Here is a 57671-nt window from a genome sequence, read left to right as displayed (position 1 = left end):
CCGAACCCTTGGCGACCTGCATCACGTCGTACAGGTACGGGCTGCGCACCGTGCCGGAGAACTCCACCGTGGTGGCGCGCTGCTTGATGCTCTTGAGCACCGCGGTGCCCTCCGCCGTGCCGGCACGCATGGTGGGCAGGGCGATCCGGTCACCGGTCGGGCTCCACCGCGTCCAGGGGTAGAAGCCGTCCTCCACGACCAGCATCAGCGCCTTGGCCCCGGCGTCCGCCGCGGCCTTCGCGAGCGCCCGGTCGTCGGAGAAGTCCCAGCGGACGACGGCCAGTTTGCCGCGCACGTGTGCGGCGCTCAGGTCGGCGGCCGTACCCTTGCCGGCGTCCACGGCGGTCAGCCGTGCTCCCTTGTCGCTGAAGGCCGGGGAGGCGTTCACGTAGTACGGGGTGAAGCCCAGCGAGCTGCCGGAGACCTTCGCCCGCAGCTGCGGGGCCACCATCTGCCAGCGCGAGGTGTACTCGAAGTCGCCGTCCGTGACGCGCGCGGTGGGGCTGACGTAGAGCCGCTTGGCGATGTCGAAGAACATCACGCCCTGGATCAGGCCGTTGCCGTCGATCTTCCGGTACGTCTGGTAGCTGAGGATGCCGCGCTGTTCGGCGGGGCGTGGCGTGCGGATCTTCACCTCGGTGACCTTGGAGGCGTCGAGCGTCACCGTCGTGTCCTTGGTTACCTTCACCTCCGGGTTGACCACCTCTCGCAGCTCCTGGCCGTCGGCGGCCCTGTCCAAGGTGCCGAAGCTGAGCTGGTAGGTGCCCTCCTCGACCTCGGCAACGGCCGGCTGCACGCTCGTGTAGTCCACGAATCCGTCGGCGCCCCAGATCACCGGCGCGGCGCCCTCGATGACCTTGCCGTCGCGGTCGCGGGCGACCACGGTGAGCTTGTGCTTGGGTGCGTGCATGCTCAGGGAGACGGTGGTGTGGGCGACCACGGTGCCGTCGGCGGACTTCGCGGTGAGGTAGCCGTAGTAGTTGCCGCGGGTGGCCTTCGCCGCGTCGACGCGCAGCGGCACCTCGGCCGTGGCGCCGGGCGCCAGCTTCAGGGTGCCGGAGCCGGCGGCGACGACGCCGGCGGGCAGGACCCGGCCGGTGCCGGTGGCCAGGGCCGCGGCCAGGGAGAGCGTGACCTCGCGGTCACCGGTGTTGGAGTAGCGGACGGTGGCGGCGTTGCGAACGCCGCCCGCCGCTCCGGTCTCCACGGCCGGGAGCAGCACGCTGCCGGTGGCCGTGACGGGGCCCATGGCGGTGGCCAGGTCGATGCGGCCGCCCCCCTGCTCGGTCACCTTGGTGCCGGACACCGTGTGCGAGGTGCTGACCAGGGCGTCCTTGAGCTGCTGCGCGCCCCAGTTCGGGTGCTGCTGCGCCAGCAGCGCGGCGGCGCCGGCGACATGCGGGGTCGCCATCGAAGTACCGGACGCGGCAGTGTAGTTGGCGTCGACCGGGGTGCCCATGGTGGTGCCGGACGCGCGGGCGGCCACGATGCCGACGCCGGGAGCGGTCACATCGGGCTTGACCGCCCCGTCACCGAAGCGGGGGCCTCGGCTGGAGAAGGAGGCGAGGGAGTCGTCGCGGTCGACGGCCCCGACGGTCAGCGCCGCGTCGGCCGCCCCCGGCGAACCGACGGTGGACGGACCCGGGCCTGCGTTGCCCGCGGCGATGACGAAGAGCGTGTCGGTGGACGCGGTCAGGGTGTTGACGGCCTGGCTCATCGGGTCGGTGCCATCGGTCTGCATGTCCGCGCCGAGGCTCATGTTGACGACCTTGGCGTGCTGGGCGGCCGCCCATTCCATGCCGTCGATGACCTGCGACTCGGAGCCTGAGCCGTCGTCGCCCAGCACCTTGCCGACCAGCAGGTCGGCCTTCGACGCGACACCGCGGCGGGTCCCGGAGGACGCGGCACCCGTGCCGCCGACGATCGAGGCGACGTGCGTGCCGTGGCCGAAGTGGTCGTCGGTGTTCGTGCTGTCGGAGAAGTTCTTGGCCTCGGTGATGCGTCCGGCCAGGTCGGGGTGGTTCGCGTCGATACCGGTGTCCAGGATCGCCACCTTCACGCCCTGGCCCTCGTAACCGGCTTTCCAGGCTGTCGGCGCGTTGATCTGCGCGGTGCTTCGGTCCAGAACGGCCTTGACCTTGCCGTCCAGCCAGATGCGGGGAGTGGCGGCGATCCGGGGCGCGCCCGTCGTATCGCCGGGCAGCAGTGTCTTCCAGAAACTGCCCAGGTCGTCGTCGGCGACCCGCAGCGACCGGGCGCCGATGCTGGGCAGGTTGCGGGCCGGAGCCGAGGAAAGGTTGAGCGCGGCCAGTCGGTCGGACACCGTGGCCGCCGCCCGCTCGGACTGCGCGGTCGTCTTCGCCACGTCCGAGGTGGCGCCGGAGGAGACGATGAGCGGGAGCGCGGAGGCGTGGTCCTGGTCATAGCCCTGGGCGATCAGGGCCGTCACGTCGAAGAGCCGACGGTCCAGCGTGCCGGCCATCACCAGGTCCATCGCGTCCGACGGAAGCACCGTCAGCGACCCTTTTTGCTCCAACGTCCGGAACACGACACGCTCGCGTCCCGGTCCGGGCTGCACCGAGGCGGTGTGCCGTCCGCCGGGCAACGGCGTCACGGTGACCCGGTCACCGGTCACCAGCCGGACGGTCGCGGAGTGAGCCCCCGACACGTCGGTGGGACGAGTGTCGGTCCCCATGGCCGCCGTTCGCGTCTCGGCGGTCGCCGGCACGCCTCCGGCGACCAGCATCAACCCTGTCGATATAGCCGCCGTCAGGCGGGTCCATGTCATCAGCTGAAGACCTTTCGTCCAGATGGTGTCACAACCTGCGCGAAAGAATCCGCTGACGAAGCCGGACGTGTCACTGGCCTCACGTGACACAACTGCGACATGTCACAACGGCGACACGCGCCGCCTGCGCGCCTGTTCCGTGTGAAAGCCCGAGTCCGGCCGCTGAACTGCGGTGCTTCACGCAGACGCTGTGGCCCGTCCTGCATGCTGTGACCTGTGGATTCCGCCGGCTGCCAGCCGCTTTTCCCGACCGACCCAGCAGTCCGCGCGTAGTCGTACATCCGCTGCCGCAGCACGACCCGCGGGAATCCGACATCCACCCGGAGGAAGAGCTTTTCAAGTTCTGCTGCCCACACCTCTGAACCAAGATCCTCGGGCGCACCAGGTGACCGAGCGTCAAGCATGCCAATCGTGGGCGGCGCTCGAAGCGGGGATGGGGGAAGTCGGGCTGCGACTGCACCCCGACAACACCAACCTCGTCTGCTACACGGACAGCGGGCGGCGAGGCCTGACAGGTCTGCGCAGGTCAGCCGTTGTGGCCAACCGCGATGCACGGAGTGGCCAAGTGGCGGGTTCTGGCCGCGCTTGCGTGATGACTACACCAGAACCGCCGGCTCGCTGGATATGGAGAGCGAGCCGGTCGGCGGCTGCCCGGCTGTCGATGTACTCGTCTCTGATCGTGCGGAGGTCGTGAGTTCGAGTTCTGACCAGGTAGACGGTCGGCTTGGTGACGCCCCGAGGCCGCCTCGCGGGTTCGAGCCCGGTGCCGCGACTGACGAACCTGGCGAAGAGTCGTGTCCTACCGGCTCGAGGCGCGGCCAACCGCCCCCGCTACGTCCTACTCCTCCGGCTCCCAGGCGCGGAGCAGGTCGAGCAGCCCTGCGTCTCCGTCAACGTGCAAGGAGTCGGCCGGGATACGGTCGTACAAGTAGAGGACCAACTCACTGGCCGTGCCATGGATGGAGGCGCCGGCTGCGTCCGAGTCCTCGCCGGTTGCGGCAGTGGGCGCGGGGATGCGGGTGGAGCGTGCGCCGTCGCCGTCGACCGTGAGGCGCCAGGAGCGGCCCTCGGCGGTGTGGAAGTCGAAGGCCGTGGGCTTGTGCGGCCAGGCGCTGGGCGTCGCGACGCAGGTGAACAGGAACTCCTCGACACCGTCGAGGGCGACCTCGGCCGGCAGCGGCTGCGGGGCGCCCGCGGCGAGCTGGGCGTCGTAGGTGTGCACCGCGCTCTCATGGACCCGGTGCCGGGCGACTCCGCCAGAGGTCCGCGGCGTCTGCAGGGCACTCCACCACGCCCAGCAGCCGGCGTCCGCTCCTGCCTCGCGCAGGGCGCTCAGCAGAAGCTGCGTCGACGCGGCCAGCCAGGCCAGCAGGGCCTCACGCTCCCGCGGCACGTCCAGAGCGGCGCGCGCAGCGGTGGCCTCGGCCGGGGGAGCGTCGGCAGGCCCCGCGCCGACGATGGCGGCCCAGTAACGGTCTCCCCCACCCAGGTGCTTCACCAGATCGAACAGCGTCCACCCGGGGCAGGGCGGCACCTGTGCGTCGAGACTGGGCGCGGCGGCGACTGCGGTGCGGAAGGCGGTCGACCGTTCATCGATCAGTCGCAGCAGGTCAGGGAACTCAAGATTCTTTTCCACGCCGGATGTCTATCACCGTGCTCCGATGATCGGACAGCGTTTTTCACAGTCGCCGCCGGTTGGCCATTGCGGACGTCGTCCTCGCCTCCCACCGCTCGGGTGACATGCTGCGCACTGCTGCGAGGACGCTGGTGGTGGCGGTACGCCCGGCGTCGTGCCTGTGGGTGCTCTGGCCTCTCCGCGCGGCCGGGCACCTCGGCGGGTCGAGTACCGCCGGTTGTGGTGGAAGGGGAGGCTCAAGCCCGGGCGCCGGGTTCGGAGCGGCCGGGAGACGTTCCCGCCGAACCGAGGTCAGCACCGGAAGGGCGCGCGGCCTGGGTGAACACAGCCGCGAATCACGATGTTTCTGTTCACGTTATTGGCGCGTACATGCAGTACCATGCGCCTCTGGCGATCGACTCAGAAGAGAGCGTTGTGAAGAAAGCGCGCATATGTCTCGTGGTGGCATGCACTCTCATGGCCGCCGCATGCGGGGGAAGCAGCACGTCCGTCAACACGTCCCGACTGACGGACCGGGAAAAGGAATGGGTCGAATTTTCCTACGCGCACGAGAAGAGCGAAGACACCAAGCGAACGTGGGAACAACTGCCCGCTGAAGGTGTCAAGTCCTACCTCGATCAGCAGCGTACCCGCCTGTGCGGCGACACGGCGGCACTGATGCAGAGCCTGAAGGACGCGGGCTACACGGCAGACGAAATGCAGGAGTACAAGAACAAGACGGCCGAACTCATCTGCTAGGGCTGTCCCGTGGAGCGGATTGCCCGTCAAGGCGCACCAGGGCGGACCACACGCCGGCCGAGCGAAGGTCCCTGCCGGCGACAGCAGAGACCTTCGCTCCGTAAGCCGGATACCTGCTCTACGCCACCGCGCCTCCGAGGATCCTCAGCGAGTACTTTTCATACGCCCGGTGCAGAACCATCGTCACCGGTCCCGAGGTGAATACCCCGCTGACGACGTACTCCTTCTTGTTTCCCGTCTCGGCGACCTTCTTCTCATACAGAGAATCGGTCTCCTTCTTCGCCTGCTCGAGCCACGAAGATGCCTTGTCGTGGTCGATTCCCGCCACGTCGAGTCCCGTGCAGGAAACGAGGAAGTCGAAACCATCCGAGCGGTCCGTGCTGGTTCCGCACAGGAGAGACGACATGTTCTGGCGATCGGCGTATCCGGCCGAGACCGTCAGCCCGTTCCCGACGCGCCCGTGGACATACGTTCTCTTTTTCCCGTCGGGCATCTCCTGCTCAACGGGCTTGTCCAGTTTCAGCTTCCAGTCTTTCGACAGCCCCGTGAGGAAGTCCTTCCCCGTGTATCCGGTGGCCATGGTGTCCGCCGCGCCGAGGCTGGGCCGCTTGTCGCCGGTCACCGCATGCTTCGGCAGATCGGCGGCACGCGGCGCGGTCCGTGGCCTGGACGGCTCAGGATGAGGCGCTGCCGTCTTCGGGCGGTCGGACGCTGCTGGTCCGGGGCTGTTCTGGCTGCAGGAGGCGGCTCCCGCCGTGCCGATGACGACAGTCATCAGCACGGCGGGAACGCGGAAGGCGGCGCGGATCACAAGCCACCGTCGACGAGGTGGCACGCGCCGGGATCGGCGTAGTTGAACGGAACGAAGGCGATCGCGTCGAACACCACGTTGTCGTCTCCGGTGCCACCCCTTTGGATGTTGTCCATTTCGATCCGGCCACCCTTCCAGAAGCTGAAGGTGCCCATCTCGAACCAGGTGTCCCCGCCGGCGCTGCGGGTTCCCTGGTTCACATTGCAGTAGTCGGGTTCGGCGCCACTCGTGTTGTCACCCGGGATGAAGTCGTACCGGACGACCGCCTCCGCGCCGTGGCTGGGCAGGTGGACATAGACCTTGTAACGCTGGCCGGGCTGGTCGCCGGACGGGAGCTTGTCCTGGTTGACCTGCCACCGGCCGGTGACCTGGTGGAAGGTCTCGCTGTATCCGTAGCTGTGCGTGAAGTAGACGTGGTGGTCGTACCCGGCGCCGAGCTGGTGAAGGTCGATGGGGGCGATGTAGGGGGTCGCGCGGAAGGTACCGTCGTCCCTCAGCGTGGTGATGTTGTCACCGGTCTGGAGGGTGAACTTGCCGTCGTCGGCCGCCTCGAAGTCCCCGCAGTCGTAGGTGTCCTCGTGCTCTCCGAGGTCATCGACGATGATCGCGTTGGTGTAGACGCTCGGGTGGTCGATGCACGGGCCGTGTTCGTACTTGCTCTTGAGTTCGGGTTCTCCCGAGCCGAGCGAGTAGCTGAGCTGCTCGGTGCTGGAGTTGCCGGTGCTCTGGGGGCCCATCCAGTCGACGGTGCCGTCCCAGTAGCACGCCTCGTCCCAGCTCGGGCACGGGTCGGCCGCGTTCGGGTCGCACGCGTTGAGTGACGGGTCGCAGAACAGGGTGCGAGGGGCGACCTTGATGACGCCCAACGGCATGTCCGCCTCGGAGTACGACTCTTCTCCGTCCCAGGTCATCTGCGGCGTTTCCGCCCAGCCGAAGATCTTTTCCGGATAGTTCCACTCGCCGGGGCGGGAGGCGTCGTCATAGCTGTAGCGCAGGAAGGGCTGGCGGTCCGCCGGATAACTCGGGTTGACCGGGTTGTTGAAGAAGCCCAGGCCGACGGCACCGGACGTGTAGACGCCGGAGTTGTAGCCCCACAGCGCCGTGTACCAGTTCTCGATGTAGGCCGGGCTGCCGTTGTTGACACCCATGCCCAGCGCCTTGAGCTGGTTCCACTTCTCGGCAAGGATACCCAGACCGGCGGCGATGTTCGCCGCATAGTCAGTGGTGACGGCGCCGGCGCGCAGGGTGTCGAGCGGCGGGTTGTGCTTCTCGGACATGCCGGTCGTCACCTGGGCGATGCCGTAGCCGCAGTCGGCCTTGGCCGCGTCGGGGTAGTCGTGAATGCCGTTCTTGTTGCCGTACCAGTCGGACTTGGTGACGTTCCCCGAGTCGCCGTTCACGGAGTGCCAGGATGCCTGCTTGAAGTTGGACTCCTGGGCGAGGATGCCCAGCATGACCTGTGCGGGGATATCACCTCCGCCGGTCAGTGGCGGCTTGGGGAACAGACCCTGCGGGGTGTAGGCGGCAAGGCCGGTGTCGTGCCAGTTCTGCGGGCGGGAGACCGTCAGGGTGCCGTGGACAGCCTGGTCGACCGCCCACTCGACCATGTTCGCGCTGGCCTGGAGCGCCTGGCGCTTGGGATCGTTGCGCTTGACGATGCAGGGGCTCTCCATCGCACCGACCTTGCCCCAGACGGCCGCACCGGATCCGGACAGGCACTGCGATTCCGGCCCGCCCTCACCGCAGGTGCGAGGGTCCTCGTCATCTTCTCCGGTCACGGTGAACGCGGCCGGGTCCATCGGCAGCGAGGAATCCTGCTTCGGCCGCTTGCGGTCGGCGTCCACGAGCGTGGTGGCCTTCGCACCGGTCTTGAGCGCGGTCGCCTTGATCGTCAGTGTTCCGGCACCCTCGTTCGAGGGTGAGCCGACGTGGTTGTTGACGATGCCCTTCATCTGCTCGGAGAACACCGAATTGGTCACCAGGTGGCCGTGGCGGGAGATCCCGGCCACGCGGCCGTCCACTGCATGCTTGGAAAGCCCCGGTGCCTTGCTGGTGTCGATCCCCTTCACGTCGCCGACGACCGCGGCGCCGTCGGCCGTGGCGAGGAGTTTGACCTTCCCCTTCGGGGCGCGGCCCAGCTCGGTGAAGTCCTTGCCGTTGAAACGGGAGATGACGCTCTTCTCGCCGTCGACCGTGCCGACGTCCACGGTGCCGTTCTTCGAGGCGGTCAGTGCGAACATCGGGCCGGGCAGCGCGGCGACCTTGCGGGCGGACAGCTTCTTGCCGTCGCCCTTCAGGTCGACGAGGTTGCCGCCGAGCACGCCGACGGTGCCCGTCCCGGTGGGCGTGACGTGCGTCAGATATCCGTTGACCGTGCGGCGGGAGGACACCGACCCCGCAGCCGCGTCGACGGATATCACCGTCGTCGAGCCGATGGACCTGTCGGTGGCCGAACTGGAGGTTAAGGCCACCTCGTCGCCCGTTCCGCATCCCGGTGTGAAGTACGCCAGTTGCACCCGGTCGGGAACCTCGGTGACCTTGCCGTCCGAGAGGCGGATCACTGCGGCGAACGCGCCGTTCGCGTACGCGCCGGGCTCGTTGGACCATGCCGACGGGGCGTAGACCGCCGCCGCGTAGTTCCCTGATCCCGTGGTGCAGACGTAGCCCGTCCACGGGCCGGCGTCGGACAGCTCCTTGCGGTCGAGGCGGGCGATCTCGTAGAAGGAGAACCCGTCGCTCTCCTTCGCCGCGAGGATGTGCAGTCCCTCGGAGTCGCCGGTGGCCTGCACGATCGTGTCCGGTGAAGAGGCGTAGCCCGATCCCAGGTCCTCGCCGGGGGTGGAGAACAGGCGGGGCGTCGTGGCGGCCGAGGCGGCAGGGGCCACCGTGGTTTCCGTGGAAGCCACCGGGACCAGGGCGGCGGATGCCGCCACCACACTCATGGCTATGAGCGGGTTCATGGTGAAGTAGCTTCTGAGACGTCTCTTGCGCATGGTCTTCCTCACAGCCAGTCCGTGCACAGGCCGTGCACGAGCGGGAGGCTCGCGTCGACCGGCGTGTCCGTGGTCTTGTTGGGGTCGTCGATGATGTATTTCAGCGGCGCGGGATCGTACTGGGCATGGACGTCGTTCCAGCACGCCTTCGCGGTCGTGGTCTTCCAGTTCTGCATCTTGGTGTAGGCACCTGCCACGCCGTCGGCGAGAAGGCCGGCCGTGTCGTACTGCTCGATGCCGCCGTCGGGATCACGCGTCGTCCACAGCGTCAGGTAGACGTAGTCGGGCGACGTGTCGAGATCGCGTGAGACCTTCGCCCATACCGCCTGGCAGTACGGCGACCACATCAGCCGCACCGCGACCGATTCATCCGGCTCGGTCACCTGCTGAAGGATCTCGGCGTCGTCGTCACACCCCGTCTGAATGGGGTCCTTGCCCGAACAGGCGGCTCGCCAGCAATCGGCCGCGGATGCCGGCGACGCCTCAATTCCCTGAAAAAAGCCGGCCAACAGCGTCAGTGCAGCCGCCGCCGGCCCCCATCTACGTATGCCGTGCACACACATCACCTCAAATATTTCTTATCCGTGCCGCATCAAGCGCAGCACGTATGGCGGTGTTCATCCTTGTTGTCCTTTTGTCGCTTCGGGCGTCAGAAGGACACGCGCAGCTTACGCCAACAGCTAGGCAGACCAACGGAGTTGTATACCTCACCCACCTGCACCGATTCCTAAAATGGACGTATCGGGGCCGTGCATCTCATAGTTGGTGCGCAGGTCATAAAATAGGGAGTGTCCGGCGGCGGTTCCGAAGCGAACGCAAGGTGCATAGCCATCCGCTTGGGAATCTCGGAGCGCGGAGGAACAATTGCTCCACGTCCGGCCATTCCAGTTCACCCAGGGGGAGCAAAAGCAGCTGTTCGACGAGCTGGGTGGAGAAGACGATTGGGCAGAGTGGGCGCGGGCCGTTGCGGCCGAGTCCGTCGAAGACTTCGCGGGGGCCTCTCGGACGTCGCCGGGGAAACGTGCGCGCAGCAACTGGACTTCATCGGCGGGCTCTTGGCCGAGCCGGATGGGTGGTCACGCGCATCCAGGCCCGGACGGTATACGGCCCGCAGAGCCGGGGCATGAACGGGAACCGTCTTCGGTATCCCTTCACGTTCATATATTTGACGCCTTTTCAACTCTCTTCGGTCAGCTGCACGTCCAGTTCGTCGAAGAGCAGCTCGCTGTGGTCGATCTGGCCGGTCCGGTATGCCGAGCGCGCCACCAGGTGCGCGGCGACCGGTCCGGTCATCAGCTGGAAGAACCCGATCAGCGCGAGCGTGGCCAGGTCCATGCCGCTGCGCAGCCGCAGGGCGACTCCGCCGAGCACCAGCAGCAGGCCGAGGCTCTGCGGTTTCGTCGCCGCGTGACTGCGCGACAGGACGTCCGGCAGCCGGAGCATGCCGACCACCCCGAGCAGGCAGATGGCCGCACCGAGGAAAACGAGGACCGCACCGGCCGTGTCGGCGATCTGCAGCCAGATCTTCACTTCGTTCCCTGCTCCTTCTGCCGCTTGGTGTTCGGCCGGTCGCGTGCGGCGATGAACCGGGCGATGCCCACCGAGCCGGTGAACCCGAGAAACGCCAGCACCAGCATGATCGGGAAGTAGAACGCGTCCCGCGCCATCGCGGACTTGGCGCCGAGGCCCGCGATGATGAGGGCGGCGCACACGTCCAGCGAGATCGCCCGGTCCAGCATCGAGGGGCCGCGCCAGACCCGGGTGAGCAGAGCCGCTCCCGCGATGACGATCACCACGACGGCGGCGGTCAGCAGGATCTGGTCGACGGTCTCCGGCGCACTCATGAACCCGCCCCCGGCTCGTCCGTCCGTGGCAACGTCGGCGGACGCAGCGGCGGTGGCGGCTCGGCCACGCGGGCGATCTCGTCACGGGTGCCGAAGGCCCGCACCGTCAGGCGCTCCATGCGCCAGACGGACTGCCTGGCCGCGTCGAGCACGGCGGGCCGGTCCGCGTCGAGGACGTGGACGAAGACGGTGGCCGTGGCGCGGCGTACCTCGACGACCGCTCCGCCGGGCACGTTCGACACGGCGACGGCGGTCGCCGCGAGCATCAGGTCGGAGCGGCAGCGCAGCGGTACGGCGATGACGGCGGCCCGGTGCGGGAGGCCGACGAAGATCTGCCGGGTGACCTTCACGCCCGAGGTGTACATGTCGTAGAGCAGATAGCCGGCGAGGACCAGGATGCCCCACGGGTGCAGCCGGAGTCCCAGATCGACCTGGGGCAGCGGGAAGGCCAGACAGACCGCCACCGCGACGACCATGCCGGTCACGACGTTGGCCCAGCTCAGACTGGACCAGAGCAGCACCCAGATGACGGTGAGCCAGGCAAGCAGCGGAAGGTCGAGGACGCGCCGCCGGCGGCCGGCGAACTCGCAGCTGAAGGGCGGCAGGTCCGGGTTCCGGTAGGAGAACGTGATCCAGCGTTTCACCGGCCGAGCACCGCCTCGATGTAGGGGGAGCGCGCGAGGAGTTCGGCGGCCGTGCGGTCGGTGTACGAGGTCAGGGGCCCGGCGAGCACGGTGAAGGCGAGTCCGAGGGCGACGGCTGCCGCGGTGGCGGCGGTCATCGGCTTCGGCAGTCTCGTCGTGGTGGTGACGGCATGGCCGTGCAGGGTCGCCGCCACCGCGAGCCCGGCGGGCTGGTGCCGGGGGACGGCCGGTTCGTCGCCGGTGCCGGGGATGCGGTCCGGGCCCGCGTCGGCGTCGTCGCCGCTGTCGTCGTCGGACTCCAGGAGCGTGCCGTCCGCGGCCTGGCCGGGCGGGGCGGCGCGCCAGAACGCCAGGTTCCACACCTTGGCCATCACGTACAGCGTGAGGAGGCTGGCCGCCGCCGACCCGACGACGAGGATCCAGGCCCAGACGCCGCCGTCGGCGACGCCGGCCCGCATGAGCCCGAGCTTGCCGATGAAGCCGGACAGCGGGGGGATCCCGGCGAGGTTCATGGCGGGAACGAAGAAGAGGACGGCAAGCACCGGGGCGGCCCTGGCCAGTCCGCCGATCCGGGTGAGCTCGGTGGTACCCGTACGGCGCTCGATCAGTCCGGCGACGAGGAACAGCGTCGTCTGGACGGTGATGTGGTGGGCGACATAGACGATCGCTCCGCCGTACGCGTCCCGTGAGGCGAGGCCGATACCGAAGACCATGTAACCGATATGGCTGATGAGGGTGAAGGAGAGCAGCCGCTTCAGGTCGGTCTGGGCGACGGCTCCCAGGATGCCGATCGTCATCGAGGCGAGTGCGGCCGCCATCAGCAGGTCGCCGAGCCGGTTGCCGGGGAAGAGCAGGGTCTCCGTGCGCAGCATGCAGTAGATGCCGACCTTGGTGAGCAGGCCCGCGAAGACGGCGGTGACGGGGGCGGGCGCAGTGGGGTAGGAGTCGGGGAGCCAGGCGGCGAGCGGGAAAACGGCGGCTTTGATGGCGAACACCGTCAGCAGCATCGCCTGGATCAGGGTCTGCACCCCGAGCGGGAGTTCGCCGAGCCGCCCGGCCAGCTGGGCGAAGTTGGCGGTGCCTGCGGCCGCGTACGTCATGGCGATGGCGGTGAGGAACAGCATCGACGAGAAGAGCGAGATGATCACGTAGGTGGAACCGGCCCGGACCCGGGGGCCGGTGCCGCCGAGGGTGAGCAGGACGAAGCTGGCCACCAGCATGATCTCGAAGCCGACGTAGAGATTGACCAGGTCGCCGGCGAGGAAGGTGCAGGAGACCCCGGCGACCAGGATCAGATACGCAGGGTGGAAGACCGCCACCGGTGTCTCTTCGTCGCGGTCGGCCATGCCCTGGCCGATGGAGTAGACCAGCACGCAGAGGGTGACGGCCGAGGAGACCGTCAGCATCAGCCCGGACAGCCGGTCGGCAACCAGCGTGATGCCGAGCGGAGGGGCGAAGTCGCCGAGGTCGACGGTGAGCGGCCCGCGGGTGTCGGCGGCGATCATCAGGGCGACGGAGAGCGCGAGCACGGCGCTGAGCACGACCACGCTGATGAACCGCTGGAAGTGTTTGAGGCGGGTGCCGAAGGCGAGGCTCAGCCCGGTGGCGCAGAGCGGCAGCAGCACCGGCAGCGGGACGAGTGCGTTCACCCGGTGTCTCCTCGGTTCGCGTCTTCGGTACGGGCTTGGGCGTAGTCCTGCGGGTCGGCGCCCAGCACGTCGTGCCAGAGGTCGCCGGTGGCGTCCCTGCCCCGGGCCTGGAGGGCGCGGTCGGCGCGCAGCCGGGCTCTCAGGCGCCTTCGTTCCTCGCGGTAGCGGGCGCGTTCCTCCGCCGTGGGTTCGACGGCGGACCGGTACCGTTCGCGCAGTTCGTCCCGCTTCCCGAGCACCTCGGCGCGCAGCGCGATGCGCCGGTCCTCCAGGTCGTCGTGGACCTCGTCGGTGCCGTTCAGCTGGTGGCTGCGGTACGCCATGGCGAGGAGGAACGCGGTGGTGGCGAGGGTGATGACGATGGCGGTCAGGGCGATGGCCTGCGGCAGCGGATCGGTGACCTGCCACAGCGGTACGCCGTACAGAAGGGGCGCCCTGCCCGCCGTTCCGGTGGAGGAGAGCACGAGCAGGTTGATCCCGTTGCCCGCGATCACTGCGCCGAGCAGGATGCGGGTGAGGGGGCGGGTGAGCATGAGGATGCCGCCGACTGCGCACAGCACGGCGGCCGTGGCCAGGAGCGAGGCACTGACCGTCATCCGGGGGCACCTCCGGTCTCCGGCGTCGTTCCGGGGCCTGCTTCCGCGTCGCCCGGACGCGCCTCCCCCGCTGCCGGCCGGCTCGCCTGCGCCCTCCCGGCTGCCGCCTTCTCCACCGCCGCCCGCTCGATCTGCCGGTCGATCCTGGAGCCGAGTGCGCGCACGATGTCCAGCACCACGCCCAGCACCAGCAGATAGACGCCGAAGTCGAAGAGGACCGGCGTGCCCAGGTGGAACGTGCCGAACACGGGCAGGTGGCCGTGGTACGTCCAGGCGTGCAGGACGGTTCCCCGGGAGAGGCCGAGCAGGGCCACACCGGTGGAGACGAACAGCCCGAGGCCGGTGAAGAGCCCCGGCTGCAGCGGTGCGGCCTCGGCGAGTTCGAAGCGGCCGCCCGCCAGATAGCGGGTGATCAGGCCGACACCGGCGACCAGCCCGGCGACGAAGCCGCCGCCCGGCATGTTCTCGGCGCAGAACAGCAGATAGACGGAGAGCACCAGGATCGGGTGGAACAGCAGCCGGGCCACGACCTCGAAGACGATCGACCGGTGTTCCGGGGCGAGCGTGGCGCCGGCCGCGAGCCAGCTGCGCTCGGGTGCGCCCTCGTCGCCGTGCGGCACGCCGGTCAGCTCCTGTGTCGTGAGCGACCAGGCCGTGCGTGCCGGTACGTCCTCGCGCGGACCGGCGCCCTCGGTCCGGCGGTGCAGATAGATCAGGCTGGTCACGCCGATCGCCGCTGCGGCGAGGACGGCGGACTCCCCCATCGTGTCCCAGGACCGCAGGTCGACCAGGATCGTGGCGACGACGTCCTTGAGCCCGTGGTGCGCGGTCTCCTCGACCATGGCGGCGCCGGCGGGCTCGGCCGTGCGTGCGGCTGCCGCGACCCACACGACGACGCCCAGGGTGGCCGCCGCGGCGAGCGCCACGGGGATGCGTACGGCGCGCCGCCAGCTGCTGACCGACTCCTGGAAGTGCACCGGCATCCGCCGCAGCACCAGCACGAACACGATCATCGACACGGTCTCGACACAGAACTGGGTGAGCGCCAGATCGGGGCCGCCCTGGACGACGAAGAGCAACGCGGTCCCGTACCCCGTCAGTCCGGCCAGGACCACCGCCTTCATCCGGCGGCTGACGGTGAGGCAGAGCAGCGCGGCCGCACAGGTCAGCGCGGCCACGGCGCCCTGCAGCGGAACGTCCCAGAGCCGCGGCGGCGTCGCCGCGTGCCACGGCCGGTCGAACACGAGCACGGCGAGCTGTCCGCCGAGCATGACGAGCAGGGTGGTGGCGAGGTACACGGAGAGCGAGCCGCGCTGGACGAAGCCGGTGATCTCCAGCGATGTGCGTTCCAGGCCGAGGAGAAGACGCCCGAAGACCCGGTCGGCGGTCGGCCAGGCGATCCGCCGGGAGAGCCGGGTGACGGTGTCGCGCGCCGCGAAGACCACCGCACCGGCGACCGTGGCGACGGCCGAGAGCAGCAGGGCCGTACCGAATCCGTGCCAGAGCGCGAGGTGGTACGGATGCGCGGGTACGGGGAACTCGTCGGCGTACGCGCCGAGCAGCCGGCCGACCCGGCCGACGCCCGGTCCGAGCACCAGGCAGCAGAGTGCCAGCAGGGCGGGCGGGCCGAGGAACGCCCAGGTGATCCGGTGCACCGGGGTGTCCTCGACCCCGGGCTTGCGGGCGAACGCGCCCCAGAGGAACCGTGCCGTGTATGCGACCGTCAGCGTCGAGCCCGCGACGGTGACGGCGAGGGCCCAGCGGTCCGCGGTGTCGCCGTGCAGCAGAACGTCGAACGCGGCCTCCTTCGCGGCGAAGCCGAGCATCGGGGGCAGTGCGGCCATGGACACGGCGGCGAGCACGGCGACCGTGCAGACCTGCGGCAGCGCCCGGCCGACTCCGGAGAGTCTGCGCAGATCACGGGTGCCGGCCGCGTGGTCGACGATGCCGGTGACCAGGAACAGCGGGGCCTTGAACAGAGCGTGGGCCAGGATCATCGCAACGGCGGCGAGAGCGGCGTCGCGGTTTCCGACACCGGCGAGCAGGGTGAGGAAGCCGAGCTGGCCGACGGTGCCGTAGGCGAGGACGAGCTTGAGGTCGTTCAGCCGCAGCGCCCGCCAGCCGCCGAGCAGCATGGTCGCACCGCCGAGGACCATGACGACGGGCCGCCAGACGGGGACGTCGGCGAACCCGGGGGCGAGGCGGGCCACCAGATAGACACCGGCCTTGACCATGGCCGCGGCGTGCAGATAGGCGCTGACGGGGGTGGGGGCTGCCATGGCGTTGGGCAGCCAGAGACTGAACGGCCAGATCGCCGACTTCGACAGCGCCCCGCACAGGATCAGCACCACGCCGACCGAGACGGCGAGGCTCGTGGCGGGCGGGTCCGCGACAATCGCGGAGATCCGGTACGTTCCGGCCGCCTGACCGAGGATCAGGAAGCCGACGAACATCGCGAGGCCGCCGAGCGTGGTCACGGTGAGGGCCTGGAGTGCGGAGCGGCGGCTGTGCTTCTGCTCGCTGTCGTGGCCGATCAGCAGGTAGGAGAAGACCGTGGTCAGTTCCCAGAACACATAGAGCGTGATCAGGTCGTCCGCGAGGACGAGGCCGAGCATGGCGCCCGCGAAGGCCAGCAGGTTCCCGGCGAAGCCGGCCAGCCCGGGGGTGTCGTCCGCGAAGTACGAGACGCAGTACAGCAGGACGAGCGCGCCGATGCCGGCGGCGAGCAGCACCATGAGTTCGGCGAGCGCGTCCAGGCGCAGATCGACGGAGACGCCGTACGCCGGCATCCACTGCCAGGACGAGGTGACGGATCCGCCGGACGCCGCGGTGTTCCACTGCGTGGCCGCCCACACCGTGGCGGCCACGGGAGGCAGCGCGAGCACGACGAACCCGCGGCTGCCCAGCCGCCGCACCAGCGGGGCCGCGAACGCGGCGAGGACGAAGTGGCAGACGATGAGCGCGGTCATACGGCCCCGGCGGGCGTCACGCGCCCGCCCGCTGAGGCGGTCCGGGGGCTGGGCGAAGCATCACGGGCAGAGGGCACTAATTAGAGATATATCCCCCGCACCGCATCACCCGTACGGCGCGCCGCGCCGATTCCGGCCCGCTGGGTCCACGCGGGACCGTGAGGGGCCCGGCAGGCAAGGGCCCCAGGGCGCTGCTCACCCGGTCATGGACGAACTGATGTATCCGGCCGAGGCGTTCGCCGGGCGGGCGCGCCTTCATGCCCGTCGGGTCCGCTCACGGCAGTACGGCCATCCCGTCGAGCTCGACGAGCGCCTGCTCGTCCCAGAGCCTGACCGCCCCGACGACCGCCATGGCCGGGTAGTCACGACCCGCCAACTGCCGCCAGATCCTGCCGAGTTCGGAGGCGCGGGCGCGGTAGTCGGCGACATCGGTGGCATAGACGGTGACGCGCGCCAGATCGGCCGGGGAGCCGCCGGCCGCACGCAGGGCGGTGAGCAGATTGGTGAGGGCCGTCGCGAACTGTTCGGGCAGCGTGTCGCCGATGACCTTGCCGTTCTGGTCGAGGGCGGTCTGCCCGGCGAGAAAGACGAGTTGACCGCCGGTGGCCGTGACGGCGTGCGAGAAGCCGGTGGGCGGGGACAGTTCGGCGGGGTTGATCCGGTGGATGGGACTCATACGGGCGGCTCCTGGTTTCCGGACGGCTGCTGCTGCTGTGCGGCCGACGCCGTCGCCGACGCGTACAGCTCCTTGGCGATGATCGTGCGCTGGACCTCGCTGGCTCCCTCGTAGATGCGCGGGGCGCGCACCTCCCGGTAGAGGTGTTCGAGCAGGTGACCCCGGCGCAGCGCGCGGGCGCCGTGCAGCTGGACAGCGGCGTCGACGACGTACTGCGCCGCCTCCGTGGCGTACAGCTTCGCCATCGCCGCTCTGCGCGGCACCCCCGGTTCCCCCGCGTCGTACGCCGCCGCGGCCGCGTACACCAGGAGCCGGGCGGCCTCGGTGCGGGTGGCCATCTCGGCGACCTGGTGCGAGACGGCCTGAAGATCCTTGAGCGGGCCGCCGAACGCGGTGCGCCGCGCTGTGTGGGCCAGCGTCGCATCGAGGGCGGCGCGGGCCATGCCGACGGCGAAGGCGCCGACGCTGGGGCGGAACAGGTTGAGGGTGTTCATGGCAACCCGGAAGCCGCGGTCGGGTTCGCCGAGTACGTCGTCGGGGGTGACCGGCACCCCGTCGAACGTGAGCGCTCCGATGGGGTGCGGGGAGAGCATGTCGAGCGCGGTGCCGGTCAGCCCCGGGCGGTCCGCGGGGATCAGGAAGGCGGTGACGCCGCGGGCTCCGGCGCCGGGCGTCGTACGGGCGAAGACGGTGTAGAAATCGGCCTCGGGGGCGTTGGAGATCCAGCACTTCTCGCCGGTCAGCCGCCAGCCGTCCCGGGCGTGCTCGGCGTGGAGAGCGAGCGCCGCCGCGTCGGAGCCGGCCCCGGGCTCGCTGAGCGCGAAGGCGGCGACGGCGCGGCCCGCGCGAACTTCGGGGAGCCAGCGTTCGCGGTGGGCCGGGGTACCCGCCTGGACCAACGGGTACGTGCCGAGTCCCTGGAGGGCGAGCGCGGTCTCGGCCTCCGTGCAGCCGCGGGCCAGGGACTCGCGCAGCAGACACAGCTCGAGGGCTCCGGAGGAGAACAGCCGGTCGAGCAGGCCCAGTTCGCCGAGGGCGGCGACGAGCGGGCGGTTGACGTGCCCCGGTTCGCCCTTCTCCGCAAGGGGGCGCAATTGCTGCTCGGCCAGGGCGCGCAGCTCCTCGCACCGGGCGGTCTGTGACGGATCGAGCGAGAATGCCGACATACCGGCGCCTCTCCTGGATCGTATCGCGAAGGATTGACTACCGTCATTCAAACGCTACGCTCCAAGGGCGACAAGGGGGCGATCCGTTTGGACCCGAAGACCTCAGCGCACATCGACAGCTTCGCCAGAGAGCATCTGCCACCCCTGGACCAGTGGCCGGAACTGGTCTTCGGGCTTCCCGAGCTGGACTATCCGGACCGGTTGAACTGCGCCGCCGAACTCCTCGACACCACGGTCGCCCGTTTCGGACCCGACCGTCCCGCGTTCCGTACCCCTGACGGCCCGACATGGACCTACGGGGAGCTCCAGGACCAGGTGGACCGCATCGCCCATGTCCTGACCTCCGACCTGGGCGTCGTCCCGGGCAACCGGGTCCTGCTGCGCGGCCTCACCACGCCCCATTTGGCCGCCTGCTGGCTCGCCGTCCTGAAGGCGGGCGCGATCGCCGTCACCGTACTGGCGCAGCAGCGGGCCCAGGAGCTCGCCACTATCTGTTCGATCGCCCGGGTGAGCCACGCGCTGTGCGATGCGCGGTTCGTCGACGATCTGGTGAAGGCGCAGGTGCCGGGGCTGCGGATCACGGCGTACGGAGGGGACGGGGCGGACGACCTGCTGCGGCTGGCCGAGCGCAGGCCGGGGCCGTACCGGGCCGTGGACACGGCCGCGGACGATGTCGCGCTGATCGCGTTCACCTCGGGCACCACCGGGCGCCCCAAGGGCTGTATGCACTTCCACCGCGATCTGCTGGCCGTCGCCGACACCTTCTCGCGCCACGTCCTGCGGCCGGGCCCCGAGGACGTGTTCGCGGGCAGTCCGCCGCTCGGCTTCACCTTCGGGCTCGGCGGTCTGGTGGTCTTCCCGCTGCGGGCCGGCGGTTCGGCGCTGCTGCTGGAACAGGCCGGTCCGCGGCAGCTGCTGCCCGCGCTCGCCGCCCACCGCGTCTCGGTCCTGTTCACCGCCCCGACCGCGTACCGCGTGATGCTCGACCATCTCGGCGAGCACGATCTGTCCGCGCTGCGCCGCTGCGTCTCGGCGGGCGAGAATCTGCCCGTGGCCACCTGGCGGTCCTGGTACGAGCGGACCGGTCTGCGCATCATCAACGGCATAGGTGCCACCGAACTCCTGCACATCTTCATCTCCGCCGCCGACGACGCGATCCGCCCCGGCACCACCGGGGTTCCCGTGCCCGGCTGGCAGGCGCGGGTGCTGGACCGGGACGGCCACCCGGTGCCCGACGGGGAGCCGGGGCTGCTCGCCGTACGCGGTCCGACGGGCTGCCGCTATCTCGCCGACCCCCGCCAGGCGGAGTACGTGCGGCACGGCTGGAACTTCACCGGGGACACGTACACCCGCGACAGCGACGGCTACTTCCACTACGTCGCACGGGCCGACGACATGATCATCTCCTCCGGGTACAACATCGCGGGTCCCGAGGTCGAGGACGCCCTGCTGCGCCACCCCCTGGTCTCGGAGGCCGCGGTGGTCGGGCAGCCCGACGAGCTGCGCGGCCAGGTCGTCGTGGCGTATGTGGTCCCTCGCGAGGGCGCCGCACCGTCGGCCGACGAGCTGCGCACCTACATGAAGGACGAACTGGCGCCGCACAAGTGCCCGCGCGTCATCGAGTTCCTGCCCGCTCTCCCCCGGACCGCGACGGGCAAGCTGCAGCGGTTCCGGCTGCGCACCGAGACGCGACCGAGCCAGGCCATAGAGTGATCACGTGGCCGAGTTGCACCCCCCCCGATCCCTGATCGTCACCCTCTACGGTGCCTACGGTCGCACCCCCGGCAACGCTCCGCTGCCGGTGGCCGAGCTGATCCGGCTGCTGAGCGCCGTGGGCGTCGACGCCCCCTCCGTACGCTCCTCCGTCTCCCGGCTGAAGCGGCGCGGCCTGCTCGTACCGGCGCGGACCGAGAGCGGCGCGGCCGGGTACGCGCTGTCGCCGGACGCCCGCCAGCTGCTGGACGACGGCGACCGGCGGATCTACGCACACCCTTCACCGCCACTGCGGGACGGCTGGGTGCTCGCCGTCTTCTCCGTACCGGAGGCGGAACGGCACAAGCGTCACCTGCTGCGCTCCCGGCTCTCCCGGCTGGGTTTCGGCACGGCGGCGCCGGGGGTGTGGATCGCGCCCGCCGCGCTGTACGACGAGACCCGGCACACCCTGGAGCGGCTGGAACTCGCTCCGTACGTCGACCTGTTCCGCGGGGAGCACCTCGGCTTCGCCGCCACCCGCGAGTCGGTGGCGCGCTGGTGGGACCTGGACGCCGTCGCCGGGCTCCACCTGGACTTCCTGGAACAGCACGAACCGGTGCTGCGGTCCTGGGAGTCGCGCACCGGCGAGCCGGAGGCGGAGGCCGCCTACCGCGACTATCTGACGGCCCTGGACTCCTGGCGGCAGCTGCCGTACGCAGATCCCGGGCTGCCGGAGGAGCTGCTGCCGAAGGACTGGCCGGGGGGCCGGTCGGCGGAGGTGTTCGGGCTGCTGCACGCCCGGTTGCGGGACGCGGGGGCGCAGTTCGTACGCGGTGGGCCGGGCGGCCCGTAAACCACGTGCACGGCACGGACCCGGCTGGTCAGAATGGACCATGCCCCTGACCTTCACCGACCTCGGGAACCCGCCGGGCCATGGTGTCCCACCGCGCATCGGCCACCGGCCGGTCCCGGACCGACTGTTGATCACTGCGGAGTCGAAGTGACGGGCGGGGCCGAGGAGATGCCACCGGAACCGGGCCGGCTGATCGCCGCGAATGTGGTGCGGTGGCGACGGTACGGGGAGGGCGGGCAGGAGCTCAGGCCGGGCACCAAGTCCTACCGGGGCGGCTCGAAGGTGTATGTGATCGACACGTACGCGGGCACGGGCCACGAGGCGCTGACCACGATCGGGCGTGGACGCCACACCGGCAGGTACATCACGATCGACATGGCGACGCGCCATCTGCACACGTTCCGGGCCGTGCCCGTCCACAGCCCGACCGTACTGCGGCTCTGCGCGGAGGCGGGCGTGGGCGGGTGCTGGAACACCCGGGAGGATGCCGAGGAACTCGCCGCCCGGCTCGCACGGCTGGCGGCCGAGTACCGCGGGTCCTGGTGGGCCGGCGTGCCCCACCCCACCCCCTGCCGCTGCCACGACTGCCTGACCGGCCAGGCGCTCACCGCAGGGTGAGCCGTGGTTTCGGTGCGTCCGTGCGGCCGGTCGGCGGTGTGCGGCTGCCCGCACGGTACGGCATCGGCCACGGGGCGCCGGGGCCGCTGTAGCCCTGCTCGGCCGCGGCATGCAGGGTCCAGTGGGGGTCGTAGAGATGCGGGCGGGCCATCGCGCAGAGGTCGGCGCGGCCGGCCAGCAGCAGCGAGTTGGCATCGTCCCAGGAGGAGATCGCGCCGACCGCGATGACGGGGACCACCAGGGCGTTGCGGATGCGGTCCGCGTACGGGGTCTGGTACGAGCGGCCGTACTCGGGGCGTTCGTCGGGGACGACCTGGCCGGTGGAGACATCGATGGCGTCGGCGCCGTGCGCGACGAACGCGCGGGCGATCTCGACGGCGTCGTCGGCCGTCGTGCCGCCGTCGGCCCAGTCGGTCGCCGAGATCCGGACGGTCATGGGCCGGTCCTCGGGCCACTGCGCGCGGACCGCGTCGAAGACTTCGAGGGGGAAGCGGAGCCGGTTCGTCAACGGTCCGCCGTAGCCGTCGGTGCGGTGGTTGGTGAGCGGGGAGAGGAATCCGGAGAGCAGATAGCCGTGGGCGCAGTGGAGTTCGAGCAGGTCGAAGTCGCAGGTGGCGGCATGCCGGGCGGCCGCGGCGAACTGGTTGCGGATCACGTCGAGCCCGTCCCGGTCCAGCGCGTGCGGGACCTGGTTGACGCCTTCCCGGTACGGGATCGCGGAGGCGGCGGACAGCGGCCAGTTGCCCGCGTCGAGCGGCTGGTCGATCCCTTCCCACATCAGCCTGGTGGAGCCCTTGCGGCCGGAGTGGCCGAGCTGGATGCCGATCGCCGTGCCGGGGGCGGAGGTATGGACGAAGTCGGTGATCCGGCTCCAGGCGGCGGCCTGTTCGGGGGTGTAGAGGCCGGTACAGCCGGGGGTGATGCGGCCCTCGGCGCTGACGCACACCATCTCGGTCATCACGAGGTCGGCGCCGCCGAGGGCCCGTGCGCCCAGGTGGACGAGGTGGAAGTCGCCGGGGACGCCGTCGACGGCGGAGTACATGTCCATCGGTGAGACGACGATGCGGTTGCGCAGTTCGAGGCCGCGCAGCCGCAGCGGGGTGAACATCGGCGGGGTCCCGGGGGCGCAGCCGAACTCCTCCTCGACGGCGGCCGTGAAGCCGGCGTCGCGCAGCCGCAGGTTGTCGTGGGTGACACGGCGGCTGCGGGTGAGGAGGTTGAAGGCGAACTGGCGGGGCGCCTGGTCGACATACGTGCCCAGCTCCTCGAACCAGCGCAGGCTCGCTGCGGCGGCGCGCTGCGTCGATTCGACGACGGGCCGGCGTTCGGTCTCGTACGCGGCCAGGGCGGCGGGCAGGTCCGGCTGTTCCTCGATGCAGGCGGCGAGCGCCAGGGCGTCCTCGACGGCGAGCTTGGTGCCGGAGCCGATGGAGAAGTGGGCGGTGTGGGCGGCGTCGCCGATGAGGACCGTGTTGCCGTGCGACCAGTGGGCGTTGACGACCGTGCGGAAGGTGAGCCAGGAGGAGTTGTTGGAGCGCAGCGGGCGGCCGCCGAGGGCGTCGGCGAAGATCTTGCCGCAACGTTCCGTCGATGCTGCGGTGTCCATGGCGTCGAAGCCGGCGGCGCGCCAGACCTCCTCGCGCATCTCGACGATGACGGTGGAGGCATCGGCCGAGAAGGGGTAGGCGTGCAGCTGCATCACACCGTGTTCGGTCTCGGCGATCTCGAAGCGGAAGGCGCCGAACGCGAAGTCCACGGCGAGCCAGATGTAGCGGTTGCGGTGGGTGGTGACGGTGGGCCGAAAAGTGCCGGCATACGCCTCGCGGGTGGTGCTGTGCACACCGTCGGCCGCGATCACCAGGTCGTGCGTCGCGGCGAGCTCGGCGACGGACGGGGCCTCCGCGCGGAAGCGGAGCCGTACCCCGAGGGACGCGCAGCGCTTGTGCAGGATCTCCAGGAGCCGGCGGCGGCCCAGCGCCGCGAAGCCGTGGCCGCCGGACGTCTGGGGCCGGCCGCGGTGGATGATGTCGATGTCGTCCCACCGTACGAATTCGGCCTGGAGCGCCCGGTACACCACGGGGTCGGCGTGTTCGATGCCGCCGAGCGTCTCGTCGGAGAGGACGACGCCGAAGCCGAATGTGTCGTCGGGGGCATTGCGCTCCCAGACGGTGACGGAACGCTCGGGGTCCAGGCGCTTGAGGAGGGCCGCGGCGTACAGCCCGCCGGGGCCGCCGCCGATGACCGCGATCCGCTTCGTGTCGGACGCCATGGCGCTACCTGCCTTGCCACTTCGGCGGGCGCTTCTCCGTGAACGCGGCGTGGAACTCGGCGTAGTCGTCGCCGTGCATGAGCAGGGCCTGGGTGGCGGCGTCCATTTCGACGGCGGCGGCCAGCGGCATGTCGAGTTCGGCGGTGAGCAGCGCCTTGGTCTGGGCGAGAGCGAGGGCGGGGCCTTCGGCGAGGCGGCGGGCGAGCTCCGCGGCCCGGGCGTCGGCCTGCCCCTCCTCGGCCAGCTCGCTGATCAGCCCGATCCGTTCCGCCTCGGGTGCGCGGACCGGCTCGCCCAGCATGAGCAGCCGGGTGGCATGGCCGAGACCGACGACGCGCGGCAGGAGATAGGCCGCCCCCATGTCGCCGCCGGAGAGCCCGACCCGGGTGAAGAGGAAGGCGAATCGCGCGGACGGGTCGGCGACACGGAAGTCGGCGGCGAGCGCGAGAACCGCACCGGCCCCCGCGGCGACGCCGTGCACGGCGGCGATGACGGGGAACGGGCACTCGCGCAGCGCCCGTACGACCTGTCCCGTCATGCGGTTGAAATCGAGCAGCTGCGCGGTGTCCATCGCGAGCGTGGCGCCGATGATCTCGTCGACATCGCCGCCGGAGCAGAAGCCGCGCCCCTCACCGGCCAGCACGAGCGCGCGCACGGAGCGTTCCCGGGACAGCTCGGCAAGGAGATCGCGCAGGTCGGCGTAGGCGCCGAAGGTGAGCGCGTTGAGCTTCTCGGGGCGGGCCAGAGTGACGGTGGCGACGCCGTCGGCCGTCGTCAACCGCAGATGGCGCCAGTCCTCGGTTCGGCGGGCGGAGCTGGGAAACGGGCTCATGGAGGGTGGTCCCCTTCAGCCGTCGGGCTGCTACCTGCTCTCGAAGCTATCACCCTTACGTGACTTCCGTCACGAGTACGCGATAGGCGTCCTCCGCGTATGTGGCCAAGGTCCCGTTCGGACCGGACCGCAGCCCCTTGTCTGTGTCGTTGCGGTTTGTATGGTTGAAAGGAAGAACTCTTGAGCTCCAGACATCACGAGCTCCGGACCGCCTTGCCTCCGGAACGGAACCCCGCCTTGCCGCCCGATGGACCGTTGCCCGCCTCCTGGCGGATCGCGCTGCCGCACTCCACAGCCGCAGTGCCCATCGCGCGCGGCCTGATCCGTACGGCACTGGCGGACATCGACTCACCGGCCGGTACGACCGACACCGCCGAGCTCCTCACCGCGGAGCTGGTCGCCAACGCCGTGAAGCACACCGGCGGCGCCGAGCCCGTCGAGCTGGTGGTGGAGCTTCTGGAGACCTCCTGCCAGGTCGAGGTCCACGACAGCGACCCGGCTCCGCCGGGCGATCTCTCCCGGCCAGGGCCGGGCAGCGAGCCGCCGGACCCCTGGCAGGAACACGGTCGCGGCCTGTTGCTGATCCGTACGCTCAGCTCGTCCTGCGGTCATCGCACGACGGAGCACGGCAAGGCCGTGTGGTTCACGCTGCCGCATCAGTAAGGGCGGTGAGGGGCGCTTCTCAGCGCCCCTCACCGCCCTTCAGCGCCTCCTCGGCGCCGCCCCACCGCGCCCCTCAGGGTCTCCTCGGCGTCCGTCAGTCCCGCTCCGCGGCGGCCAGCCGCGAGCGGCTCCGGCTGTAGCCGGCGTACACGGCGGCGCCGGCCATCAGGAAGACGGCGAACTGCACCCAGGTCGCCCAGCCGGTCCCGTACATCAGATAGAGGCAGAAGAGGACGCCCAGGATCGGGCTGACCGGGTAGAACGGCACCCGGAAGGAGCGCTTCAGCCCCGGGTTGCCGCGGCGCAGCGCGATCACCGCGACATTGACCACCACCATGACGGCGAGCGTGCCGATGGTCGTCAGATTCACCACCACGTCCAGGGACGCGAACGCCGCGGGAACGGCGAAGACGGTCGCCACGATCCAGGTGTTGGCGACCGGGGTCGACGTCCGCGGCGAGACACGTTCGAAGACGCGCGGGACCAGACCGTCACGGGACATCGACATCAGGATGCGGGTCTGCCCGTACATCACCGTGAGCACGACCGACGCGATGGCGACGACCGCACCGAACGCGATGATGCCGCCGCCGACCGTCGAGTCGGTGACCTGATCGACGATCAGCGAGAGCGCGGCCGGCTTGTCGGAGACGGCGTCCGCGCCGAGTGCGCCGATGGCCGTGAGGGCGACCACGCAGTAGAGCAGCGTGGCGACCCCGATGCAGATCAGGATCGCGATCGGGATGTTCCGCCGGGGGTTCTTGACCTCTTCGCCCGCGGTGGTGATGGCGTCGAAGCCGATGTACGAGAAGAACGCCAGCGAGGCGCCGGCGGTGACCCCGGCCGGGCCGTGGGTCGCGAAGGGCGTGAGGTGGCCGGCCTCGAACGCGGTGAACGCAATGGCGCAGAAGGCGATCAGAATGCCGATCTTGAGGATCGCCATCGCGGCCGTGGCGCGCGCGCTCTCCCGGACGCCGCGCACCAGCAGGGTGGCGGCCATCATGATCACCAGGACGGCGGGAAGATTGATCACGCCGCCCTCGCCCGGCCCGGCGGACAGGGCGGTGGGCAGGTGCCAGCCGACGAGGCTGTTCAGCAGCTCGTTGACGTACTGGCTCCAGCCGACCGCGACCGCGGAGACCGAGATGCCGTACTCCAGCAGGAGGCACCAGCCGACGAGGAACGCGATCCGTTCGCCGAGGGTCGCGTAGGCGAAGGAGTACGAGCTGCCGGAGACCGGGATCGCCCCACCCAGCTCGGCGAAGGAGAACGCCGTGAAGACACAGGTGATCGCGGCGAGGACGAAGGAGAGGACGACCGCGGGGCCGGCCTCGGCGACGCTGTCGGAGAGGCCGACAAAGATGCCGGTCCCGACGATCGCGCCGATGCCGAAGCACACGAGCTGGAACAGCCCCATGGTGCGCTTGAGGCCGTGCCCCTCCAGGTCGGCGCCGGACTCGGCGACCAGCTGGTCGGGGCTCTTGATGCGCAGACCGGTCCGGGGGGAGAGGCTCGGCGGGCGGAGCGGGCTCACGGGGATGATCTCTTCTCTGGTGGAGCGCGTGGGGGGATCGTGCGCACGGAGCGGGTGGGGGGCTCCGGCCCTGCGGGGGGGCCGCACGGAAATGGGGCCCGAGCGTGCGAGCTCGAACCCCACCAAGTGGAACCATGGTAGCCACTTGTCCGCATGTTCACCCAATTGGGCGCATGATCATGCAGCTCCGCAGGCTGTCTCGGCCGTGCGCCGCGCCCGTCCCGGCTGTGCCGGTCAGGCGCCGGCCAGGGTCGCCACCAGAACGGCCTTGATCGTGTGCATCCGGTTCTCCGCCTCGTCGAAGACGACCGAGTGCGCGGATTCGAAGACCTCGTCCGTAACCTCCAGCTCGGTCAGACCGTGGCTGGCGTGGATCTCGCGGCCGACCTTGGTGCCGAGGTCGTGGTAGGCCGGGAGGCAGTGCAGGAACTTCACGTCGGCGTTGCCCGTGGCGTTCAGGACGTCCATGGTGACGGCGTACGGCGCGAGGGCGGTGATGCGCTCGTCCCAGACCTCCTTGGGCTCCCCCATGGAGACCCAGACGTCGGTGACGACGAAGTCGGCACCGCGGACACCCTCGGCGATCTCCTCGGTGAGGGTGACGGTCGCACCGCTGGACTCGGCGAGCCGGTGGGCCTCCGCGACGATCTCCTCGGACGGCCAGTAGGCCTTCGGAGCGACGATCCTGACATCCATGCCGAGCAGCGCGCCTGTGACCAGGTACGAGTTGCCCATATTGAAGCGGGCGTCGCCGAGGTAGGCGAAGGCGATCCGCTCCAGCGGCTTGTCGCTGTGCTCGGTCATCGTGAGGACGTCGGCGAGCATCTGGGTCGGGTGCCAGTCGTCGGTGAGCCCGTTGAAGACGGGAACTCCGCCGTACGCCGCCAGCTCCTCGACGGCAGCCTGGCTGTCACCGCGGTACTCGATGCCGTCGAACATCCGGCCGAGGACGCGGGCGGTGTCCTTCACCGACTCCTTGTGCCCCATCTGGGAACCGGTGGGGTCGAGATACGTCGTGGCGGCACCCTGGTCGGCGGCCGCGACCTCGAAGGCACAACGGGTGCGGGTCGAGGTCTTCTCGAAGATCAGCGCGATGTTCCTGCCGCGCAGCCGCTGTACCTCGGCGCCTGCCTTCTTGGCGGCCTTGAGCTCGGCGGCCAGGTCGATCAGGCCGCGGAACTCCTCCGCCGTGAAGTCCAGCTCCTTGAGGAAGTGGCGGCCTGCGAGGTCTATGGCCATGGTGGCTGCTCCTGGGTCGGGCGGAGATCGCGCGGACAGTTGCTGAAAGTCTATACGAACGAATGCATCACTATACAGTCCCCTGCATCGGTGTGTCCGGTCTCCCGCCGCTGCTCCGCCTCCCTCCTTCCCGCACGCGGTCGCGGACGATTCCTCACACGGAATCGCGGACGATCGGGCAGCTCATGCAGCGCGGGCCGCCCCTGCCCCGGCCCAGCTCGCTGCCGCGGATCTCTATCACCTCGATGCCCTGCTTGCGCAGATACGTGTTGGTGGTGGCGTTGCGCTCGTACGCGATGACGACGCCGGGCTCGACGGCCAGCACATTGCAGCCGTCGTCCCACTGCTCCCGCTCGGCCGCATGCACGTCCTGGGTGGCCGTGAGCACACGGATCGAGTCCAGACCGAGGGCCGCCGCCATGGCCTTGTGCATGTGCTCCGGCGGATGGTCGGTGACCTTCAGGTCCCTCGGTCCGCCGCCCGGCTCGATGGTGTACGAGCGGAGCATGCCGAGCCCCGCGTACTGGGTGAACGTGTCGCCGTCGACCATCGTCATCACCGTGTCGAGGTGCATGAACGCGCGGCTCTTGGGCATGTCGAGCGCCACGATCGTCCGGGCGGAACCGGCGTCGAACAGTCCGCGGGCCAGCATCTCGACCGCCTGTGGGGTGGTGCGCTCGCTCATCCCGATGAGGACGGCGCCCTGACCGATGACGAGGACGTCGCCGCCCTCGATGGTGGACGGATAGTCGTCCTGCCCCTCCGACCAGTGGTGGAAGACCCCCGCCTCGGGGCCGGTGAAGAGGGGGTGGTGGCGGTAGATCGCCTCGAAATGGACCGTCTCGCGCTGCCGGGCCGGCCAGCGCATCGCGTTGATGGACACCCCGTCGTAGATCCATGCCGAGGTGTCCCGGGTGAAGAGGTGGTTAGGCAGCGGACCGAGCAGGAAGTCGTCCAGGTCCATCACATGGAAGCGGACCGAGGTCGGCTCGCTGTGCCGCTCCAGGAACTCCCGCTTCGTCATCCCGCCGACCAGAGCCTCCGCCAGGTCGGCGGTGGACAGCTCCTCGAACGCGGCCCGCAGATGCTCGGTGGCGAGCGGACCGTACTCCTTCTCCTCGAAGACCCGGTCCAGCACGAGCCGTTTGGCCACCGGGATGTCCAGGGCCTCACGGAGCAGATCGCCGAAGAGATGTACCTCCACCCCCCGGTCGCGCAGCACGTCCGCGAACCCGTCGTGCTCCTGGCGTGCGCGGCGCACCCACAGCACGTCGTCGAAGAGGAGCGCGTCCTTGTTGCTGGGGGTGAGCCGCTTCAGTTCGAGATCGGGGCGGTGCAGTATGACGCGGCGCAACCGCCCGGCCTCGGAGTCGACATGGAATCCCATGCCTCCATCCTCACCGCGCGGAGCGCCGTTCACCCCGCGAATCGCCACCCCGCCTCTTCTTTCGGATCAGAGGCGGGGGTCCACGGGCTCCGACTCCAGGGCGAGCACCGCGAAGACCGCCTCGTGGACCCGCCACAGCGGCTCCCCCTCAGCCAGCCGGTCCAGCGCCTCAAGCCCCAGGGCGTACTCGCGCAGCGCCAACGACCGCTTGTGGCCGAGGAACCGGGAGCGCAGCCGCTCCAGATTCTCCGGACGCGTGTACTCGGGGCCGTAGATGATCCGCAGGTACTCCCGGCCGCGCACCTTGATGCCCGGCTGGACCAGCCTGCCCTTCTCGTCCCGGACGAGCGCCGCGAGCGGTTTGACGACCATGCCTTCGCCGCCGCGGCCGGTCATCTCCAGCCACCAGTCGACGCCGGCCCGGACCGATGCTTCGTCGCCGGTGTCGACGACCAGTCGCCGGGTGACCTGGAGCAGGCCGGTGGGGTCGTGCTCCACCAGCCGGTCCAGCCAGGCCAACTGCTCGTCGTGCGGTACGGCGGCCAGCGAACGCCCCTGCACGGCAAGGATCTGGAACGGGGCGATCCGCACCCCGTCGAGGCCCTCGGTGGGCCAGCAGTACCGCCGGTAGGCATCGGTGAACGCCGCCGCGTCAGCCGTCCGGTCCTGCTGGCGGGCAGCCAGGCCGGCGACGTCGACCCCGCGGGCCGCCGCTGCCGCCAGCGCCGCGTTGGCTCCGGGGAGAACGGCGCCGGAGGCCGCTCCGACCGCCGCATACTGCGAACGCAGCAGCCCGCCGGCCTTCAGGGACCAGGGCATCAGCTCGGCGTCGAGCAGCACCCAGTCGGTGCCCCACTCGTCCCAGAGCCCTGCGGCGGTGACAGCCGTGCGCAGCCTGCCGAGGATCACCTCGGTCAGGGCGACGTCGTCCAGGAACGGCCGTCCGGTACGGGTGTGCAGCGCCCCGGTCGGGCCCTCCACCCCGAACCGTTCGCGGGCCGCCTCCGCGTCGCGGCAGACCAGGGCCACCGCGCGCGAGCCCATGTGCTTCTCCTCGCACACGACCTGGGCGACGCCGTCCGCCCGGTACTGGGCGAAGGCCTCGGCCGGGTGCTCCAGGAAGCCCTCCTCGTGGGACGTCGCGGTCGGTGCCATGGTCGGCGGGAGGTAGCCGAGCAACCGCGGGTCGACGGCGAACCGGCTCATGACCTCCAGTGCCGCCGCGGCGTTCTCCTCGCGCACCGAGATGCGGCCCAGGTGCCGGGTTTCCACGATCCGGCGGCCCTGCACATCGGCCAGGTCGAGCGGGCGGCCCTCCCGGCCGCCGGGCGCCTCGGTGCTCAGCGGCTTGGCCGGCTCGTACCAGACCTTCTCGGCCGGTACGTCGACGAGTTCGCGCTCCGGCCAGCGCAGCGCGGTCATCTTCCCGCCGAAGACCGCACCGGTGTCCAGGCAGAGGGTGTTGTTGACCCAGGAGGTGCTGGGTACGGGGGTGTGGCCGTAGACCACGGCGGCGCGGCCGCGGTACTCCTCCGCCCACGGGTAGCGCACGGGCAGCCCGAACTCGTCGGTCTCGCCGGTGGTGTCGCCGTACAGCGCGTGCGAGCGGACGCGTCCGGAAGTGCGCCCGTGGTACTTCTCGGGCAGCCCTGCGTGGCAGACGACGAGCCTGCCGCCGTCCAGCACGTAGTGGCTGACGAGCCCGTCGATGAACTCGCGCACCTGCGCCCGGAAGGCCGGGTCCTTCTCGTCCTCCCGGTCCAACTGCTCAATGGTCTCGGCGAGTCCATGGGTGTGCTGGACCTTGCGGCCCTTGAGGTAGCGCCCCAGCTTGTTCTCGTGGTTGCCCGGCACGCACAGGGCGTGACCCCCGGCCACCATGGACATGACGCGGCGCAGGACACCGGGGCTGTCGGGGCCGCGGTCGACGAGGTCGCCGACGAAGACCGCCGTACGCCCTTCGGGATGCGCACCGTCGACGTAACCCAGCTTGCCGAGCAGGGACTCCAGCTCGGAGCTGCAGCCGTGGATGTCACCGATGATGTCGAACGGCCCGGTGAGGTGACGGAGGTCGTTGTAGCGGCGCTCCAGCACCACCTCGGCGTACTCGGCCTCCTCCTCGGTACGCAGGATGTGCACCTTGCGGAAGCCCTCGCGCTCCAGGCCGCGCAGCGAACGGCGCAGCTCGCGGCGGTGGCGCTGGACGACATGGCGGGGCATGTCGGCGCGGTCGGGCCGGGCGGCGTTGCGCGCCTGGCAGACCTCTTCGGGCAGGTCGAGAACGATCGCGATCGGCAGCACGTCGTGGCTCCGGGCGAGCTGTACCAGCTGCCTGCGGCTCTCTGCCTGCACGTTGGTGGCGTCGACGACGGTCAGCCGCCCGGCCGCGAGCCGCTTGCCCGCGATGTAGTGCAGCACGTCGAAGGCGTCGCGGCTGGCGCTCTGGTCGTTCTCGTCGTCGGCGACGAGGCCGCGGCAGAAGTCCGAGGAGATGATCTCCGTGGGCTTGAAGTGCCTGCGCGCGAAGGTGGACTTGCCGGAGCCGCTGGCCCCGACCAGTACGACGAGGGAGAGGTCGGTCACCGGCAGCCTGCGGTGCGTGCCGGCACTCATCTCGGTGTCGGCGTCCTGCCCGGCGCGGGCACTCCTCCCGGCGTCGGCGCCCGTCTCGGCGGGGGTGTCGTGCTCGGTCATGCTGCCTTCGCCTCCTTCTTCTCCGTGTCGTCCTCGGCGGACTTCGTGAACACAGCCATCTGCGTGGGCGGCCCCACCTCGGGGTCGTCGGGCCCCACCGGCACGAAGCCGACCCCGTATCCGTGCCGCTGCGCCACCGCCTGTGCCCAGCCCCGGAATTCCGCCCTGGTCCACTCGAAGCGGTGGTCGCCGTGGCGCGCATGACCGGCCGGGAGGCTCTCCCAGCGGACGTTGTACTCGACGTTCGGCGTCGTCACGAGCACCGTCCGCGGCCGCGCCGAGCCGAACACCGCATACTCCAGCGCGGGCAGCCTCGGCAGGTCGAGGTGCTCGATGACCTCGCTGAGCACCGCCGCGTCATACCCCGCCAACCGTTTGTCGGTGTACGTGAGCGAGCCCTGCCGCAGTATGACGCGTGCTGCCTGCCGCTCCCCCATCCGGTCGAGCCCCAGGCGGCGCGAGGCGATCGTGAGAGCGCGCATGGAGACATCGACGCCGACGATCTCCGTGAAGCGCACGTCCCCCAGCAGGGCCTTGACCAACTGGCCCTGTCCGCACCCCAGGTCGAGCACCCGGCTCGCCCCGGCGGCGCGCAGCGCCTCCAGGATCGCCGTGCGCCGCTGCTCGGCGAGCGGCACCGGCTTCTCCTCGGTGTCCGTCGTCTCGTCCACCGCGTTGTCGACGCTCTCCACCGCGAGGTCGTCCAGCTCGGCGAGCCGCACCAGTTCCAGCCGCTGCATCGCCTGTCGGGTCAGCCCCCAGCGCCGGGACAGATAACGGCTGGTGATCAGCTTCTGCTCGGGGTGATCGGCCAGCCAGCCGTCACCGGCGCGCAGCAGCTTGTCCACCTCGTCGGGCGCGACCCAGTAGTGCTTGGCGTCGTCGAGCACCGGCAGCAGGACGTACAGCTGCCGCAGCGCGTCGGCTAGCCGCAACTCGCCCTCCAGCACGAGGCGCACGTACCGCGAGTCGCCCCACTCCGGGAACTGTTCGTCCAGCGGTACGGCCACGGCGTCCACGCTCGTCCAGCCGAGCGGTCCGAAGAGCTTCGACACGAGCTCCGGACCGCCGCGCGCCGGGAGTGCGGGCACCTCGATCCGCAGGGGCAGGGGCGCCGCCGCACGCTCGGGCAGGGAGCGGCACACCCCGTTCAGCGCGGACTTGAAGACCGTGCTCATCGCGACGGAGAGCAGCGAGGACGCTGCGTACGGGCGATCGTTGACGTACTGCGCGAGCGCCGCGTCGGGGGCGCCGCCCCGGCCCTTGCCCTTGCCTCGCCGCACCAACGCCACGGGATCCACCTCCAGCAGCAGCGCGGCCGTGCAGCGCTCGGCGGATGCCTCGGGGTAGAAGACATGCGCGGTGCCGTGGGACGTGGAGAACGTCTGCGCCTTCTCGGGGTGCTTGTGCAGCAGGAAACCGAGGTCGGTGGCGGGTCGCTCCGGGGTGCCGGTCGTACTGATTGTCAGGAACACACGTCCGAGTATGGTCCGGTTCACTCGGCCCCCACCAGGCAATTTGTTGGTGTCTACGGTTCTGCTGTTCCTCCGCCCCCTCCTGCCCCTCCGGCCCGTCGCGTCCGGTCGCGGCCGTCGTGACTCTCCTGGCTGTTCTGCAGGCCGCCCCGACCGCTCGGTGCGTCCCGTCCGTCACCCCTCCAGCAGGCGGGCCAGTTCCGCGATCGGGCCGGGGCCGATCCGGCAGCAGCCGCCGACGAGCCGCGCCCCGGCCGCCTGCCAGGCCCGCACCCGGCTCGGGTCGAAGGTGGCACCGCCGGTCCACGCCCGGGCCTCGGCGTCCCAGCGCTCACCACTGTTCGGGTACACGACGACCGGCTTGCCGGTCACTTCCGCCGCCGTCTCCACCGCACGGTCCGCGTCGGCCGGATCGCAGCAGTTCACCCCCACCGCCACCACGGCGTCGAGCCCTGCGGCAAGCCCGAAGGCCGACTCCAGCGACTGGCCAGCCCGGGTCCGGTCCCCCGCCACGCTGTACGAGAGCCAGACGGGCAGCCCGCATCCCCCGACGGCCCGCAGCAGGGCCTCCGCCTCGTCGGTGTCCGGCACCGTCTCCAGCGCCAGCACATCGGGTCCTGCGGCGGCCAGCGCCTCGATCCGGGGCCGGTGGAAGCGCTCCAGTTCCCGGACCGAGAGGCCGTACCGCCCGCGGTACTCACTGCCGTCCGCGAGCATCGCCCCGTACGGGCCGACCGAGGCGGCGACCCAGATCTCCCGGTCCGTCGCACCACCGGCCCGCCGGGCGAGCTCCACGCTGCGGGCGAAGAGCTCCGTCGCCCGGCCCCGGCCGATCCCCCGCCGCGCGAACCCCTCGAACGTCGCCTGATAGCCCGACGTGATGAGCACCTGCGCACCCGCCCGCACATAGGCCCGGTGCGCGGCCTCGATCTGCTGTTCCTCGTCGAGCAGCAGCCGGGCCGACCACAGCTCGTCGGACAGATCACGGCCCTGCGCCTCCAACTGATTGGAGAGGCCTCCGTCGAGCAGGACCGTGGACTCGGCGAGCGCGGCGGCCAACGGCCGGGCGGGTTGCACAGGTGCTCCTCTCAACTGCTCATGTTCACTTGCCGATATGCGTCTCGTCCGGAACCGGCTCAGGTCAGCTGGGACTGGACCTGCGCGGAGATCAGCTCCAGGTGCTCGAGGTCGTCCAGATCGAGGACCTGGAGGTAGATCCTCGACGACCCGATCTTGCCGTAGCTGCCGATCTTGTCGACCACCTCGGCGGGCGAGCCCGCGAGTCCGTTCGCCTTCAGCTCCTCCACATCACGGCCGATAACCGCTGCCCGGCGAGCAACTTCGGCGTCGTTCCTGCCGACACAGACCACCAGGGCGTTGGAGTACACCAGGTCGTCCGCACTGCGCCCTGCCGCTTCCGCCGCGTCCCTCACCCGGCCGAACTGCCTCTCGCTGTCCTCGATCGAGGCGAACGGGATATTGAACTCGTCCGCGTACTGCGCGGCGAGCCGCGGTGTACGCGTCGCACCGTGGCCGCCGATCAGGATCGGCACCTTGGCCTGGGCCGGCTTGGGCAGCGCGGGCGAGTCGGTCAGCTGGTAGTACGTGCCGTCGTAGTTGAACCTGCCGCCGACCTCGGTCGCCCAGAGGCCCGTGACGATCGCCAGCTGCTCCTCCAGCCGGCCGATCCTCTCCTTGGGGAACGGAATGCCGTACGCCTTGTGCTCCTCCTCGAACCAGCCTGCGCCCAGGCCGAGTTCGACCCGGCCTCCGGACATCTGATCGACCTGGGCGACCTGGATCGCGAGGACACCGGGAAGGCGGAACGTCCCCGCGGTCATCAGCGTGCCGAGCCGGATCCGCTTGGTCTCGCGCGCCAGCCCGGCCAGGGTGATCCAGGCGTCGGTCGGACCGGGCAGCCCGTTCCCCGCCCCCAGCCGGAGGTAGTGGTCGGATCGATAGAAGGCGTCGAAGCCGAGGTCCTCGGCGGCCTTGGCGACTGCGAGCAGCGTCCCGTAGCTCGCCCCTTGCTGGGGCTCGGTAAAGATTCGAAGATCCATGGATCCATCCTGCACCTCCGAACACCGGTCGTCCCTCCTCTCACTCGGTGCGCGGCGCCGCGGCGGGGCCGCGCACCGCCGGTCTCCGTGGCCAGGTGCGGGCGTTTGTGCTCAGGGGCGGTCGAGGACGGTCCGGGGCCATCACTGCTGGCCGGCCGCCGAGCCCGCCGGTCCGCGGACCGTGCCGTAGGGACCGTCCCGCCCTCTTCCACGCTCCAGATCGTGCTGCCGCTCCCGGTCCTGCTCCGTCAGGCGCCGGAGCATCCCGTGCACCCGGTCAAGCGACTCGTCGGTGGCGTCGATCGCCTCTATGCACTGCCAATAAAGACCCTCCTCGTCGGTGTCGCAGGCCACCGCGACAAGAGCCATCCCCACCTCTCCGAGCAGCGCGCCGAGTCCGGTCAGTGTCGCGCGCGGATCGGCGACCCCGGTGAGCTGCGCGGCCCGCGCCTCACCGGTCCGCACCACCGAATGGTCCGGCGTCCCGCTGCCCCTCCCCCCGATCTCGCTGAGCCCGCGCGCCTCGCCGCGCAACTCCTTCGGTCCGCTCGCCGCCAGCCGGTCCCCGATCGCCTGGGCGAGCGCCTGCGCCTGCCAGGCCTCCGCCATGATGGACGGCGTGCCCCGGCTCTGCGCCAGAGCCCGCCTGCCTACCCCTATGAGCCGCTCCGCGTCCATGCATTGCCCCCGTCCTACGAAAACCCGCTCACCTCATCCATTACCCAGAGTGAGGTGAGCGGCACCGAAAGGCCAGAGAATTTCGGAAATCTGTGGACACGAAGTCGATTGTGGATAAATCGATCACTCCGCAGAGTGACGATCTTGAGGTTCTGGGCGCTCAGGTACGGGGAAGCGCGCCTCGTTCCGGTCGATCTTCGCCGCCAGCACCCCCAGCGCGTCGATACCCAGCACCTCGCAGAACTGCAACAGATACGCGAGCACATCGGCGACTTCGTCCGCCACCCGATGCGCCGTCCCCGGCTCCTCCATGACACTCGCCGACTGCTCGGGCGTCAACCACTGGAAGATCTCGACCAGTTCGGACGCCTCGACGCTCAGCGCCATCGCCAGGTTCTTCGGGGTGTGGTACTGCTCCCAGTCGCGTGCGGCCGCGAACGCGGCGAGCCGTCGCTGCAGTGTCTGTACGTCCAGTTCTGACTCTGCTTGCGGCTTGGCCTGCATGCTCTCCCCTCTCTCATGCTCCCTGGGCCGTCGTGGGGCCGTCATCGCTCTTCGGACCGTCCTCGAACGCGCGGTTGACGGCTTCCCGCGTGCGCTTCCCGCTGCTTGGCATCAGGTGAGTGTAAGTCCGCAGCGTGAAGCCGGGATCGTGGTGTCCCAGGTACTCCGACAAGGACTTGATGCTCTCCCCCGCGTCCTGCAGCTCAGCGCAGTTGCTCGGCCAGTCCGACGATGATGCCCTCCGGGCCGCGGACGTAGCAGAGCAGATAGCTGTCCTCGAACCGGGCGATCTCGCCGACGAGTTCGGCGCCGTGAGGGCGCAGGCGGGCAACGGTGTCCTCGAGGTCGTCGACGGCGAACATCACGCGGTGCGTGCCGAGAATGTTGTGCGGCCGGTTGCGCGGCCCGGCGCTGATCACCGCGGGGCTGCGGTACCTCGCCAGCTCGAGCCGGCTGTGACCGTCCGGGGTCCGGACCATCGCGATGTCACAGCGGACGCCGTCGAGTCCGGTGCACTGGTCGGCGAAGAGGCCCTCGACCTCCGCCCTGCCCTCCAGCTCCATACCGAGTTCCACGAAGAACGCGATGGCGGCATCCATGTCCTCGACGACGATGCCGACGTTGTCCATCCGCTGAATCGCCATGCTGGTTTCTCCTTCTTCCTCGTGCGGCCGGTGGTGGCCGCTGATGTCCCCGGGACGGAGCCGGTGGCACGTTCTCGACATCCCCAGACCGCCGAACTCCGAAAAATCTGGATCGCGCCTCAGCACCGCTACAGCAGACCCGCGAGCCAGGTGCCACCGCCGGGGGTGAGTGCGGCGCAGGTGGCCGCTCTCGTGAAGACGATCAGCCGCAGCGTTCCGTCCCCGCTTCTCTATGCTTCCTCGACGATTCGCAGGGCGCGCTTGAGTATTGCGCCTCCCCAATCAATTCACGGTGGAGAACGCCCGCCCGGCGGCCGGTGCGACATCAAGACGCCGGCCGCGGAGGCGGGAGTGCCCCGCACTGGCTTCTACCCGAAAAAGGACCATGCCGGCAGCGTCCGGGAGGGGTCCTATCAGCACCTCGGTAAGGACTTCGTACGCCGTCTGGCGGGCCTCCGGGAGGCCGGAGTGGTGCCAGGGACCCGAGAGATGCCCAGATCGAGCGTCTGAAGGCCCAGAACGCCGAGCTGAAGGCCGGCGTCACTGACAGGGACAAGGCCATCGAAGAGCTGACCGCGTTCAAGAAGCTCGCGCTGTCCCGGCTCACCGCCCCGCACGACGAGATCATGCACCTCCACAGGCCGCAGCCATCCTCGAGCTGCCTCACCCGCCAAACTGGCCACCGTCATCGGCGCCTGCGGCTGACGGCCGCAGAGCGCTTTCTGGCTGTCCGCCCTGCAGCCGGGCCGGAAATGGCGTTGCGGCTCACGATTCGGACGCAATAACGTGCCGCACGTGGCTTGATCTCCCGTGCCGTCGGCCTGACCGACGGTCGCAGTTGCACTCCGCCGCCGTCGCTGTCCGACCGCGGCTCATTGGACATACCTAAGGGCTGTCCCGTAATCCCTGGCGGGCGCACGACGACAGCTGCGGCACCTCGCCGCGTTGTCGGAACGCCCGAATACGCCCCGTACGAGACGCCCCTCCGCCTTGCGATGCACCACATCTGACGCCGCGCGCTGATCCACCAGGGATTACGGGACAGCCCTTAGCTTGATCTTTAACCTCGGAGGTCGAACGGCTCGTCGTACTTGATCACTCAGACTGGTAACTGCCGTACGTGCAGGCGGCCTTCGGCTGAGCATGTGATCCGACCAAGGAACACACAACGCTCAGCACGAAGGCCGTGGGGATGAGTCTGTCGCATCATGTTGTCCGGCAGGATCCGTTTGCGGAACTGTCACGCTTCCGGGGTGAGTTCTACTCCTGTCTGACCAGGCGTGCGGGTGCGTTGTTCGAGCTGGCCGATGCCGTGTTGTGTGCGGATGGCCCGGTCCGGTCGCTGGTGGAGCTGTCGCTGGTGGGCGAACACCGTCGCGGGCACGGTGGGCTCTACGACGCCCTGGCCGCAGGCCGGGTGGATATCGCCCGGCTGCGGCGGGCCCTGGCTTCGGTGCCGCTGCCGCGGGCGGCGGACGGCCGGCTGGTGCTGGCCGCCGACATCACCTGCTGGCTGCGGCCCAGCGCCCACACCTCACCGCAGCGGATCCTGTGTCACACCTACGGGCGGGGCAAGGACCAGCACATTGCGGTTCCCGGCTGGCCGTACTCGGTGATCTGCGCGCTGGAAACGGGCCGCAGTTCCTGGACCGCACCACTGGACGCACTGCGTCTGGCACCGGGCGACGACGCCGCCACGGTCACCGCCGGGCAGATGCGCGAACTCGTCGAGCGGCTGATCGCGGCCGGCCAGTGGAAAGGAGGGCGATCCGGAGATCCTGATCGTGGTGGACGCCGGCTACGACGTGCCCCGCCTGGCCTTCCTGCTGAAGGATCTGCCGGTGCAGGTGCTGGGCCGGATGCGCTCGGACCGTGTCCTGCGCCGGGCAGCCCCGACCCCCGAGCCTGGCGTCCGAGGTCGTCCGCCCCGCCATGGCGGCGAGTTCGTCTTCGGTGACCCGGCCACCTGGAACACCCCGGACGTGACAACGGTGACCGAGACCCGTCTCTACGGCACCGCCACCGCCCGGGCCTGGAAGCGACTCCACCCGAGACTGACCCACCGCTCCGCCTGGACGGCCCAGCTGGGCGCTCTGCCGGTGATCGAGGGCACCGTGATCCGCCTGCAGGTCGAACACCTGCCCAGCGGCGCGACACCGAAGCCGGTCTGGCTGTGGTGGTCGGGCACCGACGGCACTGCCACCGAAATCGACCTGCTTTGGCAGGCGTTCCTGCGGCGCTTCGACATCGAGCACACCTTCCGACTGTTCAAGCAGACCCTGGGCTGGACCTGCCCGAAGATCCGCACCCCCGAAGCCGCCGACCGCTGGACCTGGCTGATCATCGCCGTGTTCACCCAACTCCGGCTCGCCCGCCCGCTGGCGGCCGACCTGCGACGGCCATGGGAGAAACCGAGCCCGCCAAACAGGCTCACCCCCGCCCGAGTCCGCCGCGATTTCCGGCACCTCCGCCCCAAGGCGGCCTGCCCAGCCGGAGCACCGAAATCCTCCCGCCCCGGCCCCGGACGGCCGCCAGGACGCAAGAACACTCGACCGACCCCACGCTACGACGTGCACACAGTCGGCAAAACAGGCACCGCGAAACCGCGACAGAAGAAGTCAGCAACCCCGCGACCTCGCCGCACCGCCGGCGAGCAGGTCGCTGGTCCCGGCGCCCTTGCCTACTGCTTCGCCCAAGTCGTTCTCGACCTCACCGTCTTCGTCCACGAACGTGAGCTCCAGCCAGGCATCCAGAATGTGAGCAAGCTCCTCGATCGTGCGGTGATCCTTCTGAACCGCGCCAATCGGGCCTAAGCCCTGACGACGGTGGCGTCTTCGTGACGCTGAGACACAGAACAGGTCCGATTTCTCACTGCACAGCCGTTCCAGAGCGACACCGTCGACTGAATCGCCGGGACACAGCCCGCGGCATGGAATTGCCAGAAAGGGACACGACCGGCGCGGGACACAGCGAGTGCGGAGACAAACAAGGCATTGAGGCCGCAAAGTCCGCACGGGCGGCAGCCCCGGTGGGCGGGACGGTGAGCCGTACGCCTCCGGACCCGGCGGCACGATCCACCTCCGGAGGGAAGCGGAAGACCGAAGGCGGCGCCTGCGCCACCGGCGGCACGGCGAGGGCGGCGCACCCCTCGTCCCGTGACATCAGCCACACAGACTTTTGGCTCTCAGGTCGTCGAATAGTAGATCGAGGCATGACGGCATAGTGCGTTTTATCCGTCTTGATGCAGAAATAATCCGGGCCAGATCGAGCGGTATTCGACCCGCTCAGCACGTTCGCCGGTTCGGGTGGCGAACAACGGCTTCTGACGGACCGACGGACCTCTTCGCCACCCCGGGAGCCGGACCAGCACGCTTGCGCGCCCGTTTCAAGAGCCGTCCATGGCTACGAGCCGAGGTAGTACTGCCGCTTGTTGCCGCACCCCGGCAGCAGCTCCAAGAATGTCGGCCGCACGGCGTCTCCGCGGCCCAGGTGCAGGAACTGGGCAGAGCCGGACCCCCTGGGGGCGCTCCGCGATCACCGAGCGAGGTCACGCATGAGGAAGCACCGCAGGAAGTCGTACTACCGGCCGATAGCCATCGCTGTCATCGCCGCGGGAGCCGTGGGTGTGCCCTCCGCCGCCATGGCCTGCCTGGGTACTCAGGGTGATGCGGGTGGTCGCCCCTCCGGCCACTGGGAGAACGTGAGCTCCCACCAGCGGTGGACGGGCTCGTCCTGGGGTCATGGGCCGACTGCGGGAGCGTCGAAGAGCCCCACGGCGACTCCCAGCGCACCGCAGACCACCGCGTCCCCCAGCGCACCTGCCACGACCGCACCGGCATCCGGGGACGCGGCTCGCGTACTGTCGCTCGTCAACAGCGAGCGCAGCAAGGCCGGATGCTCTCCGCTGACGATGAACGCGAAGCTGACCAAGGCCGCTCAGGACCACAGCAAGGACATGGCGTCCCACGGGAACATGTCCCACACGGGTTCCGACGGGTCGTCGCCCGGTGACCGGATCACGCGTGCCGGTTACAACTGGAGCACCTACGGCGAGAACGTCGCCTACGGCTACTCCACGCCCGAGAAGGTCATGGCGGCCTGGATGTCCAGCGCGGGCCACAAGCGCAACATCCTCGACTGCTCGTTCAAGGAGATCGGCATCGGTCTCGCGCAGCCCAACAGCTACTGGACTCAGGACTTCGGCACGGCACGATAGGGACACTGCGGGGATGGTGCGCATCCTCCATCGGGTGAAGGCCCCGACCGGTTCGCCGGCCGGGGCCTTCGCCATGGGTGCCTTTCCATGCGGGTGGGCGACCGTCGCCGCGGTCACGCTCAGCAACGCCTGGACGATGCCCGCCCGGGTGATCTCAGAAGGAGCCCTGGGCGACAACGACCAACGGCGCCCACAACCACGCAGCTCTCCGACACGTTCCGGAGCGACGCCGCATCCTGCAGGAGGGGCGGTTCAATGCTCTGTCACGGTCGCAGGTCCACCACCGTCGCACCGGCCGCCCCGCGGGCGGCAGCGGCGGCCTCCCCCGTGACCGTGCCCACGAGCCTGAGGTGTCCGGCCGCACCGATGGACGCCGCCAGAGCCAGCAGCTCCCGCTGCTGCCGCCCGTCCAGATCCCGGTCGAGTCCGTCGGCCAGCACGGTGAGGGTCTGCATGGCCGACGGCACCTCCCCTGCCGCCTCCATGGCCAGCACCCCCGGTCCGGTCAGAAGCACCAGGGCCAGCGCGAGATACCTCAACTCGCCGTCGCCGAGCCGTTCGACCGGGGTGCGGTGACCGTCCTCGCGCTCCACGACGGCGCGTACCGTTCCGTCCCCGAGCCGCTCGACGCCCAGCCCCGTCACCGACCCCGCGCATCCGGCAGCGGCCGCCGCGACGAGGCGGGCGTGTCGTTGGCCGCACTGGGTGTGGGTCCGTTCCAGCACCGCCGCAAGGTTGTCGCAGCCGCGGCGCAGCCGGTCCTCCCCGCTCGGCACCGGAGCCCGCATCCGCTGCGGCTGCGGTGTGCACGCGAAGACCGACCGCAGGGCCACCACCATCTGTTCGGCTGCGGCCAGGACCCGCAACTGCCCCTCGGTCGTGCCCGCAACCCGCAGCGGGAGCAGTGCTGTGCCGAGCACGTCGTCCGGCAGCGGAGCCCGGGTCACCGGGACCGCGCCCGCCGTGTGCCAGGCCGCCTGGACCGTCGAACGTCCGGGATCGCGGAGCGCGGTGGTGAGCAGGGTCTCCCCGCCGCCGGTCAGCCGCTCGCCGACGATCCGGAGGGTGGGTTCGGCCTGGACGGCGAGATCGAGGCGGATCTGACCGGCCGGGCCGTCGGCCGTACAGCCGATCCGGAAGCCGCGGCGGCCCTGCGCGTCGGGTCCGACCTGTTCGGGTACGTACGCCGCCGGGTCCGGGAACACCTCGGCGAGCGGGTCGCCGGCCCCGAGCCGCGCCAGGGCCTCGTAGGCCCGCAGGGCACTGGACTTGCCGCTGCCGGAGGCGCCGGTGAACAAGGTGAGCGGCCCGATCGGCAGGACGGTGCCCCGGTGCGAGGCGAAGGCGGACAGCCGCAGCTCGGTCATGACGGGGCCCGCAGACCGGACACGTCGGTCGGCGGACGGTGATCCGGAACGGATACCGGTGGCGGGGGCGTCGGGCGGCAGTGGGGTGCCCGCCGGGCAGAGTGCAGTCATGTGCGGACCGTACGCACCCCGCGGGGCGGCGAACCGTTCCGCCCGGACGGCCTTCCTACGATCGGGGTACGCCGGCCGCCGCGACCCCCTCGACCTCCATGCCGACCGGCGACAGCAGGAAGACGTTCCGGTCGACCCGGTGCATTCCGCTGCCGAGTCCGAAGACCACACCGCTGGTGAAGTCCAGGACCCGCTTGGCCACATCGGTCTCGGCGGCGGTCAGATCGAGCAGCACGGGGATCTGTGCGATCAGGTACTCGGCCACCTCGCGCGCGTCCGCGAAGACCTGTACCCGGAGCACGACCATGCGGCGCTGCTCGACGGTCTCGTGGTCCTCGGGGACCGTGTGGTGGTCGACCCGGGACGGCCACTCGTTGCGGCTGCGCAGCGGTACGACCTGGGCCAGTCCCTCCCACTGCTCGTCCGTGACGTCGTACCTGCTCACCGGACCACCCCGTCCGTGCGTCGGTCGGCGTTGTGCCGGCTGTGCTGACTGTTCATCGGGCAATTCTCTCGCCCCTCACCCGTTCGGCGTACCAGCGACACGGTTCAGCGGGCGATCGATGCCTCCGGAGGGCCTGCGGGCCCGGCGTCCGGGGTCATGTCGAGCGGGGTGAAGCGGACCGGCAGGTGCACCAGCGCGCGGTGGAACGGACCGGGCCGCCACATCAGTTCGCCCGCCGGGACGGCCAGTTCCGCATCGCACAGCTGGCTGGTCAGCTGCTCGATCGCGGTCATGGCGATGAGCAGCGCCGGCTGCTTCGCCGGACAGCGGTGCGGCCCCGTCGACCAGGCCAGATGGGCGCTGCCGCCGGAACGTACGCCGGGGTCCGAAGCAGCGGGCGCCGACTGGGTGTTGGCCGCCGCGTAGGAGACCAGGAGCAGCTGTCCGGCACGCAGCCGGACGCCGTGGAACTCGGTGTCGTGGCGCGGGTAGTGGGCGGCCAGATTGGCCAGCGGCGGGTCCTGCCAGAGGACCTCGTTGATGGCCTCGTGGGCCGTCATCGCGCCGCGTTGCAGCGAGCCGGCGTAGCGCGCGTCGGTGAGCATGTGCAGCAGCGCGTTGCCGATCAGATTGGTCGTCGGGTCATGGCCCGCGCTCATCACCAGTGTGATCTGACGCACGGTCTCGTCGTTGTCGAGGCCGGCCGGGTGGCCGAGGAAGTACGAGGTGAGGTCGCGGCGGGGCCGCGCGCGCCGGTCGGTGACGAGCCCGGTGACGACGGTGACGAGATCGGCGTACGCGGCGGCGGAGTCGTCGGCGGAGTTGAACATCCCGCCGATGCCCTCGACGATCCGTTCGCGGTCCTCGGGCGCCACCCCGAACCAGGTGGTGAAGACGTGCAGGGGGAGCCGTCGGGCGTACTGGGCGACGAGGTCGCCGCTGCCGGAGGCGGCGAACTCCGCGATGAGCCGGCGGGCGACACGGGCCACTTCGGCGCGCAGGACGTGCGGCTCGATCATGGCGAGGCCGTCGTTGATGGCGTCGCGGTAGCGGGCGTGCACGTCGCCGTCGCTGAAGAGCGCGGTCGGCCGGTAGGCGAGCATGGGCAGGACCGGTGAGTCGGCAGGGACGGTGGCCTGCCAGGTCCGGGGGTCCTTGGTGAAGGTGTCGGTGTCACGCAGCAGATCGACCGCCGCCTGGTAGTCGGTGACCAGCAGGGCGTCGATGCCGGGGGCGATGCGGACGGGGGCGAGCGGGCCGTGTGCGCGCAGTCGCCGGTAGTGGCCGTGCGGATCGGCGGCGAAGTCGGGCCCGTACAGCGCGAGCGGCTGTGGCGGCGGCACGGAGGCGGCAGGGGGCGTCATGACGCGTCCTGAGGCTGGGGCAGGCGGGTCAGCACATGCTCGGCGAGGGCGATCAGGGCGTCGATGCTGCCGCGGCGTTCGCGGGCGTCGCACTGCAGCAGCGGGGTGTCGGGGTGGAGGTCGAGGTGTTTGCGCAGGACCTCGTCGGAGTGGACGGGGGCGTCCGGGAAGCAGTTGACGGCGACGGCGTACGTCAGCCCCTGTTCCTCGACCATGTCCATGACGGCAAAGGAGTCGCCCAGCCGCCGGGTGTCGACCAGGACGAGGGCGCCGAGGGCGCCGCGCGCGATGTCCTCCCAGAGCGGGAAGAACCGTTCCTGCCCCGGGGTGCCGAACATGTAGAGCACCAGGTCGTCGAGGACGGTGAGCCGGCCGAAGTCGACGGCGACCGTGGTGGTGGTCTTGTCCGGCAGGCCGGCGATGTCGTCGAGCCGGGAGCTGGACTGGGTCATCGCCTCCTCGGTGTGGAGCGTGGGTATCTCCGACAGCGTACGGATCAGGGTGGTCTTGCCCACGCCGAACGGACCCGTGACGACAAGCTTCATCAGGGTCCGGGCGGCAGACGGCAGATAGCCGATGCCGGTCCGGTCAGTGGAGGGAGCGGAGTCCAACGAGCAGCCTCTCGACGAGCGACCGGTCGAGCTCCCCGGCGCTGGGGATCGGCGGTCGCGTGTGCAGATGTCCGGCGGCCGCGAGGTCCGTGGCCAGGAAGACGGTGGCGCTGACCGGAAGGTCCAGGTGCGCCGCGCATTCGACGACGGTGAGGGCACCCGGCGCCAGCAGTTCGCACAGACTGCGCTGCTGGGAGCCGGTGTCCTCGGGCAGCGCCGAGTCGGTGCGTACGAGCACGGCGAGCCGGTCGAGTGCGGGGCCGGTGGGCCGGGTCCGGCCACCGGTGACCAGGTAGGCGGGGATCAGACGGCGTCCTGGGCCGGGGGTCATGGCCGGGGCGCAGCGTCCGGTTGGCGGTCGGGCGCGTTCATCGCCCTGGTCAGCGCGGTGACCTGCACCTGCATCTGGTACGCGATGTCGCCCAGCTTGGCCCCGGGTTCCGCGAAGAGCGCCAGTGTGGTGTTCTTCCCGGCGGGGACGACGACGGCGAAGCCCTCGTCGGACTCGACGACCGTCTGCGCCAGCCGTGGCGCCTCGACGTCGGTGAACGCCGTGGTGAAGGCGCGCGCCGCGGCATGCAGGGTGGCGGTCATGGCGGCGACCCTTTCGCCGGACGCGCGGTCCAGGCCGGGCGAGGCCCCCTCGACGAGGCCGTCGCCCGTGGCGACCACGGCGTGCTGGACTCCGGGCAGGTCCAGCAGAGGCGCCAGCACCCATGCGAGGTCACCGACGGTGGGGGTAGGGGTGCTCACGTCGCGTCGTCTCCTTGATCGTTCCGGTCGTCCTGTTCGTGTTCTCTGTCCGCTGCCGGTGGGGCGGCGGCGCTGCGGCCGCTGAGGGTGCCCTGCTGGAGCGCCGACCAGGACGCCTCGGCCTGCTCGGGGGTACGCAGCCGCGGCGGGCCGACCGGGGCCGCGGGTGCGGTGGAAGCGGCCGGCGCCGCTGTCGCACGCGGTGCACGGCGGCGCCTGCTGGGCAGTCCGGACGCTTCCCCGGCGGCGGGCTCGGGCGCGGCCGCGGCAGGGGCGGCGGTGTGCGCCTGCACCGGCTTCGGGGCGAGGGCGGAGAGGCTGCGGTCGTCGTCCTCCAGCACCGTCAGCAGGTGCGCGGGGACCCGCAGGATCGTCCGCATCCCGCCGAACGGCGAGGCCTCGATGTGGCAGCCGAGACCGTACTGCACGACGAGCCGGCCGACGACGGCGAAGCCAGTCTGCGGCGGATCGCCCAGCTCGGTGAGCAGCACCTCGGAGGGGCCGGCCAGCAGGGCACGGGCCCGCTCCAGTGCGTCGTCGTCCATGCCGATGCCCGCGTCGTCGACCACCAGGAAGGCGCCGCGGCCGCCGCTCTGCTGGACCGTCACCTGTACGTCGGTCTCGGGGTGCGAGTAGGCGGTGGCGTTGGCCAGCAGCTCGGCGAGGGCGATCGCGAGAGGCTCGGCGGCGCGGGCGGCGACGGCGAGCCGTTCGTCGCGCAGATGGTTGGCGACCTTGATGCGCTCGTAACCCGCGACCCGGGACTGGGCGCCGAGCACGATCTCGACGAGCGGCGAGTTCTGCCGGGCAAGGCCCGGCCAGGCGTCGCAGAGCACCGCGGTGGCCTGGGTGCGGCGCAGCGCCAGTTCGTTGCGGAAGTCCAGCTGCAGGATCCGCGGGTCGTCGTACTCGTGCTGCAGCTCGTGGAGCAGATGCTGGGACTGGTTGAGCAGGGACTGGATCTTGGCGGAGGTGCCGCGCATCGCCGCCCGGGCGGCGGCGTCGACGCGCTGCCGCTCCTCGATGACCGCCGTGCGGGCCGCCTGTACCGCCTCGGTCAGCAGCCCTGCGGCGCCGCCGTCGACCTCGGCCGCCTCGCGCAGGCCCGGGACGGGCGCGCTGGGGTGGGAGAGAGCGAGGGCGGCGGCGGGTATCCGCTTCCGGGCGAGCTGCCGGATCTCCTCGGTCAGAGCGGCAGTCCGGGCGTCGGCCGCCTTCGTCTGCCGTTCGGCCAGCTCGACGCGGCCCCACGCGATATGGGCGTCACGGGACGCGCTCTGGGCGTGCACCACGGCCGCCACGGCTGTGACGACGGCGATCAGCGTCACGATCCATGCCATGCCGTCACCGCATTCCTGTTGTCGGGTCGGTCTCCCGGCCCGGACGGCGGGAGATCCGGCTGTCAGCCGGCGTGGCCTGGCGCCTCACGGGACTGCTCCCCTTCCTGAGTGGAGACACCCTCAGCGAAGACGCCCCGGGCGGAGAGAGCCTGGGCGGAGAAGTCGTCGCCCGCGACTTCTCGTGCGACGACGGCGACATCGGTCATCACCTGCAGCACACCGGGCAGTTCGGAGCCGTCGAGGTGCCGGTACTCGCTGCCGATGGTCACCACGAGCCGCTCGGCCAGCCCGAGTTCGGGATGGCGCGCCTCGCCGATCACCCGGCGGGCCGCCTCCAGCACGGGCACGCCGGCCGCGTGCAGGGCGTGGGCGCGCTCCTGCACGTACGCGAGGTAGCCGATGTGGGCGCGCACCCCCGCCGGATCGAGGACCGGACCGTGGCCCGGGACGATGGTCTCGGCGCCGGTGGCCAGCACCTGCTCGCAGGCGGCGATCACGTTGGCGAGCGGACCGGCCCAGTGCACGGGGTGGTCGCCGGGCTGCTGCGGTGTGGAGCCGAAGATGACGTCGCCGCTGAACACGGTGCGCTGCGCGGGCAGGTGCACGATCAGGTCACCGGTGGTGTGCGCGGCGGGCAGGGCCGACACCTGGACCGGGTACTCCCCCAGGGTCAGTTCGAGCTCCCCGGTGAAGTACGTGGTGGGCTGCACGGGTTCGGTCTGCGACCAGTCGAACACCCCGAAGTGGCGTGCGAGGTACCCGCCGAGCGCGGTGGCCGGATCGCCGCCCCGGACCAGCGCGTCCTGCTGTTTCGGCGTGGGCTCGTAATGGATGTGCTCCCGGGCCTCGCGGGTCGCGATGATCTCCGCGTCCGGGAGGACGCCCGCGCCCCAGAAGTGATCCCCGTTGGCATGGGTGACGATCACCCGGCCGATGGAGACACCGTCGGGCAGACACTTCGTGGATGCGGCCAGGAACTGGCCGGCGAGCACAGGGTCGTAAGGGGTGTCGATCCAGATCGCGCCACGCGGCGACGTGAGCAGGCCGCAGTTGGCGAGGCCCCAGCCTCGTTTCGGCGGAAGCCAGGCGTACAGGTCCCGCCCCAGCTCGACGAAGTCTCCACCCGTGATCGACATGGACGCGATTATGCCGACCCGGATCCGGCCGCGCGTTCGAACCCCGCCGCCATGGAGCCCGGTTGGCGCAAAATCGCCGGTCGTGCTCGACCGTGGCGGGGTGGTGGTGACGGTACGAGACCGGCTGCCGGGAGCTTCGTACGACATCTTCCGGACAATCAGCCTTATTTCGCCCGACGGTGTCACGCAACGCCGCGATGGCCGATCGAGCGGTCGTCGCACCGGATTGCGTCGATTACCCACCGAGCATGGCTGAAAACAGATGGGGGAAAACCACTGGCGCAAGCGCCGGTCTGCGCCGGGTGCACGAGGTGCGACTGAGACCCGTCGGACAGGGCCGAAGCCCTGTCCGGCACTTCCCGGTCAGATTCCGGCGGGAAGGTTCTAGCGGACCTGACCGCGTTCGAAGTACGCGGTCAGCTCGGGGTCGAGGGCCGGCACGTCGTACGGTGCACCGCCCTCGCGCAGCGAACGGGTCGCGAGCACACCGGCGGCGACGCTCATGCGTGCGGCGACCGGGGAGGTGTCGGTGACGCCGCCGTCGCGGACGAACCGGCAGAACTCCTCCATGATCCGGCCGTCCCCGCCGCCGTGCGAGCCGTCGGCCTGCGGGACCCGGTAGGTGATGTCGGCCTCGGCGCGGTAACCGCTGGGACCGGTGTTCCAGACCTTGACCTCGTCACCCGGGCCGTCACCGAAGTTCTCCAGCCGCCCCTCCGTGCCGATGACGGTGTAGTTGCGCCAGTAGTCCGGGGTGAAGTGGCACTGCTGGTACGCGGCGACGACGCCGTTGTCGAGCTGCATGTTCATCACCGAGACGTCCTCGACGTCCACGATGTGGTGCAGGTCCTTGCGGGCCGTCGGCGGCCAGTCGAACTCCCGCAGCCAGTTGTCCGGACGCGCGGTGTCCGCCTCGCGGCGCGGCAGACCACCGTAGACAAGGAGGTCGCCGAGGGCGTTGACCCGGCGGGTGTAGCCGCCGGCCAGCCAGTGCAGGACGTCGATGTCGTGCGCGGCCTTCTGCAACAGCAGACCGGTGGTGCGGGTCCGGTCGGCGTGCCAGTCCTTGAAGTAGTAGTCGCCGCCGTATCCGACGAAGTGCCGCACCCAGACGGCCTTCGGCTCGCCTATGTCGCCCCGGGCGATGATGTCGCGCATCAGCCGCACGACACCCATGTGGCGCATGTTGTGGCCGACGTACAGCCGGGTCCCCGTCCCGTAGGCGGCGCGCAGGACGTTGTCGCAGCTCTCGACGGTGATCCCGAGCGGCTTCTCGACGAAGACCGCCTTGCCGGCCCGCAGGGCATCGATGGCGATGGCCTCGTGGGTGTCGTCCGGGGTGGCGATGACGACCGCGTCGAGGTCGTCCCGGCCGAGGAGCAGCTTGTAGTCCTCGACCGCGACATCGGTGCCGAAGCGCTCGGCCTCACGCTGCCGTACCTCGGGGTCGAGGTCGCAGACGGCACTGATCACCGACCCCTTTCCGGGATGGTGGGCGGAGATCGCGATGGAACGGCGGAGGCCGAGCCCGATGACGCCGAGCCGCAGGTCTGACACGGGTGGTCCCTTCTGTCTGTACGGGTGGTGCGGGCGGAGACTGCTTACCGGCGATCGAGGCCCCGCATTGAACGCACACCGCACCTCGGCGGGGTGCCTGCCGTTCTGTCGCAGCGACAGCCACATCGTTCACGACGACGCGCATCGATGGCAAGAGTTGTTCATTTCTCCGACGCAACAAGCATCTACAGACATCTTGGGGGAGGGAAACGCAACGACACCCAGCCGAGGACAGCCGTCACACAGCGATGACCGTGACGCCGGCCTCGGTGAAGCGGGCCTTCGCCTCGGGGGTGATGCCGGTGTCGGTGACCAGGAAGTCGACCTGACTGAGATCGCAGACCCGGGCGAAGGCCCGCTTGCCGATCTTGGAGGAGTCGGCGGCCACGACCACCCGCTGCGCCTGCTCGGCGAGCAGCCGGTTGATGCTGGCCTCGCCTTCGTGGTGGACGTACGCCCCGCGCTCGGTGTCGATCGCATTGACGCCCAGTACGGCGACGTCCAGGGTGATTTCGCCCAGGACGCCGCTGGCCAGCGGGCCGGTGAGCTCGTACGACTGGGGCCGGGCCACGCCCCCGGTGACCACGATCTTTATCTGCGGCCGGATCACCAGCTCGTTGGCGATGTTGAGGGCATTGGTCACCACCGTCAGCGTCGGCTGGCCGCCGATCCCGGGGCCGGTGTCACCGACGAGGTCGGAGCGCACGGCCAGCGAGCGGGCGACCTCGGTGATCGTGGTGCCACCGGTCAGCCCCACGACCTCGCCCACGGCCACGAGCTCGGACACCGCGCGGCCGATGGCCTGCTTCTCCGGGGCGTGGCGTCCCGTCTTGTAGCGCAGCGCCAGCTCGTACGAGACCCCGTGTGCGACGGCGCCACCGCGGGTACGGGTGAGCAGATGCTGCTCGGCAAGCTGGTCCAGGTCACGACGGATGGTCGCGGCCGAGACGTCCAGCGTCGTCGCGGCTTCCTCGACCTCCACCCTGCCGTGCTTCCCGACCAGCTCCAGCAGCGCGTTCCACCGGGCATCCCTGGACACGTGAACTCTCCTTAACGGGTCCGGGATTCGAGCACCCATCCCCTTGGGCACGGTCACCGGACACGCGCAAGCGTCGCACAAGGCTCTGATCAGTCAAGCTCCTGCAACGAGAATGCTTGATAGTGCTCGTAGTTCCCCTATAACGTGCGCGAACGAGCATCCCATGACGTGTACGGAGTGCAAAAGTGTCGTTTGTGGAGATTGAGACAGCCAGCCAGCCGGAGTGCTGGCGCCGCGCCGCCGACCTGGCACCGAGCCGGTCCGCCGCTCTGCCCGCCACCGGCGAGCGCATCGCGGTCGTCGGCTGCGGCACGTCGTTCTACATGGCTCAGGCGTACGCCGCGCTCCGCGAGGGATCCGGACAGGGCGAGTCCGACGCGTTCGCCGCGTCGGAGTTCCCCTTCAGCCGCCGGTACGACCGGGTCGTCGCGCTCACCCGCTCGGGCACCACGACCGAGGTGCTGGACCTGCTGGGCCGGCTCCGCGGCGTCACCCGTACCGTCGCGATCACGGCCGACCCGAACACCCCCGTGATGACCTCGGCCGACGATGTCGTCGTGCTCGACTTCGCCGACGAGCAGTCCGTGGTGCAGACCCGTTTCGCCACCACCGCGCTCACGCTGCTCCGCGCCCACCTCGGCCTGCACACGGACGCCGTGGCCCGCGACGCCGAGACCGCGCTCGCCGAGCCGCTGCCCGAAGGCCTCGTGGACTGCACCCAGTTCACCTTCATCGGCCGGGGCTGGACGGCCGGCCTAGCCAACGAGGCCGCGCTCAAGATGAAGGAGGCGTCGCTGTCCTGGACGGAGTCGTACCCCGCGATGGAGTACCGTCACGGCCCGATCAGCATCGCCACCACCGGCACCGCAACCTGGACGTTCGGCGCCGCGCCGGAGGGACTCATGGAGCAGGTGCAGTCGACCGGGGCCCGCTGGGTGGAGAGCGGCCTGGACCCGCTGGCCGAGCTGGTCCGAGTCCAGCGCCTGGCGATCGCCCGCGCCGAGGCGGCCGGCATCGACCCGGACAGCCCCCGCCACCTGACCCGCTCGGTGGTCCTCGCGGAAGCCTGAGCGGCGGACGGACATCGTCGAGCGCGCACGCCGTCGCCCACAACGGCGTGCGCGGCGGCGCGTGCGACGGCCTCGCCACGCCGGTACGGGGCAGCGGGACCGGCGTCCTCGCCCTTGCTGGACCGTGAACGCGCGCCGGACAGAGGTCAGGCCTCGGTCGGGCGGCCGCTCGGACCTCCGTCTTCCGGCACGGTTCCCGTCGGCTCCCCCGGCCCGGTGATCCACCCCAACCGGGCCGCCTGCCATCCCAGTTGGATCCGGCTGGTGGCAGCGGCACGGTCCATCAGATCCCGCACCCGGCGCTGCACGGTCCGTCTCCCCATCCTCAGCTGCCGGGCGATACCGACGTCGGTCAGTCCGGAGAGCAGCAGCGTCAGCAGCTCGATGTCGTCGTCCGTCAGTTCGCTGCGCGGCTGGACGGCCATGGGATGCAGGGGCAGTGCGGACTCCCACACCAGCTCGAACAGCGTAACCAGCGCGTCCAGCAGCGGGCCGGGGTGGATATGGACGACCGGATGCGTACACGCTTCGCCCGAGCGCATGGTCAGCAGGGCGGTCGAGCCGTCGACGATGATCATCTTGACCGGCACATGATTCAGAACCCGTGCCTGTTCCCCCGCCTCGGCGTACTGGAGGATCTCCTCTCGCGACCCGTCCGCCTCCAGCCCCAGCCGGTCGTAGACGGTCCGGAATCTCACCCCCGCCGCCAGCTGCTCGATCTCGACCTCGTTGACGGTTTCGGACACCAGGTAGGGCGGGGCGTCGAACCGTACGACCTCGCTGCGGGCCCGAGCCTGGATCTGGTGGTACCGCAGCGCCACCTCCTCGTCGGGGACGATCTCAGCCATGTCCCCCGAGAAGACGTCCGGGCGGGGCGCACTGCGGTACTCGTCCGCGAGCCGGTCCAGAGCCCCGCGGGCCTTTGCCAGCTCGGTCATCCGCGCCAGGAGCAGCACCTCCCCCGCTATGTCCGGAGGGGACGGAATCAGCTGTGCGGGCTGATCGTCGGTGGTGGTCACCAGTCCTCTGTCGACGAGTCCGCCGACCGCGTCCTCGACATGCCCGGCATCGAGGCGGAGAAGCTGCTGGATCCGCTCCGCATCGGTGCGCCCCGTGCGGACGAGCAGTTGGTACACCTGCGACTCGACGGTGCTCAACCCGAGCGTCTCCAGCATCTGTGCATCTCCCTCGTGGTCTCCGAGGAGCCCCGTTCACCTGGTGAAGTGGCATCACGACGGATCCGAAGCGTTCATGAATGTGATTACAATACGGCCGGTTGTACGAGTAGGGCGCCGGGCGCAGGAAGATTCCTCTCCCTGCGCCCGGCGCCCGGTACCGTCGGACGGACTTCTGGTTCAGGACCTCACTTGAGGGCGTAGGCCCGGGTGATGGTCTGGACGGTGCGGCTGCCCGCGGAGTCCCAGACCTCGGTCCTGAGGGTCACGAAGCCATTGGTGTCCGCCAGCTTGGGGTGCCACAGCAGTGCCTGGAAGGAGTTGTCGTCCTCGCGCAGCATCGCGGCGGACTTCCAGGTGGCGCCGTCGTCGTAGGAGACGGAGACCTTGGCGCCCGCGATCGCCGTGGAGCCGGCCCAGCCCTTGGGGCGTCCCGCGTCCACGGTGAAGGTGTACGGCAGTCCGGCCTGTGCCTGGTTGAGGATGTTCAGCGGCAGGTCGTAGTCGAGCAGGATCACGGGCATGGACTCACAGACCTTGGGCGTGGGAATGAACGCCGTGTCGCAGTCCTTGATGGCCATGGTGGTCGGTGCCGCCTGGCTGAAGTTCCACTCCGTGTGCATCTGGCGGCCCAGGGTGACGCCGGGGACGTCGGTGCTCAGCTTCTGGTCGAGGACGTACCGGTAGTCCGCCTTCTCCTGCGCCAGCTGGCCGAAGCCGGTGATCGGCTGGCCGTTGAGGTAGTAGCTCCAGGTGCCGGTCAGGCCCGAGAGGGTGTGGGTGGGATCGTTGTCGGCACCGGCACCGCTGGGCAGTTTCTGCCAGACGTCGGTGCGGCAGAACACACACGGACCGAACTCGTACTGGGACAGGCGCGTCGGCGCATCGAACCAGCTCCGGGTGTAGGACTTGCCCGGGGTGAGGTAGGTGGCGCGCTGGCTGCGCATCGTCCAGGTCAGAGAGTTGAAGCTGGCCGACACGTCCGGCTGGTACGTCACCCCGGTGCCCGCGAGGACGTAGTCGTCGCGGGTGGTGCCCTGGTAGAGGGCCTGGGCGACTGAGATCGTGGTCACCTGCAGGGGGCCCCAGATGCCCATGTAGTCGGCGCCCAGGCGCAGGGCGCCGTCGGAGTGGAACGTATTGGTGACCTTCGCGAAGTCCTTGACGTCGGCGGTCTTGGCCAGGTCGGCGGGGATCCGGTCGTCGGTGAAGTGCGGGTTGTAGGTGTAGCCCGACTCCAGGACGCCCTTCAGCGCGATCCGGACCTTGCCCTTCGCCAGCAAGCCCTTGAGGGTTGCGGCGTTGTCGTACGTGGCGTGGGCGACCGGGATGGTCTGTCCGGCGGGGACGCCGCTGCCGCTCGGGCCGGGGGCGGCAGGGGCCACGATCACCGCGACGGCTCCGGCAGCCGCGGCCCTGGCGGCCTGGTCGTCGGCCTTGGTGACGTCGGCCACGGAGACCAGAACGGTCCTGCCCTTGACGTCGACACCGGCGAAGTCCTGCTCGGTGCCGGCGCCGAGGTCGATCAGCTCGGTGCGCTTGGTGCCCTCGAAGCGCTTCGCGTTCACCGAGGACTTCAGCGGGATGGTCACGTGCCCGGGGCCCGTCACCTCCAGCTGGACCAGCGGTTCGCGCCGGGCCATGGAGGTCTCCAGGCGCAGCGCGCCGGTGGTGGCGCCGGCACTGGGGATGGCACCTTGCCTGGTGTCGGAGAGGTTGAGCAGGTTGCCGATGCCGGCGAAGTTGACGGGGCCGTCTGCGGTGCCGTCGTCACGGAAGATGAACGTGGTCACCTGGCCGTTCTCCAGGGGCCGGTTCTCGCCCTTGATCTTCACGCTGAGGTCGGTGGCGGTGGTGCCGTCGACGGTGAAGGTCTGGTCCCGGTCACTCACCTCGATGTTGGGCACGGTGAACAGGTCGGCCGCGTAGGAGACCGCACCCCCGGCGGGGTCCGCCGTGTAGAGCGAGCCTTCGATGGAGTAGTGGCCGAGCGGTACCGACAGGGTGGTGGTGCCGCTGCCGTACAGGGTCTCGGTCTGCCAGACCTTGTTGTCCATCCCGTGCAGGGTGAACCTGAGCGCCTTGGGGGCCTTCCCGAAGCGGTCGGTGGCCTTCAGCGTGACATCGTGCTGCTCGACGGAGGTGACGAAGCCGAGCGCGGCGTGCACGGACTCGCCGCTGTCGGCGGTGGCGGTGAACGATCCGCCGTACTGGCCGGTCTTCAGGCCGTTGTTGTCGAGCGTGACGGTGACCTCGGCGGTGCCGCCGGCCGGGACGGTGATCCGGCCTTCGGACAGGCCCGCTCCCGACAGCGACAGCGTGCCGGCCGGGACCGCGGTGCCGCTCGCGTCCTCGGCGGCGGCCGTCACGGTCACCACGGTGTCGGTCGCGGCGTCGTTGTGCAGCGTCAAGGTGCGGCTGCGCGTGGGGTAGGTGCCCTTCTGCCACGGTATGACGCGGAAGTCGGCGGTGCCGGACAGCTCCAGCGACGGGTCGAGGGCGGCGGGGATGTCGACCCGGCCATAGCCCTGCTGGTAGACGGTCTGGTCGGCGGCCGACTTGGCGTGCGCCGTCAGGGCGTCCTTGATCCGCTGCCCGGTCCAGTCGGGGTGGCGCTGCTTGAGGATCGCAGCGGAGCCGGCTACGTGCGGGGTGGCCATCGAGGTGCCGCTGGCCGAGGTGTAGTCGGCGTCCACCGGAGTGCCCATGGTGGTGCCGGCCGCGCGGGCGGCGACGATGTCCACACCCGGGGCGGTGATCTCCGGCTTGATCGCCATGTCGCCGAGGCGCGGGCCGCGGCTGGAGAAGTCGGCGAGTGCGTCGGACCTGTCGACGGCGCCGACGGTGAGGGCCGCGTCGGCGGCGCCGGGGGTGCCGAGGGTGCTCTCACCGGGTCCTGCGTTGCCGGCGGCGATGACGAACAGGGTGTTCGAGGAGGCACTGAGCGAGTTGACCGCGTTGGTCAGGACGTCCTCGCCGGGGGCGTCCGTGCCGCCGAGGCTCATGCTGACGACATCGGCACCCTGCTCGATCGCCCACTCCATGCCGGCCAGGATGCTGGAGTCCGTGCCCTGCCCGCTGTTGGCGAGCACCTTGCCGACCAGCAGATCGGCGCCGGGGGCGACGCCCTTGTACTTGCCGCCGGAGTTGGCGCCACTGCCCGCGATGGTGGACGCGACGTGGGTGCCGTGGCCGTGACCGTCCTGGACCGTCTGGCCGTTGACGAAGCTCTGGCTCTGGACGATCTCGGACTTGATGTCGGCGTTGTTCAGGTCGGCACCGGTGTCCAGCACGGCGACCTTCACGCCCTTGCCGTCGTACCCCTTGGCCCAGGCCTCCGGGGCGCCGATCTGCGGCACGCTCTTGTCCAGTGCGACCTTCGCCTTACCGTCGTACCACAGCTTGGAGACCCCGGCAGTGCCGGGGACCGTGTCGGCCCGGGCGCTTCTGCTGCGTGCCTGGGCGGGCTTGACGGCCTGCCAGAAGCCCTTCGCGCGGTGCTTGTCGACATGCACCGCGGACAGCCCCAGCCGGGGCATGACCCGCTCGTTGTCGCTGCCCGGCAGGTCCTCGGTCTTCTGCTTCAGGGCAGCCGCGGTCGGCTTCCCCTGGAAATCGACGATGGCGGGGACCTCGTCGGTCTTCGCGTCGCCGTAGCCGTCCCTGATCATCCGGCTGACGTTGAACAGCTCGCCGTCCACCGTGCTGGAGGCGAGGGCGGCCATGGCGTCCTCGGGGTAGACGTACAGGTCGCCGTTCTGTCCGCTGGCGGTCTGGAACGTCTTGGACGTTCCCGCACCTGAGAGGATGTTCACCGACTGCTTGCCGTCCGGCC

At 70.2% G+C, this 57671-nt stretch carries 45 protein-coding genes and 2 pseudogenes (2 of these 47 cut by a window edge); 9 read left to right on the top strand and 38 right to left on the bottom strand.

Annotation, left to right across the window (positions count from 1 at the left end; genetic code table 11):
* Window positions 1-2788, bottom strand: the 5' portion of a protein-coding gene (locus LRD69_RS26100) for a S8 family peptidase (protein ID WP_277328976.1). 1064 nt of this gene lie to the left of the window's left edge; only the first 2788 of its 3852 coding nucleotides appear in the window; it begins with the start codon at window positions 2786-2788; its stop codon lies off the left edge, out of view.
* Window positions 2789-3626: 838 nt separating this feature from the next.
* Window positions 3627-4424 carry a maleylpyruvate isomerase family mycothiol-dependent enzyme gene (locus tag LRD69_RS26095; RefSeq protein WP_277328975.1) on the bottom strand — a complete coding sequence of 266 codons (798 nt, stop codon included), beginning with the start codon at window positions 4422-4424 and terminating at the stop codon, window positions 3627-3629.
* Between the two features lie 318 nt (window positions 4425-4742).
* On the opposite strand from LRD69_RS26095, the gene LRD69_RS26090 reads away from it, so the two are divergent.
* Window positions 4743-5162: a hypothetical protein gene (locus LRD69_RS26090; protein WP_277328974.1), complete on the top strand. Its 420-nt coding sequence runs from the start codon at window positions 4743-4745 to the stop codon at window positions 5160-5162.
* A 118-nt stretch (window positions 5163-5280) separates the two neighbouring features.
* On the opposite strand, the gene LRD69_RS26085 is transcribed toward LRD69_RS26090, so the two are convergent.
* The 11 genes from LRD69_RS26085 to LRD69_RS26035 form a co-directional block, all read right to left on the bottom strand.
* Window positions 5281-5784: a hypothetical protein gene (locus LRD69_RS26085; RefSeq protein ID WP_277328973.1), complete on the bottom strand. Its 504-nt coding sequence runs from the start codon at window positions 5782-5784 to the stop codon at window positions 5281-5283.
* Between the two features lie 185 nt (window positions 5785-5969).
* Complete coding sequence (locus tag LRD69_RS26080; RefSeq protein WP_277328972.1) at window positions 5970-8966, bottom strand: hypothetical protein; 2997 nt, start codon at window positions 8964-8966, stop codon at window positions 5970-5972.
* 8 nt (window positions 8967-8974) lie between these two features.
* On the bottom strand, window positions 8975-9523 hold the full coding sequence (locus LRD69_RS26075; protein WP_277328971.1) for a DUF2690 domain-containing protein: 549 nt from the start codon (window positions 9521-9523) through the stop codon (window positions 8975-8977).
* A gap of 619 nt (window positions 9524-10142) precedes the next feature.
* Entirely contained in the window at window positions 10143-10496 is a 354-nt protein-coding gene (mnhG, locus tag LRD69_RS26070; protein WP_277328970.1) for a monovalent cation/H(+) antiporter subunit G, read from the bottom strand.
* Entirely contained in the window at window positions 10493-10810 is a 318-nt protein-coding gene (locus LRD69_RS26065; protein ID WP_277328969.1) for a monovalent cation/H+ antiporter complex subunit F, read from the bottom strand. The genes mnhG and LRD69_RS26065 overlap by 4 nt, the downstream gene beginning before the upstream one ends.
* The gene (locus LRD69_RS26060; protein WP_277328968.1) at window positions 10807-11454 is read right to left on the bottom strand and encodes a Na+/H+ antiporter subunit E; all 648 of its coding nucleotides are present in this window, start codon (window positions 11452-11454) and stop codon (window positions 10807-10809) included. The genes LRD69_RS26065 and LRD69_RS26060 overlap by 4 nt, the downstream gene beginning before the upstream one ends.
* A complete protein-coding gene (locus LRD69_RS26055) occupies window positions 11451-13103 on the bottom strand; it encodes a Na+/H+ antiporter subunit D (RefSeq protein WP_277328967.1) in 1653 nt (550 codons plus the stop codon). The genes LRD69_RS26060 and LRD69_RS26055 overlap by 4 nt, the downstream gene beginning before the upstream one ends.
* On the bottom strand, window positions 13100-13699 hold the full coding sequence (locus LRD69_RS26050; RefSeq protein WP_277328966.1) for a Na(+)/H(+) antiporter subunit C: 600 nt from the start codon (window positions 13697-13699) through the stop codon (window positions 13100-13102). The genes LRD69_RS26055 and LRD69_RS26050 overlap by 4 nt, the downstream gene beginning before the upstream one ends.
* On the bottom strand, window positions 13696-16668 hold the full coding sequence (locus LRD69_RS26045) for a Na+/H+ antiporter subunit A (RefSeq protein WP_277328965.1): 2973 nt from the start codon (window positions 16666-16668) through the stop codon (window positions 13696-13698). Before LRD69_RS26045 ends, LRD69_RS26050 begins: the two co-directional genes overlap by 4 nt.
* Before the next feature lie 274 nt (window positions 16669-16942).
* Entirely contained in the window at window positions 16943-17344 is a 402-nt protein-coding gene (locus tag LRD69_RS26040) for a RidA family protein (RefSeq protein ID WP_277328964.1), read from the bottom strand.
* Window positions 17341-18510: an acyl-CoA dehydrogenase family protein gene (locus tag LRD69_RS26035; RefSeq protein ID WP_277328963.1), complete on the bottom strand. Its 1170-nt coding sequence runs from the start codon at window positions 18508-18510 to the stop codon at window positions 17341-17343. Before LRD69_RS26035 ends, LRD69_RS26040 begins: the two co-directional genes overlap by 4 nt.
* A gap of 87 nt (window positions 18511-18597) precedes the next feature.
* Between LRD69_RS26035 and LRD69_RS26030 the strand changes: the two genes are divergently transcribed.
* From LRD69_RS26030 to LRD69_RS26020, 3 genes are all read left to right on the top strand, one after another.
* Window positions 18598-20223 (top strand): AMP-binding protein, encoded by a 1626-nt coding sequence (locus LRD69_RS26030; RefSeq protein ID WP_277328962.1) that lies wholly within the window; start codon window positions 18598-18600, stop codon window positions 20221-20223.
* A 4-nt stretch (window positions 20224-20227) separates the two neighbouring features.
* Complete coding sequence (locus LRD69_RS26025) at window positions 20228-21055, top strand: PaaX family transcriptional regulator C-terminal domain-containing protein (protein WP_277328961.1); 828 nt, start codon at window positions 20228-20230, stop codon at window positions 21053-21055.
* A 168-nt stretch (window positions 21056-21223) separates the two neighbouring features.
* A complete protein-coding gene (locus LRD69_RS26020) occupies window positions 21224-21673 on the top strand; it encodes a hypothetical protein (RefSeq protein WP_277329876.1) in 450 nt (149 codons plus the stop codon).
* On the opposite strand, the gene LRD69_RS26015 is transcribed toward LRD69_RS26020, so the two are convergent.
* Both LRD69_RS26015 and LRD69_RS26010 read right to left on the bottom strand, forming a co-directional pair.
* Window positions 21660-23942: a bifunctional salicylyl-CoA 5-hydroxylase/oxidoreductase gene (locus LRD69_RS26015; RefSeq protein WP_277328960.1), complete on the bottom strand. Its 2283-nt coding sequence runs from the start codon at window positions 23940-23942 to the stop codon at window positions 21660-21662. The genes LRD69_RS26020 and LRD69_RS26015 overlap by 14 nt on opposite strands.
* A gap of 4 nt (window positions 23943-23946) precedes the next feature.
* Entirely contained in the window at window positions 23947-24774 is an 828-nt protein-coding gene (locus tag LRD69_RS26010; protein WP_277328959.1) for an enoyl-CoA hydratase family protein, read from the bottom strand.
* Between the two features lie 237 nt (window positions 24775-25011).
* Between LRD69_RS26010 and LRD69_RS26005 the strand changes: the two genes are divergently transcribed.
* Entirely contained in the window at window positions 25012-25437 is a 426-nt protein-coding gene (locus LRD69_RS26005) for an ATP-binding protein (protein ID WP_277328958.1), read from the top strand.
* 94 nt (window positions 25438-25531) lie between these two features.
* Here LRD69_RS26005 and LRD69_RS26000 read toward each other — a convergent pair whose 3' ends face one another.
* The 11 genes and pseudogenes from LRD69_RS26000 to LRD69_RS25950 all read right to left on the bottom strand — a co-directional run bounded on the left by LRD69_RS26000 (window position 25532) and on the right by LRD69_RS25950 (window position 37652).
* On the bottom strand, window positions 25532-26980 hold the full coding sequence (locus LRD69_RS26000; RefSeq protein ID WP_277329875.1) for an amino acid permease: 1449 nt from the start codon (window positions 26978-26980) through the stop codon (window positions 25532-25534).
* A gap of 225 nt (window positions 26981-27205) precedes the next feature.
* Complete coding sequence (argF, locus tag LRD69_RS25995) at window positions 27206-28210, bottom strand: ornithine carbamoyltransferase (protein ID WP_277328957.1); 1005 nt, start codon at window positions 28208-28210, stop codon at window positions 27206-27208.
* 154 nt (window positions 28211-28364) lie between these two features.
* Window positions 28365-29597 (bottom strand): arginine deiminase, encoded by a 1233-nt coding sequence (locus LRD69_RS25990; RefSeq protein ID WP_277328956.1) that lies wholly within the window; start codon window positions 29595-29597, stop codon window positions 28365-28367.
* Window positions 29598-29663: 66 nt separating this feature from the next.
* A complete protein-coding gene (locus LRD69_RS25985; protein ID WP_277329874.1) occupies window positions 29664-32210 on the bottom strand; it encodes a polynucleotide kinase-phosphatase in 2547 nt (848 codons plus the stop codon).
* Window positions 32211-32287: 77 nt separating this feature from the next.
* A complete protein-coding gene (locus LRD69_RS25980) occupies window positions 32288-33766 on the bottom strand; it encodes a 3' terminal RNA ribose 2'-O-methyltransferase Hen1 (RefSeq protein ID WP_277328955.1) in 1479 nt (492 codons plus the stop codon).
* Window positions 33767-33940: 174 nt separating this feature from the next.
* The gene (mmuM, locus tag LRD69_RS25975) at window positions 33941-34843 is read right to left on the bottom strand and encodes a homocysteine S-methyltransferase (protein ID WP_277328954.1); all 903 of its coding nucleotides are present in this window, start codon (window positions 34841-34843) and stop codon (window positions 33941-33943) included.
* Window positions 34844-34902: 59 nt separating this feature from the next.
* Window positions 34903-35826, bottom strand: a complete 924-nt coding sequence (locus tag LRD69_RS25970) for an LLM class F420-dependent oxidoreductase (RefSeq protein WP_277328953.1) — start codon at window positions 35824-35826, stop codon at window positions 34903-34905.
* 141 nt (window positions 35827-35967) lie between these two features.
* Window positions 35968-36504 carry a DUF6099 family protein gene (locus LRD69_RS25965; protein WP_277328952.1) on the bottom strand — a complete coding sequence of 179 codons (537 nt, stop codon included), beginning with the start codon at window positions 36502-36504 and terminating at the stop codon, window positions 35968-35970.
* A gap of 123 nt (window positions 36505-36627) precedes the next feature.
* Complete coding sequence (locus LRD69_RS25960; protein ID WP_277328951.1) at window positions 36628-37008, bottom strand: nucleotide pyrophosphohydrolase; 381 nt, start codon at window positions 37006-37008, stop codon at window positions 36628-36630.
* Window positions 37009-37021: 13 nt separating this feature from the next.
* Window positions 37022-37210: pseudogene (locus LRD69_RS25955) on the bottom strand (site-specific integrase); the annotation flags it as partial.
* A 1-nt stretch (window position 37211) separates the two neighbouring features.
* The gene (locus tag LRD69_RS25950) at window positions 37212-37652 is read right to left on the bottom strand and encodes a VOC family protein (protein ID WP_277328950.1); all 441 of its coding nucleotides are present in this window, start codon (window positions 37650-37652) and stop codon (window positions 37212-37214) included.
* 1192 nt (window positions 37653-38844) lie between these two features.
* On the opposite strand from LRD69_RS25950, the pseudogene LRD69_RS25945 reads away from it, so the two are divergent.
* Together LRD69_RS25945 and LRD69_RS25940 are read left to right on the top strand one after the other, a co-directional pair.
* Window positions 38845-40297, top strand: a pseudogene (locus tag LRD69_RS25945) (NF041680 family putative transposase); the annotation flags it as partial.
* A gap of 908 nt (window positions 40298-41205) precedes the next feature.
* The gene (locus LRD69_RS25940; RefSeq protein ID WP_277328949.1) at window positions 41206-41868 is read left to right on the top strand and encodes a CAP domain-containing protein; all 663 of its coding nucleotides are present in this window, start codon (window positions 41206-41208) and stop codon (window positions 41866-41868) included.
* A gap of 263 nt (window positions 41869-42131) precedes the next feature.
* Here the strand turns inward: LRD69_RS25940 and LRD69_RS25935 are convergent, their stop codons facing one another.
* The 8 genes from LRD69_RS25935 to LRD69_RS25900 form a co-directional block, all read right to left on the bottom strand.
* Window positions 42132-43346, bottom strand: a complete 1215-nt coding sequence (locus LRD69_RS25935; protein WP_277328948.1) for an ATP-binding protein — start codon at window positions 43344-43346, stop codon at window positions 42132-42134.
* Between the two features lie 55 nt (window positions 43347-43401).
* Entirely contained in the window at window positions 43402-43791 is a 390-nt protein-coding gene (locus LRD69_RS25930; protein WP_277328947.1) for a cell division protein SepF, read from the bottom strand.
* Window positions 43792-43895: 104 nt separating this feature from the next.
* Window positions 43896-45155 carry a cytochrome P450 gene (locus LRD69_RS25925; RefSeq protein WP_277328946.1) on the bottom strand — a complete coding sequence of 420 codons (1260 nt, stop codon included), beginning with the start codon at window positions 45153-45155 and terminating at the stop codon, window positions 43896-43898.
* On the bottom strand, window positions 45152-45766 hold the full coding sequence (locus tag LRD69_RS25920; protein WP_277328945.1) for an ATP/GTP-binding protein: 615 nt from the start codon (window positions 45764-45766) through the stop codon (window positions 45152-45154). The genes LRD69_RS25925 and LRD69_RS25920 overlap by 4 nt, the downstream gene beginning before the upstream one ends.
* On the bottom strand, window positions 45744-46097 hold the full coding sequence (locus LRD69_RS25915) for a DUF742 domain-containing protein (protein ID WP_277328944.1): 354 nt from the start codon (window positions 46095-46097) through the stop codon (window positions 45744-45746). The genes LRD69_RS25920 and LRD69_RS25915 overlap by 23 nt, the downstream gene beginning before the upstream one ends.
* Complete coding sequence (locus LRD69_RS25910) at window positions 46094-46519, bottom strand: roadblock/LC7 domain-containing protein (protein ID WP_277328943.1); 426 nt, start codon at window positions 46517-46519, stop codon at window positions 46094-46096. The genes LRD69_RS25915 and LRD69_RS25910 overlap by 4 nt, the downstream gene beginning before the upstream one ends.
* Complete coding sequence (locus tag LRD69_RS25905; RefSeq protein ID WP_277328942.1) at window positions 46516-47859, bottom strand: ATP-binding protein; 1344 nt, start codon at window positions 47857-47859, stop codon at window positions 46516-46518. Before LRD69_RS25905 ends, LRD69_RS25910 begins: the two co-directional genes overlap by 4 nt.
* Window positions 47860-47921: 62 nt before the next feature.
* Window positions 47922-48995 carry an MBL fold metallo-hydrolase gene (locus LRD69_RS25900; protein ID WP_277328941.1) on the bottom strand — a complete coding sequence of 358 codons (1074 nt, stop codon included), beginning with the start codon at window positions 48993-48995 and terminating at the stop codon, window positions 47922-47924.
* On the opposite strand from LRD69_RS25900, the gene LRD69_RS25895 reads away from it, so the two are divergent.
* Window positions 48985-49251, top strand: coding sequence for a hypothetical protein (locus tag LRD69_RS25895; protein ID WP_277328940.1), 267 nt, complete (start codon window positions 48985-48987; stop codon window positions 49249-49251). The two genes, LRD69_RS25900 and LRD69_RS25895, sit on opposite strands and share 11 nt — an antisense overlap.
* A 128-nt stretch (window positions 49252-49379) precedes the next feature.
* Here the strand turns inward: LRD69_RS25895 and LRD69_RS25890 are convergent, their stop codons facing one another.
* A complete protein-coding gene (locus LRD69_RS25890; RefSeq protein WP_277328939.1) occupies window positions 49380-50552 on the bottom strand; it encodes a Gfo/Idh/MocA family oxidoreductase in 1173 nt (390 codons plus the stop codon).
* A 238-nt stretch (window positions 50553-50790) separates the two neighbouring features.
* Window positions 50791-51591, bottom strand: a complete 801-nt coding sequence (locus LRD69_RS25885; RefSeq protein WP_277328938.1) for a DeoR/GlpR family DNA-binding transcription regulator — start codon at window positions 51589-51591, stop codon at window positions 50791-50793.
* A 185-nt stretch (window positions 51592-51776) separates the two neighbouring features.
* Here LRD69_RS25885 and LRD69_RS25880 point away from each other — a divergent pair, with 185 nt between their 5' ends.
* On the top strand, window positions 51777-52661 hold the full coding sequence (locus LRD69_RS25880) for a sugar isomerase (protein WP_277328937.1): 885 nt from the start codon (window positions 51777-51779) through the stop codon (window positions 52659-52661).
* A 146-nt stretch (window positions 52662-52807) separates the two neighbouring features.
* Here the strand turns inward: LRD69_RS25880 and LRD69_RS25875 are convergent, their stop codons facing one another.
* The gene (locus LRD69_RS25875) at window positions 52808-53836 is read right to left on the bottom strand and encodes a helix-turn-helix domain-containing protein (RefSeq protein ID WP_277328936.1); all 1029 of its coding nucleotides are present in this window, start codon (window positions 53834-53836) and stop codon (window positions 52808-52810) included.
* A 188-nt stretch (window positions 53837-54024) separates the two neighbouring features.
* Window positions 54025-57671, bottom strand: partial view of a S8 family serine peptidase gene (locus LRD69_RS25870; protein WP_277328935.1) — the 3' portion only. It continues 214 nt past the right edge of the window; the window shows 3647 of its 3861 coding nt (coding positions 215-3861); its start codon lies off the right edge, out of view — the gene reads right to left on this strand; the stop codon is at window positions 54025-54027.

Source organism: Streptomyces sp. JH14, from assembly GCF_029428675.1.
Taxonomy (GTDB): Bacteria; Actinomycetota; Actinomycetes; order Streptomycetales; family Streptomycetaceae; genus Streptomyces.
This window is presented reverse-complemented; position numbering and strand designations above follow the sequence as displayed.

Coding starts and splice junctions, on each gene's coding strand:
- LRD69_RS25905 (WP_277328942.1), bottom strand. CDS start 47,859: ATGGCATGGATCGTGACGCTGATCGCCGTCGTCACAGCCGTGGCGGCC.
- LRD69_RS25935 (WP_277328948.1), bottom strand. CDS start 43,346: ATGACTGCACTCTGCCCGGCGGGCACCCCACTGCCGCCCGACGCCCCC.
- LRD69_RS25940 (WP_277328949.1), top strand. CDS start 41,206: ATGAGGAAGCACCGCAGGAAGTCGTACTACCGGCCGATAGCCATCGCT.
- LRD69_RS26035 (WP_277328963.1), bottom strand. CDS start 18,510: ATGTCGGCATTCTCGCTCGATCCGTCACAGACCGCCCGGTGCGAGGAG.
- LRD69_RS26020 (WP_277329876.1), top strand. CDS start 21,224: ATGCCACCGGAACCGGGCCGGCTGATCGCCGCGAATGTGGTGCGGTGG.
- LRD69_RS26040 (WP_277328964.1), bottom strand. CDS start 17,344: ATGAGTCCCATCCACCGGATCAACCCCGCCGAACTGTCCCCGCCCACC.
- argF (WP_277328957.1), bottom strand. CDS start 28,210: ATGGCCATAGACCTCGCAGGCCGCCACTTCCTCAAGGAGCTGGACTTC.
- LRD69_RS25915 (WP_277328944.1), bottom strand. CDS start 46,097: ATGACCCCCGGCCCAGGACGCCGTCTGATCCCCGCCTACCTGGTCACC.
- LRD69_RS26015 (WP_277328960.1), bottom strand. CDS start 23,942: ATGGCGTCCGACACGAAGCGGATCGCGGTCATCGGCGGCGGCCCCGGC.
- LRD69_RS25965 (WP_277328952.1), bottom strand. CDS start 36,504: ATGGACGCGGAGCGGCTCATAGGGGTAGGCAGGCGGGCTCTGGCGCAG.
- LRD69_RS26065 (WP_277328969.1), bottom strand. CDS start 10,810: ATGAGTGCGCCGGAGACCGTCGACCAGATCCTGCTGACCGCCGCCGTC.
- LRD69_RS26045 (WP_277328965.1), bottom strand. CDS start 16,668: ATGACCGCGCTCATCGTCTGCCACTTCGTCCTCGCCGCGTTCGCGGCC.
- LRD69_RS25985 (WP_277329874.1), bottom strand. CDS start 32,210: ATGAGTGCCGGCACGCACCGCAGGCTGCCGGTGACCGACCTCTCCCTC.
- LRD69_RS26080 (WP_277328972.1), bottom strand. CDS start 8,966: ATGCGCAAGAGACGTCTCAGAAGCTACTTCACCATGAACCCGCTCATA.
- LRD69_RS25970 (WP_277328953.1), bottom strand. CDS start 35,826: ATGGATCTTCGAATCTTTACCGAGCCCCAGCAAGGGGCGAGCTACGGG.
- LRD69_RS25900 (WP_277328941.1), bottom strand. CDS start 48,995: ATGTCGATCACGGGTGGAGACTTCGTCGAGCTGGGGCGGGACCTGTAC.
- LRD69_RS26050 (WP_277328966.1), bottom strand. CDS start 13,699: ATGACGGTCAGTGCCTCGCTCCTGGCCACGGCCGCCGTGCTGTGCGCA.
- LRD69_RS26010 (WP_277328959.1), bottom strand. CDS start 24,774: ATGAGCCCGTTTCCCAGCTCCGCCCGCCGAACCGAGGACTGGCGCCAT.
- LRD69_RS25990 (WP_277328956.1), bottom strand. CDS start 29,597: ATGGGATTCCATGTCGACTCCGAGGCCGGGCGGTTGCGCCGCGTCATA.
- LRD69_RS25925 (WP_277328946.1), bottom strand. CDS start 45,155: ATGACGCCCCCTGCCGCCTCCGTGCCGCCGCCACAGCCGCTCGCGCTG.
- LRD69_RS25960 (WP_277328951.1), bottom strand. CDS start 37,008: ATGCAGGCCAAGCCGCAAGCAGAGTCAGAACTGGACGTACAGACACTG.
- LRD69_RS25950 (WP_277328950.1), bottom strand. CDS start 37,652: ATGGCGATTCAGCGGATGGACAACGTCGGCATCGTCGTCGAGGACATG.
- LRD69_RS25875 (WP_277328936.1), bottom strand. CDS start 53,836: ATGCTGGAGACGCTCGGGTTGAGCACCGTCGAGTCGCAGGTGTACCAA.